Source organism: Collinsella acetigenes (assembly GCF_012844445.1).
In the GTDB taxonomy this organism is placed as follows: Bacteria; Actinomycetota; Coriobacteriia; order Coriobacteriales; family Coriobacteriaceae; genus Collinsella; species Collinsella acetigenes.
Map to the genome: position 1 here is coordinate 1 of NZ_JABBCP010000001.1, position 57,671 is coordinate 57,671.

Here is a 57,671-nt window from a genome sequence, read left to right on the forward strand (position 1 = left end):
TATGGTATCCATCTGGCCGTTCCTTTCTCTAGGACCGTAAGTTGTGGTGACCCACGATTCTAGGGAACGGCCGGGCCTCCCGGCGCGTCGCCGGGAGGCCTTTTACACCAAAATTAGTGACGCGACCACCTAGAGACAAAATGCGGCCCCGTTTCGCGCGAATTGCCGCCACTCATTTCAAAATGAACGATTTGCCGCCACTCATCGCCCGTTGAACAGACGGCATCGGGCGCACATCGTCCATTGAATAAACGGTATCGAGCACGCATCGCTAACTCAGAAGAGAAATGGTAAAAAATTCCTCGCCGCAAGCACGCGAATTCACCGCCGTCGCCCTTATTGGCCGCTCAGCAAAGCCATCCCTATAGACGGCTATAGACAAAAAAGGCGGCCACCGACATCACGTCGATGACCGCCCCTCAATCAGGCGAACTATACGCGAGCAATCCTACTTGCTCATATTGGCAGCGCGAACGGCGGCCTTCTTACGATCGATCGCATTGAGCAGGCGCTTGCGCAGGCGAATGTGCTTGGGCGTGACCTCGACCAGCTCGTCGTCGACGATATACTCCAGCGCCTCCTCGAGCGTGAAGGTGCGGGGCGGAACCAGCTGGACAGAAATATCGGACGTGGAAGAACGCTGGTTACCCAGATTCTTGGTACGCGCAATGTTGACCACCATGTCACCCGGCTTGGAGCGCTCGCCCACGAGCATACCCTCATAGCACTCGGTGCCTGGCTCCACAAACAGCTGACCGCGCTCCTGAAGCGTTCCGAGAGCATAGGCAACTGCCTTCTCGGTGGTCATCGAAATCATGGCACCGTTGTTGCGGCCGCCGATATCGCCAGCGAACGGACCATACTCAAGGAAGGTGTGATAGAACACGCCCTCACCGTGCGTAACGTTCATGATGCGGTTCTTGAGGCCCATGATGCCACGGGTCGGAATCTTGAACTCAAGATGCGTAACCGTACCGCTGGCGTCCATGTTGGTCATGATGCCGCCGGCGTTACCAAAGACCTCGACGACTTTACCCGAATACTCGTCGGGGCACTCGACAACAGCCTGCTCCACCGGCTCCATCTTGTTGCCGTTGGAATCCTGCTTAAACAGCACGCGGGGACGACCAACCTGGAACTCAAAGCCCTCGCGACGCATAGTCTCCATCAGAACGGAGAGATGCAGGATGCCGCGGCCGGAAACCTCGACGCCGGTCTTATCGGGTAGTTCCTCGATCTTCATGGTCACGTTGTTCTCGCGCTCGTTAAACAAACGCTCCTTGAGTTGACGGCCACCGACGATGTCACCATCGCGACCAACAAGCGGAGAAGTCGAAGGCTCAAAAACAATGGAAAGAGTCGGGGGATCGATCTCGATAGGATCGAGTTCAACGGGATTCTCGGGGTCGGTGTAGACGTCGCCGATATCAGTGGAATCGATGCCCACGACAGCGGCGATGTCGCCCGCGCCAACTTCCTTGCACTCAGTGCGGCCCAGATAGTCGAAGGTGAACAGCTGCTTGACCTGAGCGGTCTTTCGCTCGCCGTCATTCTTGACCACAAGGATGTTGTCGCCGTCATGGATAGTGCCGGAGTACACGCGGCCGATGCCAATGCGCCCGACAAAGTTCGAGTGATCGATGGTCACGCACTGCATGGCAAGAGGGCCATCCACATCGACCTCGGGAGCGGGCATGTCGTCGACAATCATGTCGAGCAGCGGATACATGTCCATGTTGCCGTCGTTGGGGTCAAGACGGGCAAAGCCGTTCATAGCGCTCGCGTAGACCACGTGCTCCATGGCGAATTCGAGCTGCTCGTCGGTAGCGCCCAGGTCGGCCATGAGGTCGAGGCAGTCGTTATACGCCTTCTCGGGATCGGCGCCAGGACGGTCGATCTTATTGATGACGATCATGATAGAAAGGCCGGTGTCGATAGCATGACGCAGCACGAACCTGGTCTGGGGCATAGGACCCTCAAACGCATCGACCAGCAACAGGGCGCCATCGGCCATGCGCAGCACGCGCTCGACCTCGCCGCCAAAATCGGCATGGCCCGGGGTGTCAAGAACGTTAATCTTCACGCCCTTGTACTCGATGGAGATGTTCTTGGCCAAGATGGTGATGCCACGCTCGCGCTCCTGGTCGTTGGAGTCCAGCACGCGCTCCTGCACCTGCTGGTTGGCACGGAAGGCATCCGTTGCACGCAACAGTTTATCGACCAGCGTGGTCTTGCCGTGGTCAACGTGAGCGATGATCGCGATGTCCCTCAAGTGCTCTACACGCATACAGTTCCCCTTTGTCTACTATCGACATAACATGCAGCCAAAGCATAGGCGCTTCGACTGTGATTCGGCATAAAAAACTTCTCTATAGTAATAGAGTTTTATAGCAATGGAGGTTCTTCACCTGCGGGTTCAGGGTCGCTCCACATAAAGTTTTCGCCCTCGCCGGCATGTGAGAACAAAACATATGCCGAATAGGCGACGTCCATGCCGCATTCAAAGAAGCTCGCCATGATAGCATCCTCGTAACAGCCGTCGATATCGACGGCGCCCGTGTAGGCGATAGCATAGCGTTCGATGGGCCCCACGCCCTCTTCGCTGTAGCCCTGGGCATGACCCTGCACAAAAGCCTCCGCAGCATCCAGACATTGTTCTTCACCGTCATCGGTGAATGCCGCCTGGAAGCAGTTGCTCTGAGCGTCCTCTATAGCCAGGACAACACCGGGGTCCTCCCCTTCAGCAAGGGAATCAAGATAGGCCCCCAACAGGTTACACACCATGCCATCGAGGGCTTCGGATACCGATCCGGTATCGCTTGGATTCTGTGCCATCGAGCAAGTCCCTTCCTGTTTGTCTTAGAGCTCCTGTGCCTGCTGGGCAATCTCCCGTGCACGGTCGCGCGTGCGCAGCAGCTCGAGAGAGCGCTGCTTTAATACGCGGATCTGATTTCCGAACATCACCACATCAACCCCGCCCCATACGACAAGCATAGATGAAATGGAAAAGGCCAGCGCACCAACTGTACCACGAAGACGCGAGCTTACGAGCGCGACAACAAGGGAGATAACAAGCATAGTGATCCTGCCTTGACGCCGCTCTTTCATCGTGCGAAGGGAAGCAACCACCGCAAGACGTGCCGTCTCGGCAGCACGGGCGCGGATGGTCGCTTCGATATAGATATCTTGAGCCGTAGCGACGGCAGAAGTAGATGCCGGGCGTCTTGCCGCACGACCCCTCAAGAGCGTATAGCGTGCCTCGTTGATAACGCGCATTTGCTGCTCCGCGCGCTCGCGCAGGCGTTTGCTCGTGCCGTACTTATCGGGATGGAGCATTTGCGCAAGCTCGCGATAGGCTGCCGTGATTTCATCTTGAGTAGCATCACCATCGAGCCCCAGCGCCGTCAATGCCTCTTCCCGCGTCATAGCACCTCCCAAATGCAATGATGTATCGATAGCAATTGTCACATAACAACGGCACGGGCTTACGCGCGGCAGGTTTCTCCACTCAAAGGGTGGACAGACGGATGAGCTTTACGTCTCTGGAGAATGGCGCCCTCACGGGGTTCGATCCCGTATACGGGCAACAAAAAAGCCGCAACCTCTCGGCTGCGGCCTTAATTTCAAATGGTGGAGGTTAGGGGGATCGCGCGCGGCGGGCCGCGCGGTGCGCTGCGGCGCGTGCGCGCCTTGCGTGCTGCGCTGGCGAACGCTTTCGCGTTCACTCAGCTCCGCACCCTCACGGGGTTCGATCCCGTGCACGGGCAACAAAAAAGCCGCAACCTCTCGGCTGCGGCCTTAATTTCAAATGGTGGAGGTTAGGGGGATCGAACCCCTGACCTCAGGCTTGCAAAGCCCGCGCTCTCCCAGCTGAGCTAAACCCCCACATCAGTAATAAACACCCCAGCGGCGACTCGGCTCTCGCTGGGGTGTCTATTGCGAAAGAAAAGGTGGTGGACCTGACAAGATTCGAACTTGTGACCTCCCGGTTATCAGCCGGACGCTCTAACCAACTGAGCTACAGGTCCATCGCGCGGTGATTATATTAGCCCAGACCGTTTTTCTAAGTCAACGACTTTTTTAAAAAAATTTTTTTAGTTGGCTCATATATCGAAATCGCACGCGCTTTCCCCTTATTTTGGGTACTATTACTATCCGATTCAAGCAGGTGAAATATTCCTATCCCATCATCGTCTATAAGGAGGTGCCATAATGATTCGCGTTGATATCGAAACCATCGTTATGGCCGCCGGTCCACATCCGTCCCTCATCGTCCTACGCGAGCGCGAAACCTCAGAGTCAAACGAAGCCCCTCTTCGCGCCCTCTCCATCCAGACCGGGTCCTTCGAGGCCGCTGCGCTGAGCCAGGGAATTGACGGGAAGAACCCCGGACGACCTATCACACACGATTTCACCGTCAATGCCGTTAAAGAGCTTGGCGCTAAAATCGCTCGCGTTGAGATTTCCCACATGGAAACCCCGGTTTTCTTCGCCAACGTCATCATTCTCGATCAAAACGGCAAAGAGCACGCAGTCGATGCGCGCCCAAGCGATGCACTCGCTTTTGCCGTGCGCGTAAACGCCCCCATCTATGTTGAGGACGACATTATGAACCGCGCGGGCACCTTCTCATACCAGACCGACACGAACGATGAGGCGGAGCAGCAAAAATTCGACGAGTTCGTCCACACGCTCTCCCCCGACGACTTCTAGTCGACCCATCTTTCTTACAGCAACATAAACCCTCGCCTCAAACACGAAGGGCCCATCCAATGGATGGGCCCTTCTTTAGTCATCTTCCCTGTCGACGATAAACCGGCTATTCGTCAATCAAATCCCCGACAGGCTCTCCTGCCGCGCCGTCGTCGCCAGAAGCCTCCTCGGGCTTTTCCTCGGCTTCTCCGGAAACCTCAGCCTTCTCCGTAGCTCTCTCCATACGCGCAACGGCAGTCACGCGGTCGCCATCCGCCACAGTCATCATCTTGACGCCCTGTGTCGCGCGACCAGTCTGAGAAATCTCGTCGGTCTTCACGCGAATCACCGTGGCGCCCTCGGTGACAATAAACAGTTCATGCTGCGGCCCCACGGTCTTCATTGCCGCCAGCTGGCCCTTGCGGTCGGTCATCTGAATGGTGAAGACGCCCTGGCCGCCACGGTTTTGCTCGGGATAGTCGGCGACCGGAGTACGTTTGCCAAAGCCATGCTCGGTGATGACAAAGAGGTCGCCCGTACCGTTGGAAACCTCCATGCCCAGGACACTGGCGCCGTCTTTCATTGTGATGCCGCGCACACCGCTGGTATCGCGGCCTGTGGCGCGCACTTGATCCTCACCGAAAACGATAGCCTTGCCCGCGGTCGTCGCCATGATGATCTTGTCGCCCTCGCGCACGCGGCGAACGTTGAGCAACGCATCGCCATCTTTTAGGTTGATGGCGATAATGCCATCGCGACGGCTGCGGTCGTAAGCGCTCATAACCGTCTTCTTGATCATGCCGCTGCTGGTTGCAAACAGCAGATATTCATCCTCAGGGAACTCGCGGCAAGAAATCACACTGGCAATCTTCTCGCCCTCTTCGAACGGCAACAGGTTAACGATCGCCGTTCCGCGCGCCTGACGCGAACCTTCGGGAAGCTCGTGAACCTTAAGGCGATACACCTTGCCACGGTTGGAGAAAAAGAGCACGTACTCATGGGTACTGGCGATAAACATCTCTTCGATGACATCGTCCTCTTTCAAGCTCACGCCCGTAACGCCCTTGCCGCCGCGCTTCTGAGCGCGATAGGCAGCCACGGGAATACGCTTGACGTAACCGGTATGAGTGATGGTGACGACCATATCCTCGTCGGCAATGAGGTCCTCTACATCGAGGTTGCGCTCCGCCGCTGCAATCTTGGTGCGGCGCTTATCGCCAAACTTACGGGAGATCTCGCGCATCTCCTCTTTGATCACGCCAAGAATCTTCTCCTCATGGGCAAGAAGGTCCTCATAGTAGGCAATGGCGCGGCGCAGGCCATCCAGTTCCTCCTGGATCTTATCGCGCTCAAGACCGGTCAGGCGGCGCAGCTTCATCTCGAGAATAGCGGCGGTCTGTTCGGTCGTGAAGCCAAAGCGCTCGATCAAGCGAGCAGAAGCCTCGGAATCGGTGCGCGAAGAACGGATAATCGAGATGACCTCGTCGATATGGTCGAGAGCCATGAGATAGCCCTCGAGGATATGAGCGCGAGCTTGAGCCTTCTTAAGGTCAAAGCGCGTGCGGCGGGTAACGACGTCAACCTGATGGTCAATGTAGTACTGCAACATCTCGCGCAGGGAGAGACACTTGGGCACGCCGTTGACAAGCGCCAGGTTGTTGGCGCCAAACGTGGTCTGTAGCGAGGTGTACTTATAGAGGTTATTGAGAACAACCTGCGGGATAACATTCTTCTTGAGCTCGATGACAAGACGAATACCCTTCTGGTTCGACTCATCGCGCATATCGGAAATACCCTCAACGCGCTTCTCGTTCACCAGCTGAGCGATCTTTTCCTGCAGGGTGCCCTTGTTGACCATATAGGGGATCTCGGTGAACACCAGACGGTTGCGGCCCGTCTTGGTGGTCTCGACATGAGCCTTGGCGCGCACGGTGATGGAACCGCGACCGGTCTCATAACTTTGACGAATACCGTCGGAACCCATGATGATGGCGCCTGTCGGGAAATCGGGGCCCGGCATGATTTGCATGAGCTCGTCGACCGTCGCGTCTGGATTGTCGATGAGGTAGCAGGTTGCCTCAATTGCCTCGGTAAGGTTGTGCGGAGCGATATTCGTCGCCATGCCAACAGCAATACCCTGACTGCCGTTGACCAGCAAGTTGGGGAAACGCGCCGGCAGGGCAACAGGCTCTGCCAGGGATTCGTCGTAGTTGGGCTGCCAGTCGACGGTGTCCTTTTGCAAATCGCGCAGGAGCTCCATGGCGGGTTTCGCCAAACGACTCTCGGTGTAGCGCATGGCAGCCGCGGAGTCGCCATCGATGTTGCCAAAGTTGCCATGGCCGTCGATGAGCGGGGTGCGCATCGAGAACCACTGGGCAAGGCGGACCATCGTCTCGTAGACCGCCAAGTCACCGTGCGGGTGATACTTACCGATTACTTCACCGACGGTCCAGGCAGACTTCTTGTGCGGGCGGTTGGGATAGATGCCACTCTCGTTCATCGCGTATAGGATACGACGGTGAACCGGCTTCAAGCCGTCGCGAACATCCGGCAGGGCGCGGGCGGTGATAACCGACATCGAATACTCGATGAAGGACTGCTTCATTTCCTGACCGAACTCGGAAATCTGCAGCTGGCCACCGTTGATATCCTCGCCGGCATCGGTACCGCGGTCCACGGCGCCAAAGCTCTCCTCGAGCTCCGCGTCATCATCCTCTTCTTCGTCTTCGGCGTCAGGGTTATAGGAGTCGGGACCTCCATCCTCTCCCTGTTCTGCCCGGGCGAGCAAACGGCGCAGATCGTCGGGCATGCCCTCCGACTGCTCGTTGTCGTTATTGTTCATATCTTCTGCCACGTACTACCTCCTTGGTTGGTCGTGGTTACGTTCATTCATGCAGCTGCTCAATCAACCCGTCCCAGAACTTTCACCGAGAGAAAAACGCTATCCTCCCGACAACGAAGACGGGTTTTCCAGGTGCCCGAGATTGCCTTGAAAGAGGAGGGAAGCGTACTTAGATACGCGACCGGCGATTGAAGGGAGAGGTCGGGTACCTGGGAAAGCCGCGCAGGCTAGGCGTCCAAGAAGCGAGCGTCGTGAGCATGCTTCTCGATATACTCACGGCGATAGCTAACCTCAGAGCCCATGAGCTCTCGCACGGCGCGATCGGCAGTGATGGCATCCTCGATAGTCACGCGCTGCAGAATACGGGTCTTGGGGTCCATGGTGGTCGAGGCAAGCTGCTTGGGATCCATCTCTCCCAGACCCTTGTAGCGCTGAACGGTGTAGCCCTTGCGCTTCTTGGCGATCTTGCCGCCTTCGGCCTTGCCTTCTTCATCGCCATCGTCGGGGTTGAGGCCAAGACTGCGGATGGTGTCGGCCAAGATCTCGTCTTCGGGCTGCCTGCCATTGGGATAGACATAGTGAATCTTGTTGCGCACCTTGATGCCAAAGATCGGCGGGCACGCCACGTAGACATAGCCGGCGTCGATCAACGGACGCATGTACTTGTAAAAGAACGTAAGCAGCAGGATACGGATATGGGCACCGTCAACATCTGCATCGGTCATGATGATGATCTTGTGGTAACGGGCCTTGGTGATATCAAAATCTCCGCCATCGCCCGAACCCGTAGTCACGCCGCAGCCAATGGCCGTGATGAGCGACTGAATGGTGTCGGAAGAGAAAGCTCGGTGATCGCCCACGCGCTCGACGTTCAGGATTTTGCCGCGCAGGGGCAAGATGGCTTGGATGTCTCGGCGGCGGCCGTCCTTAGCGGAGCCACCTGCCGAGTCGCCCTCTACAATGAAGAGCTCGGTCATCTCGGCATCACGCACCGAGCAATCGGCAAGCTTTCCGGGGAGCGCCGCGGTCTCGAGCAAGCTCTTGCGGCGCGTCGCCTCGCGTGCCTTGCGCGCCGCGTTGCGAGCCTTGGATGCCTGCTGGGCCTTCTTGACGATTTCACGACCCTGCTTGGGGTGCTCTTCCAGGTAATCGGTCAGACCGTCGGTAACGATCTTGAGCACCAGCGTACGCATAAAAGAGCTGCCGAGCTTAGCCTTGGTCTGACCCTCGAACTGCGGATCGGCAAGCTTGACGGAGATGACGGCAGAAAGGCCCTCGCGCACGTCATCACCCGTGAGGTTGGATTCTTTCTCCTTAAGGATGCCCTGCTTGCGCGCATAGTCGTTGATCACGCGTGTAAGCGCGGTGCGGAATCCTTCGAGATGCATACCTCCCTCGGGGGTGTAGATATCGTTGGCAAAGCTCATGACCGTCTCGGAATACGACGTATTCCACTGCAGGGCAACCTCGACATCTCCCATCCTATCGGTAGGAACCCCTTCTTCGGACGTTCCCTCGATATAGATGGGGTCCTTTAGGGCCTCGGGGACATCCTTGCCCTCATTGAGGAATTTGACGAAGTCGATAATACCGCCGGCATAGCAAAATTCCTCGACGCGCGGCGTTCTCTCACGCTCATCGGTGAGGACGATCTCGAGATTCTTATTCAAAAACGCCGTTTCCTGCAGGCGATTGTGCAGGATGTCGAAATCATAAACGGTGGTCTCGAAGATCTCCCCGTCAGGCCAGAAGGTCACGGACGTACCCGTTTCCTGGGAAGTTCCAACTTCCTTCATCTTTTCCACGGTATTGCCGCGCGAGAACTGCATTTCGTAGATTTTGCCATCGCGCCTAACCTGCACGACCATCTTCTTTGACAAGGCGTTAACAACCGAAACGCCCACGCCGTGCAAGCCACCCGACACCTTATAGGCGGAGTTATCGAACTTGCCGCCGGCATGCAGGATGGTCATAACGACCTCGAGAGTCGGGATCTTCTTGACCGGGTGCTCATCCACAGGAATACCGCGGCCATTATCGACAACGGTGATGGAGTTGTCCGCATGCACCGTCACCAAAATCTTGGAGCAATACCCCGCCATGGCCTCGTCGACCGCGTTATCGACGATCTCCCATACCAGATGATGCAATCCGGAAGAGCTCGTCGAGCCGATATACATACCCGGACGCTTGCGAACGGCCTCAAGACCCTCAAGGATCTTAATTTCGTTGCCATCGTATGACTCTTCTTTAGCCACGCGCCAACTCCCCCTCTTTACGCAAATAGAGATAATCTTATATATTCTAGCCTACATTCAGGGTCCTACATAAGGTACAAATAGCGCTCTGGGGCCACCAGAGGCCGAATATGGCTATTTCGTTGATTTGCGGGTCTTGTCTAGCGAAAGCCCCGCGCCCATCGCGGATTTAAGCGCTCTTTGAAGACTTTCATCCTTGATATGGGAAACACGAGCATCGATTGCGGCAACATCGGCAGAGGAAAGCTCGGCTCGAGGCAGGCCTGCGCAAGGCGAGGACTTGACCTTGTTCGCAGCGGAAGATGCCGCGCGCGGAGCTTCATATCCCTTTCGGGACAGTTTGAACACCAGAGCCGAGACGCGCACCCCGCACGCCTCCATACGCGCACGGATAATCTCGCGCAAAACGGTGAGTTCGTTGACCCACGAGGAGCCGTCGACGTACACGACGAGCTCCCGCGTCTCGGGGACAAAGTGCAGGCCGCACACATGCTGACCCTCGCGCGTGCGGGCACAAACGGTATTCCAGGCACGGTAAACCTCCCGCGCCCGCTCTGCCTCTAAAAATGCTTCGCGCTTGGCAGGGGTTGCATCGTCGTAAATGCGGCGTTTCTCCTGCTCGAGGATGCTTCCGAGCCCCTGCGTGGCGCCAAAGCGATCACTTTTTCTCGCCATCGATATGCACCACCTTCGCGCGGTCTATAACATCGTTGGAAAAATAGCCCAGGTTCGTCGTGGTGATGATCGTCTGGATCTCGCCTTGCACAAACCCGGTTATCGCCTCGCGGCGGCGCGCATCGAGCTCGCTCATCACGTCGTCCAGGAGCAACATGGGATATCTGCCTAAAATATCGCTCGCCACCTCCGCCTCGGCGATTTTCCAAGCAAGCACAAGGCTTCTTTGCTGCCCTTGACTCGCAAAGTCGCGCGCCTCCCTCCCATCGATGGAAAAGGAAATCTCGTCACGATGCGGTCCCACCACCGTGATGCCGCGGCGGCGTTCATCCTCGGCAGCGCGGCTCAGGGCGCCACGGAAGAGCTCCTCTATCTCGGCACGCGAAGTCGATTTGTCAATTTCTCCCACCGTCGACTGATAGGAAAGGCCGAGCGCTTCGGTGGGCGCGATGGCACGGTAGGCGTCAACCATGCGCAAGCGAATGCGCTCGAGTAGCGACAGCCGATGGGAAAGCAGAGCGGCGCCCGTCTGTATCAACGCCTCATCCCATGCCACCAACAAGTCGGTGGGAACGGGATATTCTTTGAGCAGGCTGTTGCGCTGCTCGACGACGCGAGCATATGACGAAACCAGGTGGGCGTAGCGATCGTTGAGCTGAATGCCAAAATCGTCGAGCGCAGCCCTGCGGTGCGAAGCCGCGCGCTTGATCATATCGAGGTGGTCGGGGCAGAACAATATGCTTGGAACCAAGCCCCGCATCCCGGCGGCCGAGGTACGTTTGCCGTTTGAAAAGAAGCTCTTCTTTCCCTCGGAACAGACAAGCGCATGCTCGACCCGCCGTCCCTCGCCCGTAAACGAAAGATCGATACGACAAGTGCCCTCGCCGTTGCGCACCAGCTGAGATGACGTGGGACGGCGAAACGATTGTCCCGCTGTCAACAGCTGAACCGACTCTATGAGGTTGGTCTTCCCCACCGCATTGCGGCCAATGAGAATCGTGATATCGGGATCGAGCTCGACATCAAATTCCTTAAAGCTGCGGTAGTTATGCACCGAAAGAGTGCGTGCGAGCACATTCATTAGACACGAACGGGCATGACCAGATAGATGTAGTTAATCTTGTCGTAAGACTTAAAGACGCCCGGACGTCCCTCGGTGAGCTCAAGCGTGATCTCTTTCTCGTGGCCAAGCGCATTCAGGCAACCGAAGATGTAGCTGTAGTTGAATCCAACCATGCAATTGGTTCCCTCTACAGCGGTCTCGATCGTCTCGCTCGCCTGATCTTGATCGCTGGAGTACGCAGAAAGCGTGAGGGTGTTTGCGTCGGTGTCCACATCGAAGCGAACGGCGGAGTTCGAAGGCGCAACAACGGTCACGCGCTTGAGCACGGCATTAAAAGAGGAGACGTCGAGATTGACCGAAGTCGAACAGGTGTCAGGCAAAAGACCCTTGTAGTCCGGGAACGTGCCCTCGATGCGGCGTGCCACATATGTCGTGTTCTCAGCCATGAAAACAACCTGGTTGTCGGTGGCGCCCACAGTGATGGTGCCATGGGCGGGAGCGATGGACAGGGCATCATTGAAGGCGTCGGAAGGAACAATGAGCTCAAAACTTCCCTCGAGCGAGGAAGTCTCCACCTGCGTATCGCACACCGCAAGACGATATGCGTCGGTGGCCACCAGGCGCAGCATGTTATTTTCGACCGTCATCTGCACGCCGGTGAGAACCTGACGGTTCTTATCGGTAGAAGTGACGCGCCAAACACGCGATACCATTTCGGACAAAATGTCGGTAGGAAGTTCGACAGAACGCTCAAGAGCAAGTGTGGGGAACTCCGGGAAATCGACTGCATCGAGCGTGTTCAACCTAAAGGAGCTCTTGGCGCAGGTGATGGAAACCTGTCGATCTTCCACAACAAAGTTAACCGGTGCGTCGGGAAGCGTCTTTGTAATACTGGCGAGCATCTTGCAGGGAACAACCACGCGACCAGGCTCATCCACGCGTGCGGCAACACGATGACGAATAGAAATGGTGTAGTTGCTTGTTTGGAACTCAAGAACACCGTCTTCCGCTTTGATGAGAACGCCGGAGAGGATGGGGAGTGTAGATGCACTCGCAATGCCCTTTTGTACGATGGCGAGAGCATCTGCGAGAGAAGACTGACTGACGGTGAAGCGCATCTCTATTACCTTTCTTCTATATATAGATAAATCTAATAATAGTAATAAGACAGTGGAAGAAGTTGACTACTGGCATTTGCGCAGGTAAAAGGCTTTTTCTTTTCAGCTTTCCACCCGTTGACAACACCCGTTCTTTTCAACAGCCCGCACGCGCACGAAATCTTTCAACGCGTTCCCGGAAGTTGCCGACAAGTTTCCCTCTTCTTTCCCGTTACTTTTCAACAATGATTATGACTTAAGGATGATCTTGTTCTTGAGCTGTGCGAGCTCCTCGCCAAAATTAGCATCCTCCCGAAGTTTTCCTTCCACGACGCTGATACTGTGGACAATGGTGGCGTGGTCTCGTCCAAACACCGCTCCGAGGGCGGCCTGGGATTTCACGTCGCACATGTCATTTACCAGGTAGATAGCAACATGACGGGCAAACGCGATTGTTTTTTGCCTCTTTCTGCCAATCATGTCCTCATGGCTGATGTTGTAATAGCCTTCCACGACAGACTGTACGGTTTTGGGCGCAATAACCTTTCTCGCTGTATCGAAGTACTCGTTTGCCACCGCATCGATATCCTCTGCGGACAGCTCTTTTCCAGCCTGTTCTTTTTCATAAGAGAGGCTGGCACAGCGTTCGCAGAAGCTTTCGAGCTCGCGGATGTTGTTGCCTGATACCTCCGCCATATGCTTGAGATGATCTTCGGTGAGGTGCCCTTCGTGCATCTGCAGGTTAGAGAAAATCGATGGTGCACCGGCTGCAGGAAGTTCGTGCGTATTGGAAGCCATCCGCTTGCAATAGTTTTGCAAGATGAGGTACTTCATTTCGAATCCAGGCTCAGAGATAAGGCAGAGCATGCCGGAGCTAAAGCGGCTCGTGAGGCGCTCATCCATGCCAAGGTCTTTTGGCGCGCGGTCTGAGGCGATGACGATTTTCTTGTTTTCGCGAATGTATTCGTCCATCAAGCTGAAGAAGTAGTCGATGCTCGCCTGCTTACCGATGATGTTTTGAATATCGTCGATGATCAAGACGTTGGCCTCGTGATATTCGCGAAGGATGCTGTGCCCGTCGTTTTTTTGCTTGGCGACTTCGTTAATGAAGTCATCGATATAGGTCTGGCTATTGGCATATTTAACCGTGATCTCGGGTTTGTCGACTGCCAAGAAGTTTTTGATTGCAAACAAAAGATGCGTTTTGCCCAAGCCCGATTTTCCGTAGATGAAAAGTGATGTGCACTCGCCCGGCACCTCCACGCTTGCTGTGAAACGTAGAGCGGATTGATACGCATGCCTGTTTTCCACACCTGGGACGAAGGTGTCGAAGGTGAACTTCGAGTTAATGCCCGCGGCGGGCTCGATTGTCTTTGCCTGCTGAGGTTTTTCGACAGGTGTGGTTTCACGTGAAGCAACCGGTGCCGTCTCCTGCTGTTTCATACTGCTCATCATGCGCTGAAACATCTCGGGCGTCATCGTGTTGTTGACCTTGACGCTTGTGGGCTCCGCGTCTCGGTTGGTCCGATGCGGCATAGGTATATCGGAAAACGCGCTCGCTTGCGCTGTGAAGCTGCGGTTTTCAACTGATTTTGAAGATGCGTTCGCCTCTTGGGCAGCGTCCGCCGCCGCCGGCGAATATGCTGCTTGGGCAGATGCCTGGGGCACCGGCGGCTGTACTTGCGCCGGCGCTGGCATCGCGGGGACCTCGACCCTGAGCGCCATCGGCGCAAAGGTAATCTCTTCCAGATAGCGCTCTATCGTCTCCTGCTGCTTGAGTAGGTAGGTTGATGCGAACCTGCTTGGAACCTGCAGGGTGAGAGACTCGTCGTCCAACGACACGGGGATGGATTGACCGAGCATGTTGATGAGTCGCGTGTCGAGCCCATCGCGCTGGCAAAACGAGATAATGTCGTCGAGGAGAATCTGGGCCTCGTTATCCATTGTTCACATCCTCTCGTGGCATCTGTTCTTCTATCCATGCTCGGCCCGTGTCGGTGAGCATGTACTTTTGACCGTGCTTGTGGATAAAGCCCGATCTTTGAAGGTTGGAGAGCTCTCGTGACCATGTGGCCGGAGACGATCCAAATACGTGTCCTAGGTCGGTGGGTCCGCAGGTGGCGTTGGACATCAGGAAAGATAAGGCCTGCTGACCGCGGGAACTGACAAAAAGTGCATTCGCCTGCGCTGCCGGCCCGCCCATTGTGGGCATTCCCATTGGGGGCGTTGCCTGCTGGTATGCCTGTTGGGGAACCGCTGGGTACCCTTGCTGGGGAAATCCCGGCATCGTGTATCCCTGTTGGGGAAATCCCTGCTGAGGGTGGGCGGCGGGGATGTATGCGCCTTGCATTCCGTAGGGTTGTTGATACGGAGACTGCATGCCCTGCTGGCCATATTGCATCTGATATTGCCATGCTCCCGGCTGCTGCGGCATCATCTGCTGCCATTGCTGCGGCGTGCCCGCGGTGGGCATCCCCGGCGCCCCCATTGCCCCTGTCGCTCCTGCGCCCGTGGGCATATCCATGGGGTGAGGTACCGCGCCCCTGATTGCCCCCGATGTATGGGACATCGAGATCTCGTTTACACGAGCCGGGTCGAGCGTGACCGTCACCACGGTTCCGCCATTGAGGTTGTCCTCGATAGAAACGATTCCCCCTGCATTTTCAAGATATTGTTGAACCAGGGGGAAGCCCGCTCCCGTGCCGCGGATATAACGCTTTTGGTCGCTATCGGCAGACGTGATGCCAAACTCGAACGCCAGTTCTTTATCCTCGATTCCCGGTCCCTGATCTGCAAAACGAATCGTGTTTCCCCCATCGAGAATCGAGATAATCGGTTCCATGAAATGGGCGTGGATGAAGTTTTCCACGATTTCACGGATAACCATCACCGAGATGGAGCCGCCCTGCTCTTTCATATTTTTATACACTGTGTTGGTGATTTCTTCGAGGTAGGGGCGTGTTGCCTGTGGGGAGACGACAATGACGCGCGGTGTTGAGAACATGTCGTCATAGATAGCGATGCGCGTGGCGTAGCTCACGCTTGTGGTCTCCTCCTGCTCGGAGGTGTGGTGTTGTTGCGCTTCACCGGTGAGATGGGCGTTATCGGGTGCCGGATCTCCCGAGTCCACAAAGGGGTAGAAATCGTCTGACATCGTTTTCTTTCTCAACAGTTTTCTCGTGCCTTCAAGGATAGCAGCAACGTCCGTAAGGTTTTTTCACTTTTCAACAACTTTTCCCAAATGGATGAAAAGTGAAAAAACGCAATGAAAAGTTATCAACGCTTTCAACGTGACCTGTTGAAAACTTGAGAAAAGGGCATGAAAAAGTGTGAAAACAATTGTTGAGTGTTTTAAAAGGTTCGAAAAACGTGAAGAAACCTATGGTGACTTGGGTTCTTTTAGATTCTTTTGATTGACATTGGCGCATCATATTCCCTACAATTTCAAAGCTCAGGTGTCTAAATCGTGAACTCACGAAATGCAGCAGGAGGATTTTTACCATGAAGCGTACTTACCAACCTAACAAGCGCAAGCGTGCTAAGACTCACGGCTTCCGTGCTCGTATGGCTACCAAGGGCGGCCGCGCCGTGCTCGCTCGCCGTCGTGCCAAGGGCCGCAAGCGTCTGACCGTCAGCGATAAATAAGCGCATGCTTCTCGCATGAGGACATTGAAGTCTCGAAAAGATTTCGAGCATGTGTTCACGCAGGGGAAGCGGTATAACCATCCCCTGATAAGAATGGTTATATGTGGTTCAAGCAACGAAGGCGATCCAGGTCGGGTCGCCTTCGTTGCTGCCAAAAGGCTGGGTTGCGCCGTTGTGCGCAATCGCTCTAAGCGCGTTTTGAGAGAAGCCGCACGTACGTGTCGCCTACCGAGAGATGGGTACGAGATCATTCTATTTGCAACCCCCAAGACCCGCACATCCTCTCCTGCAGAGATGACGGCGGCTCTTGAGTCCTTATGTGTTCGGGCTGGTTTGGATGGATAGTGCGCGTCGGTCGCCTCTTCAGCGTGCGGCCATAGCGCTCATTCGGTGCTATCAGCGTTATATTTCACCCCTCCTACCCGATTCATGTATATACTTCCCCACATGTTCGCAATATGCTGTCGAAGCTGTGGGCAAGTATGGTGTTCTTAAAGGCTGCTGGCTTGGATTGCGCCGCATTCTTCGGTGTAATCCCTTGCATGACGGCGGCTATGATCCCGTGCCGTGAGGCATGATTCGTATCGGAGGATTATTACATGTGGGATTGGATCGTTAACGTCCTTTTTCAGATTCTTGCGTTGATTCAGCAGTTTGCTGTCGACTGGGGTCTGTCCATCATCATCTTGGTTGTCATCATTCGTTTGCTCTTGACGCCGCTGATGATCAAGTCGAGCAAGTCTACCGCTCGCATGCAGGTGCTTACTCCTAAGATTCAGGAGATTCAGGAGCGCTACGCCGACGACCCTCAGCGTCAGTCGCAGGAGATGCAGAAGTTTTACGCCGAGAATAAGTTCAGCCCCTTTGGCGGCTGCTTGCCCTTGCTGATTCAGATGCCCATCTTGTGCGCCCTGTTTACGCTTCTCCAGCATCTTGGTGATTACTTTGATGGAGAGACCTTCTCCTTCTATGGCATCCTTCCCAACCTTCAGACCTCTGTTGCCGCTACCTTGCCTCAGGGTTTTGGCGTTGCCGCGCCGTATGTTGTCGCGCTGCTGCTTTTTGCCGTTCTGACGCTTGTTCCGCAGCTCTATATGTCTCGCAACCAGACGGGCGCTCAGGCTCAGACCATGAAGACCACGGCCATCATCATGTCTTTCTTCATGCTCTTCATTGGCTGGAGCCTTCCTGCCGGTGTTCTTCTGTACTACGATGTATCCTCCGCTTGGCAGGTTGTTCAGCAGATCTTCGTTACCCAGAAGGTTATCGATAAGGCAAAGGCCGAGGAAGAGGAGCGTATGGCCAATGCTCCCATCGAGGTCAACGTTGTTCGCCGTGAGCACAAGCAGCGCCCGCACAAGAAGAAGTAATTATTAGGTACCTAATAATTGGAGTGTTTCATGTCTGATATCAACGAGGAAACGTCTACTGAGTATTCAGGTGACTATCCGGAAATCGCCGCAGCATATAAAGCAGGCGAAGAGCTCACTGATGAGCAGCTCGACACCATCGCTGATGTTGCTATCTCTATTCTTCGTTCTATCCTTGGCTATTTTGACGCTTCCGATTCCCCCATCGATGAGTATGAGGGTGATGAAGGAGAGCTCATTCTCGATGTGACCGCCCCCGATCTTGCGGTTCTTATCGGTCGTCATGGTCGTACCCTTGAGTCCCTTCAGACCATGTTCTCGCTTCTGGTGAGTCGTCGTCTTGGGTTCCGTTATCCGGTTTCTGTTGACGTCGAAGGATATAAGAGCCGTCGTCATGACAAGGTTATTTCCATGGCTCACTCCGCTGCCGCACGCGCGGTGCGTCAGCATTCCACTGTTAGCCTTCCGCCTATGAGTGCTTATGAGCGTCGTCTTGTTCATATCGCTCTTCGTGAGAACAAGAAGGTCGATACTCATTCCGAAGGTTCGGACCCCGAGCGTCGTGTTGTTATTACCGTGGTATAAGTATTTATTCATATGCTTGAAAGAGGGTCAGTAATGACCCTCTTTTTTTGACTGAAATTCTTGTTACACTGATTTCAGTCAAAATTGATTAAGGAGTAGCTATGTCTGGTCGCCCTATCGTTCTGCAAAAGCTTGAGTATACGGACCAGGAGATCAAGGTTCTGACGGAAAAGCTCCTTGATGTCTGTTCGAGCTTTAATATCACTCTTACTTCTCGACAAGCTCAAGATTGCCTTATGCATCTTCTCTATGTTGAGCAGGTCAATTCCTACATTAATCTGACGCGTATTACCGATCTTGATGAAGCGATTATTCTTCATCTTCTTGATTCTCTTGTCCTTGCTCGATATTTTGATTCCTCCGATCTTAGCTATCTTGATATGGGCACTGGCGCTGGTTTCCCGGGTATTCCATTGGCTATTGCTACCGGGGCCACGGGGACGCTTATTGACTCTGTTGGAAAGAAAGTAAACGCTGTTAACGCTATTATCCAGAAGCTTCAACTTGATCGTGCAACTGCTGTTCACACTCGCATCGAGGAATATGCGATTCAAAATAAAGTATGCTTTGATATCGTTGTTGCAAGAGCTCTTGCAAGCATGCCGATCCTCATTGAATATGCAACCCCATTTCTACGTAAACGGGGACGTCTCATTATTTCAAAAGGCAATCCAGAAGCTAATGAGTTGGTTTCTGCTCAGCAGGCTGCTTCCATCTGTGGTCTTACATTAGTTCGAACCGATACATTTGACCTTCCATTTGATTTAGGTCATCGAGAAATATTCTTGTTTGAACGTGTTTCCAAACCCTCCATTTCCTTACCTCGTCAAAATGGAATGGCTCGCAAGAATCCTCTTGCATAATGTTTCACGTGAAACAATCAAACGAGATTGTATTTCATTAGTTGATTTAGTTTAAGTTTGCTAAATCTTGTAAAGCGCTTGGATCTATATCCGAGCGCTTATTTTTATACAGATAAAAGGATTAGTCGATCAATTCAGTGATAGAGCCCGAACGTAAGCACTTTGTATAAAATTGAAATGCCTTTTGTATTCTCGACTTGAGAATAGTACTGCCATAGTTCTGTGCTTGTGGTTTAGGTAGTGCGGCTTGTGGATATCCTCTTGCATGTTTGTTTCACGTGAAACATAATGGGCTATAGAAATTGAATTGTTTCACGTGAAACAATACGATCACTCAAAATGAAGTTCAATTAAACAAGGAGGGTGACGTGGGCTTTAGAGACGTAAAACGGTCTAAAAGCGCAAAAGACACGCGTGTAATTGCGATCATCAATCAAAAGGGCGGCGTAGGTAAATCCACTACGGCAGTAAATCTGGCGGCAGCGCTCGGTGAGCAAAATAAAAAGGTGCTCATTGTGGATTTTGATCCGCAGGGAAATACAACAAGTGGTTTTGGAATCGATAAAGAGCAGCTTGAGGCGTGTGTTTACGATTCACTTCTTCATGATGTTCCCGCAGAGGAGATTATTCAGTCCACCGAATGTAAGCGAGTGTTTGTAATTCCTGCAACTATCCAGCTTGCAGGTGCAGAAATTGAACTCGTTTCTGCAATGGCGCGAGAAACACGCCTTAAGGATCTTCTAGAACCGATTGTTGATGAGTTTGATTTCATCTTTATCGATTGCCCTCCGTCACTTGGACTTCTAACGATTAATGCATTGACAGCGGCTGACAGCGTGTTAATTCCAATTCAGTGTGAGTACTACGCGCTCGAGGGAGTTACAAAGCTTCTGGAGTCGATGCGCATGGTTAAAACGCGTATCAATAAAGAGCTTGAAACCTACGGCGTTCTTTTGACGATGTACGATTCTCGTACTTCGCTTTCAAATCAGGTTGTTGATGAAGTTAAGGGATTCTTTGGCGATAAGGCGTTTAAAACCTGCATTCCGCGATCTGTAAAAGTATCCGAGGCTCCCTCTTTTGGAATGCCTGTGATTACTTACGCACCAAACAATAAGGGTTCCAAAGCATACATGGATCTTGCCAAAGAGGTGATTCGTCGTGCCTAGTCCTAAGAAGAAGCAGGCGCTTGGTCGTGGTTTGAATGCTTTGATGAGTGAAGCTCAAACTGAAACTGGGAATGTAACTTCTGATACGCTTGTAGATATCACTAAGATTCAACCCAACCCCAATCAGCCTCGCACGCATTTTAATGAGACTCTTTTGCAGGAACTCAGCGAGTCGATTCGTGAGAATGGTGTATTGCAGCCGTTGCTGGTTCGCAAAAAAGGACAGAAATACGAAATCATTGCCGGAGAACGTAGGTACCAAGCATCGAAGTTGGCCGGAATCGAAAAACTACCTGTGATTATCAAAGACGTTGATGATCAAAAGATGCTCGAGCTTGCTTTGATTGAAAATCTGCAGCGTTCCGATTTGAATCCCATCGAAGAGGCTAAGGGGTATAAGCAGCTTCTAAAGGAAAGCGGAATGACTCAAGAAGCTCTTTCTAAAGCAGTTTCGAAGTCTCGTTCTGCAATCACCAATTCGCTTCGCCTTCTCGACCTTCCTGATGAAGTACAGCAATTTCTCTTTGATGGAAAGATGACAGCTGGTCATGCGCGAGCAATCCTTGCAGTTCCCTTTGAGGATGCTAGGATTCGTCTTGCTCAGAAGGTTGTAAATGAGGGATTGTCTGTTCGTGCGACTGAAAACCTTGCACCGTTGTTTTCTGTCGGAGAAGAGCCAAAGAAGTCTAAGGCTGTGACACCGCAGTCGTACAAGAAGGCAGCACGCGCTTTGCGTCAAGTTTTTAATACGAACGTTAAAGTGAAGTCGTCGCGTGGAAAGAACAAGATTGAAATTGAGTTTAAAGACGAGGAGGAACTCTCGCAGATTCTGTCCGTTGTTATGAATAGTGCGGAGGAATAATGAAAAAGTTAATTGGATATCTTGGCCTTGGTGCAATTGTTGTTGCTGGATCGCTCTTTGGCTATAAGATTGCGACTGATAGCGAGTTTCGCGGACGATTGACGCGCGGAGCGCAAGATATGTATAAGGAATCAAAAAGGAAGGTTGATAGTGTTACGGAAGATGTAGCATTAAAGACGGCGCAAATGACCAAAAATCCAAAGGTAAATCAGGATTGGGTTTCTAACCAATGGGATATGATTGGTTATTAAGGTACCTTACTATATACAAACTCGTTTATTAAGTTGAGTGAATAAAAAAGGATGGGGCATCAGCTCCATCCTTTTTTGCAATCAATCCCGTATAGATGGCAGATTGCGCAAAGAAAAATGCCGCCGCTCAATCGTGAGCGGCGGCATTACATGTTTCATGTGAAACGATGTTTAAGATTCGTTGCTTTTGAAGCGACGCTGCTTAAGCTGACCACACGCGGCATCGATGTCTCCCCCACGTGAATTGCGAATCGTGGTTTCAACACCGTGCTTGGATAGACGACGTTGGAGCTCTTCGACCTTTGAGATGGGAGAAGGCTTGAGCGGGCTGTTCTCGACGTTGTTAAGTTGGATAAGGTTGACGTGACACAGTGTCCCCTCGCAGAACTCAACAAGAGCATTCATCTCAGGATTGTTGTCATTGATACCGTCAATCATGGCGTATTCATACGTGGGCCTACGGCCAGTCTTTTCGACATAGAGCTGGATTGCCTCGTGAAGACGCGGCAGAGTGAACTTTTTAACACCGGGCATCAACTGGTTGCGCGTAGATTGAATGGCAGAGTGCAGGGAAATGGCGAGGGTGAATTGCTCGGGAAGGTCTGCAAAGCGACGGATTCCAGGAATAATACCGCTGGTAGAAACGGTAAGATGGCGCGCCCCGATAGCGAAACCCTCGGGGTCGTTAAGGGTGCGAAGCGCTTCGAGAACGTTATCAAAATTATTGAAGGGTTCTCCCTGCCCCATAAAGACGACGCTGGTCACGCGCTCGCCAAAGTCCTGAGAAACGTGAAGAACCTGGTCGATAATCTCGCGGGCTGTAAGGGAGCGAGTGAGGCCTGAGAGTCCAGTTGCGCAAAAGGCGCAACCCATTCCGCATCCAGCTTGGGTTGAGACACAGACCGAGAGTTTATTACGCGTTGGCATACCGACAGTCTCAACAGAGACACCGTCGGAGAATTTAAGAAGATACTTACGCGATCCGTCACGGGAAACCTGCTTAACGATTTCCTTGGGAGTGTTGAAGCAATACTCTTCCTCGAGCGCAGCACGGAGGGTTTTGGGAAGATTCGTCATTTCTTCAAACGAACATACGTTCTTAACAGAAATCCACTCATGCAGCTGCTTAGTGCGAAATGCGGGCTGACCGCATGACGAGACAACCTCGGCGAGTTCGGCATAGGTAAGATCACGAATATCCCGTTTACGGACAATCTGCTCCATGATGCCCCTTTCAATACGCTACAAAACAAAGTTATCTCTACAATAAAGTATCTCTGCGAAATAAAAGGAGCAGGGAGGCGCGAGATACGTAAAAGTACATCGTGTATGAGGTCTTTTTTGCTGTTGAGTGGGGGAACGATGCAAACCCAGGCTATCGATAAGAATCTTCGCATTGCAGTTCTTGCGGGGGGAAGCTCATCGGAGCGAGAGGTTTCGCTCAAATCGGGTGAAAATGCAAGAGATGCCCTGCGGGCAGCTGGGTTTAAAAAGGTTGATCTGCTCGATCCGGCAGACAAAATGTTTATAGACAGCATTCGCACCTACGACCTGGCGTTTCTTGCCATGCATGGAGCTGGTGGCGAAGATGGGGAGATCCAGCACGTTCTTGACTATCTGGGTATCCCCTACACGGCGTCAGATGCGTTTTCGAGCGCATGCGGCGCGGACAAGGACGTCTCAAAACTCATCTATGCCAATGCGGGCATTCCTATCGCAAAGGGCGTTACCTTGAAGAAAGATGATCCTATAACCGTTGAGGATATCGTTGCGGTTGTGGGGGAAGAGAGTTTTGTGAAGCCGGCGGTAAATGGATCGAGCTACGGCATCTCTCTTGTTAAAAATCCTTCGGAACTTCCTTGTGCCATTGAGAAGGCGTTTAAATACAGCGACAAAGTCCTTATCGAACAGCGCCTCGTGGGCACCGAGATTACCGTTGGAGTATTTGGGGACAGCGAGACGCTTAAGCCCCTTCCGGTTGTTGAGATTTGTTGCCCCGAGCAGAGTGATTTTTACGATTTGGCTGTGAAGTATGTCGACCCCACCGATATTCATCGCATTCCTGCCAGGATTAGCAAAGAAGATTACGAACAGGCGCAAGATCTAGCCTGTCGCGCCCATGAGGCTTTGGGTTGTTTTGGCATTTCGCGCAGTGACTTTATCGTGACGTCTTCAGGACCTGTTATTCTCGAAACCAATACTATTCCCGGCATGACCGATGCCTCGTTGTTCCCAGACGAGCTGCGTCATGCTAACATCGAGTTTTCCGATGCTTGTGCGAGCTTGGTTGAGATGGCTCTTGCGCGAGTGGGAAGGCGATAAGGAGAAATACAGCCCTTATGCTCATGAAAGACGCGGTTTTACCTGGTACTCCCGATTATGTGATCGAAGCATACGAGACGCTCGCCGATCGCGCGAAAACGCGTTCTTTTGGACTAATAGAAGATGATGTGATTGTTCTCGATACCGAGACGACCGGACTTTCGCTGCAGGACAATAAGCTGATTGAGATATCTGCAGCCCGCATGCACGGTCGCGAGGTGGTAGAGAGATTCGATACTTTTGTTCATCCGGGCTGCCCCATACCGGCGGAAATCACGCGATTGACGAGCATCACCGATGCCGATGTTGCCATCGCGCCGAGTGCCGAAGAGGCAGTAGCGGCGCTGGAAGAGTTTGTTGGGGGATGCCCTGTCATCGCTCATAACGCGACATTCGATAGGTCCTTTATCGAATCGGTAAAGGGTGGAGTGCGCGTAAGTGATATCTGGATTGACTCTCTCGCGCTTTCTCGTATCGCATTGCCGCGCCTTGCTTCCCACAAGTTATCGTTTATGGCCGATCTGTTTGGTTGCGATGCGGTATCTCATCGTGCGGATGCGGATGTCGAGGCGCTGTGCGGTGTCTGGCGCATTCTTCTTACGGCGTTGGCCGACTTGCCTGCGGGTCTTTTATCTCATCTCGCCGACATGCATCCAGATGTCAGCTGGTCGTATCGTCCGATTTTTTCCTATCTCGCGGCGGAAAATCCGGGTGCCGCTTTCTCCTTGGTGGCGGAGAGACAGCGTGTTGTTCATGCCGACCTCTCTCCCGAATGCGTCGATGCTGATGATGTGCCAAACATCGAGATGCCCTCGCGTGAAGAGATTGAGGCGGAGTTTCTTCCCGGCGGTAAAGTCGCATCGATGTACGAGGGGTTTGAAGCTCGCGCCGAGCAAGTTGAGATGGCGCAGGAGGTGCGCGATGCCTTTGCATTGCGCGGACATCGCGTTATTGAGGCCGGAACAGGCGTCGGCAAATCGATTGCATACCTTTTGCCTGCGGCGGAGGCGGCAAAACGCAACCACATTACCGTTGGCATCGCCACAAAATCGAACAATCTAGCCGATCAGCTCATGTTCCACGAGCTTCCCAGGCTAGCCGCTCAATATAATGGCGACCTTTCCTTTACCGCGCTCAAGGGTTACGACCACTACCCCTGTTTACGCAAGCTTGAACGTCTGAGTCGCTCATCGAGCGAAATCAAAACGGATAAAGATCCGGCGGATACCCTCACGGCAATTGCGGTTATTTATGCCTTTGCTTGTCAATCTCCCGATGGGGACCTTGATGGATTGGGCATACGCTGGCGCAGTGTGAACCGCGCCGACCTCACAACTGCATCGCGTGAGTGTGCACGACGCCTCTGTCCGTTCTTTCCAGACGGTTGTTTGGTTCATGGTGCGCGCCGCCGTGCGGCCCGTGCCGATATCGTGGTCACAAACCATTCTCTTCTTTTTAGAAATGTCGCGGCGGACGGAAAGATTTTGCCTCCCATTCGTCACTGGATTGTTGACGAGGCCCATTCGGTGGAGCGTGAAGCGCGTAGGCAGTGGGCTCAGACCGTTTCTGCAGATGAATCCCGCACAGTCTTTGAGCATTTGGGTGGCGAGCGCATGGGCGCCCTTGGGCAGCTGACGCATCAGCTTGCCGGGTCGGATGCGGCGACGCTCTATATGGGTCTTACGGCAAAAGCGGTGATGAGCACGCGCCGCGCTTCGCTTGCCATGGTTAATTTATTTGATGCCGTCCGTGACCTTTCGCGTACTCAGCGCGGGGGTTCCTACGATATGGTCAACCTTTGGATCGGTCCCGATTTAAGGGAAAGCGCGGGCTGGGACGAATTCCTCGCCCCGGCAAATACGGCGCTTTCTGCTCTCGATGAGGCAGCAAAGAATTTAGCCTCACTGGTGGAGGCCGTGGCTGCAGATAAGCCAGACCTTGTTGTTGAGGCTGCCGACGGCGCACGCCGTCTTAAAGAGATGAAGGAAACCCTTGCCCTTATCGTTGAGGGTACCGACGAGCGCTATGTGTTCTCGCTGCGGGTGAATCGTCGCCTCAAGGCGGGTGGAGAGGCACTTTCTGCCGAACTCCTTGACATCGGGGAAGCGCTGGCAGAGCGTTGGCTTCCGGAGATGCAGTCGGTTGTGTTTACTTCTGCAACTATTTCGATTGCGGGCAATTTTTCTCACTTTACAAAGTCTGTTGGCCTCAATCGTCTTCCCTCGGGGCTAACCAAGACCGTGCATTTGGATTCAAGCTATAACTTTGATGAGAACATGACGGTTGTGGTGGCGGGTGATGTTCCCGACCCGCGAAGCCGCGATGCGTATCTTGATACCATGGAAAAGTTGCTCGTTGATGTGCATCTTGCCATGGGCGGATCGGCACTGACGCTATTTACCAATAGGCGAGACATGGAAGACCTCTATGCTCGCGTGGAACCCAAGCTCGCGGCAGAAGGCCTGGAGCTCGTGTGCCAACAGCGCAATTCTTCGCCGCGCTATCTTCGCGACCATTTTATTGCAGAGAAATCGTCGTCCCTTTTTGCCTTAAAAGCATTTTGGGAGGGTTTCGATGCCTCGGGCGATACGTTGCGTTGTGTGGTGATTCCCAAGCTCCCCTTTGCGAGCCCTACCGATCCGTTGGCTCAAGAGCGAGATCTTCGCGAAGAGCGGGCCTGGGCGCAGTATGCATTGCCCGATGCGGTGCTTGAGGTCAAGCAGGCGGCGGGTCGTCTTATCCGTACATCTTCGGACGTGGGAGTCCTCGTGCTTGCTGATTCTCGTCTGGTGACAAAGGGATACGGAAAGAAGTTTTTGCAATCGCTTCCAACTTCTGGATATCAAAAAATCGAGTCCAATCAGGTTGGACGCTATCTTGAGTTGTGGCGGCGCGCGAGGTCGAAGTAATCTTACGATTCGGGGAGGACCAAGCGCTCTGCATAGGATATGAATTCCGCGCGCAGCTCTTGGGGCTCCAAAATCAAAAGGTTGCCCGCTGCAGCAAGAACCTGGTCAAACAACCAAGATTTAGAGGACAGACATATTTCGAGTACGACCGTCTCGTCACCTTGGTCCTCGGTGCGTATGATGCCGGACCAGGTAATGAGGGGCAGGTAGGACTTGTTGCATCGCACCAGCGCTCGGACACCTGATTTTTCGAGACTTTCCTGTATATCGGTCCGATCAAACGGGTGGTGTATCGCCGATTCCTCCGTCACCTCGAGAGAGGAGATGCGGTCCAGGCGGTACTTACGCTGTGCGTCCTGTTCGACATCCCAAGCATCGAGGTAGGTTGCCGATTCCTCGCTCACCAGACGGTAGGGATCGATGGTGCGAACGCGTGGTTCCTTTTCATCGATAGAGCGATACCCCATAAGGAGTCGCACACCATCCTCGATCGCCTCGAGTAGTTTTTGATAGAACGAACCGTAGCGCGCTGGTTCTGCTAGGGAAATCATCTGGGTTTGGAGTTGCGACGGGTCATCGAGTGCCGCCTGGATGCGAAGACGGGTGCTTTGATCGATATTCAGCGAGGCAAGAACATATCTCAATACGGCGGCGTCATTAATGGAGAGCCTCAGCGGCACGAGGCGAGCGGCATCTCCGCCGAGGGATATCGTTTTTTCGTCCATATCGATAATGGCCCTCACGCCGGTTGAGCGGTCCGAGAGACTCGAGACGATTTCGACGATTCGATCGAGGTCGGAGGCTTGGACCCCTAGTGCAGAACAGGCACGGGCGATGGATACCGATTGGTTTGGCGCAGCGGTGAGCAGTTGAAGGAGTCTGATGCCGCCGGCGACGATTTGATCGGCTTTAAGTTTAGATTCGGCCATGGGCCTCCACCGCCTTGTTGATTGCTGAGTTCCAAAGGGAAACGAGGGACGCCGGGGAACAGGGACGCATGCCAAGGGAGGCGTGTTGGAGGGCCATGGCTACGGCGGCGTCTGGGTTTTTCACTGCGATGTTCCAGTGCAAGGATTCATCCGGCTGTATTTCAAGCGTTCCCCTTCCATGTGTGAGCACCTCGATTTCTCCAGCTACGGAGTGTGCGGGAAAAGCGAAGGTCGCTTGAATTTCCTCCTCATCGCCTAAATCGAAGGGGAGGAACTGAAAAGCGCCAAGAGAGAAGTCGTGGGGGATGATATAGGATCCACGGGGCTTGTTCATGCGTGTGACGCGGTCGGTGCGAAAGGTTCGAACCTTGCCGGAAAGGTTGTCGAGACCGACGAAATAGCACTGATTTGCCTGGTTAACAATGCCGTAGATCGATACCGTTCTCTTGGATTCTTTCCCCTTTGCATCTCGATAGCAGAAGGGAAGGGACTTTCGTGAACAATAGGCTGCCCACACGGTATCGAGCACATTTTGAATCTGCTCGGTTACCTGCTCGACATCATCGACGCTCTCGATCTGCTCGGCATCGGTATCGATTGCCGCCGCGACTGCTCGGATGCGCAGCAATGCGGAGCGGAAGGATATCTTTGTGCGCGCCAGATACTCATCGACGGCATGTACGAGCATATCGGCGTCGTCTTGTGTGACGACGGCTGTGTCTATATGAGTGCGTTCGCGGTCGATCGCCCAGCGGCTCTCTTCGGTTTCGCTGGCTCCACTCTCTTTAACTTCGCGGATGTGGACACCGTACTCTTCGAGTTTTTTGCGATCGCGTTGGAATTTTTTCTTTTCGCTCTCGATGCCCGCCATTCCATACCCAAGATCGCTATCGGTGATGATCTCAGTGGTTGTGAGGGGTCTCGAGGTGCAATTTAGGATAAAGAGTAGGTTGAGAATGCGCCGAGCGGATTCATTGCGCTCATTAAATCCATCCATCGAGTGAATTATTGTTTCAGCCATAAGATGCGCAACCCCTTCTGCAGCGGACCATCTCGTCGCAACGGCACCATTTTAATCGATATGGAGTCTCGCGGGGAAAATGTGCCAAGGGGGCTGGCATCCGGGCTCGGCGCTGCAGCTAGAGATAAGTAAGGGTATACTTTCGCCTATACAGGCTTACCGTGGGAGCGGTATGCCTGCATGCATTAAGCAACCGCGATATGGAGCCCTACATGGCTAACAGTAAAAAATATTTGAATCATCTTCTGCAGCGCACGGAGATTACCCCTGCCTGCAGTGAGGAAGAACGCGCCGCTGCAGATGTCATCGCACGTATTTTCACCGACCACGGTTTTAATCCCGAGATACAGGAATTTACCGCTTCTTCGTCTCGAAAAAACGTTTCTGCCATTGCGGGAATCGTACTGTTTGTTGCCACGATTTTCATGGGAATCGGCGGAGCATTGGGCATTTTTGGCTTCCTGCTTGTTCTTGCGGTGGGCGTTCTGTATGTGCTTATTCGTTTGGATAAGATCTCCGTCCCCGCGATAGGAGCCAACGGTCTTTCTCAAAACGTTATCGCCTATCATCAGGCATCTGGCCCTCTTGCTTCCCCTCGCAATCGTCCGGTTGTCGTGGTTGCGCATTATGATTCTTCTCGTGCCGATCTTTTGAGCCGCGAACCGTTTGCAAACTATCGCGCGCTTATCAACAAGCTCTTCCCGGTTGCTATGGTGCTTCCTGCAGCCGTTGCCATCCTTCGCCTGCTTCCTCTTCCGGCTGCACTCAAAGCCGTGCTTTGGGTTATCGCCATCCTGTTCTCCTTGATTCCCCTCCTGCGTTCTGTTGCATTTCTTTTTGATCGTTTTGCCATGCCCTACACCACGGGTGCAATCTGTAACAAATCCTCCGTGGCTGCCATGCTGGGCGTTATGGACACGGTTGCGCCGTCGTCTCGTGCCGATGAGTTCCCTGAGGATGTTCCATTTGAGGAGTATTTGGATTCGCTGAACGGTGCGTATCAAAGTTCCTATACGGCAAAAGTCGAGGACGAGCCTTTTTATCAGGAAGAATCCGAGCAGGCAGAGCTAGGTGATGCCGAGGCGAGCACTGCAGATGAGATGCCCATTTCGCAACCGCAGTTGCCTGCTCAGGAGGAACCGGTTGTTGCTTTTGAACAGCCGGAGCAGGATTTCTCGGAGGCTGCTGAGGAGACTCAGGCTGACGATGGGACGGTCGACGATACATCTGTCAATGATGATCTCTTGCCGGTGGATGTTGCTTCCGTCGCGACCGATGCTGTTGTAGATACTGTTGCAGATGCTGCTCGGGAGCAGGCGCCGGTCTTGCCTCTTAACGCTGCTGGCAATTTGCGATTTGGCAAGGACACCATTCGTGCTCTGGGCATGATTCCTGCCGAGTGCGACCTGGAGTACGATGAGGGTCAGTTCCCTGTGAATGAGCCCGCCGCCGCTTCGGTGGATAATCCCGTTGTCGCTTCCGTGGATAATCCCGTTGCCGTTCCTGTCGAAACGCAGGGTGAGGAAGCAGTCGAGGAGGCTCCCGCCGCGGTTTCCGACGAACATACCGATGCCGTTGCTGTGCCTGTCCCCGCTCCCGCGGTCGTCCCTATTGCTCCTTCGCTGTTTGACGAAGAGGTGACCGAAGAGGAGGAGGCTCTCGCGATTCCCGCCGTTGTGGCAGAGCTTGTTGATGGCGAGAATGCAGAGACTGATGAAGCCGCAGACGAGCCGGCTGTCTTTGGTGAGCAATGTGAGGAACAGGCTGATGAAGAGTCCTTCGACGCCTCACAGACGTCGATTGTTCCGCCCATTCCAAACGAGCTTGTTGAAGATCAGCCCGTCGATGCTTCTCAGACTTCTATTGTGGCTCCCATTCCGGATGAGCTTGTTGAGGAGACTCCCCTGCCTGCTGTTGCCGAAGAACAGCCGCTTGTGCTTACGGGCGAAGAGGATTTTGAAGAGATCATCCCCACTGATGATATGGAGATTGTCGAGGCTGATTTTGAGCTGATCGAGGACGAACCTCTCCCGCTCGATGAGGTCGATCAGCCTGCGGAGGAGTCTGAGGACGGTATCGCTGCTGAGGATATTGCCCAACCTGAGGCGGATGAGATCGAAGAGGATCAGGTGCTGCCCGCGCCCGATGAGACGGTTTCCGTTGATATGGCTCAGGTAATGGATGAGCAGGAAGATAACGTTGAGCAAGGGAACAACAACGTGCCTTTGACTGATGGCTCCGAAGGGGCCACTGTCGAGTCTACGCAGGTCTTTGTTCCTGCAGAGGAGATTTCGGCTGGGGGCACACAGGCCATCCCTGCGCAGCCTCAGGGGACCCAGGCCATACCTGTACAGCATCAAGGAACCCAGGCTATGCCTGCACAGGTCGAGACTGTCGATTCTTTGATGGCGCAGATTACTCCTGCACCGGCTCCGGCGCCGCGTCCCCAGCGACAGCTCAATATTCCGTCGCTTGATTCGATCCCTGCATCTCCCGCTGTGCCGTCAACTCAAATTCCGCCGGTAACTCCGACGGTTCGTGCGAACCCCATGGCAAATCGGTCTTCGCTTTTTGACCTGCCCGATCCTTCTGCCAAGCCGGTGGATCCCTTCTCCTCCATTCCGGCTCCAGTTGACATGGACCAGCCTGTCGCAACAAAGCCGACGTTTACCGTTATTGATTCGACTGATGTGGTGTCGCCTGTCCCGCAGCAGCAATTCGAGACCATCCATGCAGCGACTCCCGCGCCCGCCACTCCTGCCAAGAAGCGTCGTGGCTTGTTTGGCCGCAAAAAGAAGGAAGAGACCAGCATGAGCGATTGGCTCGGCGTGGATGAGGACTTCGATGCGAAGCGTTCTGGCCGCGATATCGGTTCGTGGGATAACTTCGAAGGCGACGATGGCTGGAAGGGCGGTGCCGCTGGCGAGGGAAGTGAGGATGAGCTTCGCCAGGCAGTGACGTCTTTGGGAGACGACGAGCTTTTGGGTCACGACATCTGGTTTGTTGCAACCGGTGCTGCCGAGAACGACAATGCCGGCATGAAGGCGTTTCTCGATGAGCATCGCGACAAGCTTCGCGGTGTCTTTATCATCAACCTCAAGTGCGTGGGTGCCGGCCAGCTCTCCATGATTACGACTGAGGGTGAACATCGTACTTTGAAGGCCGACAGGCGCATCACGGGCCTCTTCTCGCGCGTGGCGTCCGATTTCCATCGTCCGCTCGCTTCGGTCGAGATGCCCTATGTCGACACCGATGCGCACGCCGCAATGGAGAGGAGCCTGCGCGCAATGACGCTTGCCGGCGTTGAGGGATCGAGTTTTGCTTGCGCTTACACCGAGCAAGATCATCCTATCAATCTTAATGCCGACAACGTTAACTATGCAGCCGATTTGGTTACCGAGGTTATTCGTAGATCGTAGACTGTTGTCAAGCAAAGATTGCTCGCCCGCTTCCTTATGGAAGCGGGCTTCTTTTTGAATCGATATCGCATATGCTGCATGTGCCTTTAGAAAAGCTGTTACGATAGCCGTATCCAAGTCTCAGGAGGAACCGTGCTTTCTTTTATTCGTCGCCATTGGGTTGCCTATGCCGTAGGGGCCGCACTTGCTCTTTTGCTCGGTTTTGGTGCTGCTTGGTTTGTTGGCGTTAAATGTTCGACTCCTGAAGACGTCCGTGCCGAACGCATCAAGGCAGAGCAAGCCGCAACTCAAGCCGACAAGCAGCTTGAGAAGGATACGGCTGGCTCAAACGAGGCATCGGATATGGGCTCGGCGCTCTAAACGTATCAGCGTGAAAAAACGATAAGTGTTCGCTCGTTTTGCCCTGCTACTGCATTCGAGCAGGTGGCGAGCGTTAAGACTTGCCGTGCTTTATGGGCGTCTTCCTGTGCGGTTTGGGCTTTTGTATCTGCCTGGTCAAGAATTTGGGAGAGCCAGTTGCGCATTTCGGCGGCGCCCGGCCATTCAAATCGCTGAACGAGTTCGCAGTTTTTCTCGACACGCAGCGCACAGAGCGGCTTAAAGCGAAAAACAAGGTTATCGACGGTTTCGATGTTCGCCGACCCGAGTGTCTGAAACACGTTGCCCTTCCAGGCTGATGCGAGACTGCTAAACATCAAGTTGGTCGATCCAAGATGATGGCCAAAGACCAAGACATGCTGGGAAGAGACTGTGCACCTGTCGTCAATGAAAGGGCACCCTGCTACGTCTTTTTGATTCCAAAAATTATGATGGAGATACCAATCTTTGTTTTTAGGTGATGCCTGAACAAGGGGATAGGATACCGCAGTGTTCTCAACGACGAGCCAGCCTGCGGCGTCTTTGTTTTGATCAAGCAGGCTAGCTACCCCTTTGCTCGAGGCCGAGGTTGTGGTCGAGGTGGAGCGAGGCGTTGCGATTGCCGCCGCGGGCGTCTTGCTCTGCAGCTGCCTGTAAGCGAGCTGAGATGCAAGACGCTGCGCGGATTCTATCCCAGCGGAGCCGATCCAAAGGAGCGATGCGACGCCGCAGGATGCCAGAAACGCTCTTCGGGTTGTGCGTATCATCGCTTAGTCCTGCTCGATTTGCGCACGATGCTGGGAAAGAGGATGACTGCTATAAAGGCGAAGCTGCAAAGGATACTTGCAAGCAGGGGAATTAAGTCGGAGTCGACACCGGTTTGTGCAAGAGGCCGCCCGATGATCTGTTTAACCTTATCTTCATCGTGATCCTCAAGGTTGGGGCCTCCGCCGTTTCGGTAGAGGTCGATAACCGCACTGTTGAGAAGAGAGCTTCCACCTCCCCATCGCTTTGTTGTCGAGAGCTGGATGATCGCGGGCGCAAGGTCGCCTTCTCCTGTCTTATTGGGGGCTTTATCGTAGGAGTCGTTTTCGCTCTTTAGATCGGAGCGTGTCCATCCGTCCTGTTGCGTGGTAAACGAATCCGCAACGCTGCCGAATTCAAAGCGAATTGCGCAGATGTGCTGGCTCTCCTTAAGATCAAGATCGCGAACGTCGAGAATCCTTGCTTGTGTAGCATCGATATCTTGCTCCCAAAGATGCCAATGTGAATAGTCGAGCTTGCGACCTTCGCCTTCGAGCCAAGGATTATCGTGACCGTCTTCGAGGGTTGCGTTGACGTTTGATTCGTTGAAGTAATCATCGTCGTTGGAAAGTTGATACCAAACGTTGAGTTTGCCGTCGTAATCCCCTTGAGCGACGGGCGTTATCACGGCGGTTACTTTTGCCATTCCTTGAGCTACGCAATCGAGCGGATCGGTAACCGTGCACTCGTCGACCCAGGTGTTGCTCGTGTTTCGCATATCAAGCGAATACGTATATACGCGGCCCTCGCCTGCTTCCGTGAGGCGTTGTTGGCGCTTGTCAATTTCTCCAGTGATTTGAATGGGTTGGTCATACATGGCAATAGCTTGGATTTCGCCGCTTTCCTCAACGGTAAACGTGATGCTTTTTGCTACATCGTGTCCTTGGGGTGACTGCGTCTCGGTGAGTGTGTAAGATCCAGGCGCAAGTGCTTCAATTCGATGGGGCTCAGTGGTCGAAGTCCATTCGTCGACGATAGTTCCGTCGGAATCGGTGACGGTAAGGTGCGCGCCGGCCAGCTCGCTTTCGTTGGTGATATCTCGTTTTGAGACATCGATTTTAGTGAAATCGTTTTCGATAACAACCTTATGGGATGTCTCGCCATCGATACGTCCGTATTCGTCAACGGTGAATTCGCGAATAAGGGGATCGAGAAGAAAGCCGTTGGCCGTGTTTGTTTCCTTGATGCGCCAAATGCCAGGCTGCAGGTGAATTGCGCGGCAGATGCCGTTTTGATCGGTCGTGATCGTAAGCGGCAAGCAGCCTTCTTTGAGTTGGGGGATATCGTGGGAGTCGTTATGGTCTTTGGCGATGTCTTTGCTTCCGGCGGGTTTGGCAGACTCGGGTGTCTGTTCGTCTTCCAGCCGCCAGAGGGTGAACTGCACGCCGGGGACAGGCGTATCGGTCCCTGCTTTTATCTTTTTGATTTCAACCGTTGTCGGTATGTTCGATATCGAACAGCTTGTACTGACAAGCGGGGTGTCTTGGTTCTCGTAGGTAAGTGTGAAAACAATCGGGTTGCTTGCGAGCACATGGCCGGGTGCAGGTTTTGTTTCAACAAACTCATAGGTTGCCTTACCGTTGCCAAGCGGGAGTTTTGTTGTCGTCGCACGTCCTTCTTCGTTGGTTTTTACATGGTCAACAACAGTCCCCGCGCTCAAGAGGACCGATCCGTCCGGGGCGACAATATCCTCATGAACGCGCACATCAAACTCGGCTTCACCAAGAGCCGCACCGTCTTCGGAGCAGGTTTTGACAAGCTGGGCGATCCCTGTGGCGGGGGAGTTGGCAACAGTGGCTATGCAAAGCGGCTCGTCACCGCTAATTTCGATCTGTACGTCTTCTCCGGCAAGGACATAGGGCTGCGCCGCTGCGATTTCTCGGATGTAATACGTTCCCGTTGCTAGTTGCTCGGGCAGTGTGACGCTTCCGTCGTCGCCTGTGGTAAAGGTGTCGATGCTTGATTGGGCTGGATACCAGACGCTTTGAGAAATAAGGTTCTTGTTGTTGTCGAGAAGCTGGAAAGAAAAACCGGCAAGAGGAATGCGTTCCCCCGATTTTGCATCGATCTTAACGATCTGCAACCGGCTCATCTTTCGATGGTTGTTGATGATGTACTTCAATGTGCAATTGTCGATTATTTGGTCAGCAGCGATCGTCCAATCTTCAATTGCTGCAAAGCCGTCGGGGATGGTCTGCTCATCCTCGTGAATGGTATAGCCCGCGGGGTCGTAGGGAATCGCCCCATGAGCGACATGAGAGTTCGAACCGTTCCCAAACCATGCGCCCTTACTTGTGGCATATCCGTCTTTATCGGTTGTGATCGATCCGATTGCTTTGCCTGTGGTATTGGAGATGATCTGGAAGCATACGCCCTCGGCAGGAATCTCTTGTTTCGAGGAGCCCTCATCGCCCTCGTCCTTGAATTTCGCAATCTCGATATCAAATGCGACGGGTATCTCATCAAAATCGCTTTCGGGGGTGAGTCTTAGCGTGGCGTTTTCATCAAGATCGTCGGCCCCAACATGGTAGATATGGTCTTCTGAGTCTAGGAGATAACCTTGCGGAGCTTTAGTTTCCCGTACATGGATGGTACCGAGAGGGATGTTTTCAAACGAGGCGACACCTTCTTTGTTCGTGGTGGCTGTCTCATGAAACCCTGGCGCGCTATCCGAGGTTAGCTCATACTCCGCCCCTTCGAACGAGCATCCTGCCTGTGCCGCACCTGCGCTTATGGCGTCATGTTTGCAAACAACAAGGGTGAACGTACCAGGTTTGTCGGTGGTCGAAACAAAGCTGTTGAGCCCTGCGGTTGTAAACTCGATTCGTTCTTCGTTTATGGCAAAACCCTTTGGGGCTTTTGTTTCTTGGGCATAGTAGGCAGTATTGGGCTTGAGGGCAAGTTCGGCGTGTCCATTTGCATCGGTGACAACGGTGCCTGCTAGTGAGGAATCTGATGCGTGATGAATCGTGTACTCTGCCCCTTCGAGTGCGTACTCTCCGTTATTTGCACTGATGCTTGCGTCTGCAGAGGTTTTCGAAAAAATCACGCGGGTCTTTTTCTCGCTGGTGACGAGACTTTGATATCCAAACGTTTTATTCTCGCCTTTTGGTGTGCGATTGATCCATAGGATAGCGCAGCCCTCTTCGATACCTCCTCCGCCAGCTTGAGCATAGGCGACTGCCTGCTGGTAGAGGTTCCAAGAGGCTTCTTTGATTTGAGGGTCTTTGATGGCTTCCCATCGTTCCTTATAGGCTTTGTTTCCATGCCAGGGAGGGTCGTATTTGGGAACAAAATTGAGAAGGTCAGGCCGTTTGTCGCCAATGGCAAGCCAGATTGCTGCCATGGTGGTAGATTCAGACTTGCCTTTATCGAGTCCCGCAACCGAAGTGACGACTTTTCCATCGTATCCATGATAGGCAACGTAGTCGAGCTCGGGGATTTTTGGCGAACCGTATCGGGTGAGTTTTTGGCCCACTTCGGGATAGGAAAGAAATCCCTGTGCGCAATAGGCGACGTTTTGTCCTTCGACACGAATGAGCTTGCCGTGCCCGTCGGAAGAGTTGGGGTTGTGAATAAGGTTGCTCACGGTAATGGAATCGCTGCTTGCGTGCGCGCCGATGAGCGCGCTGCCAACAGCACATGTCGCTCCGAGAAGGGCGATAGCGAGAACAACGAAAAGTGGCACCGGTCTGCGGCGTCTCATGGAGCGGTTGTCGTTCGTGTTGCGCCAGGGGAATCGGCGTGCCTTGCTGTGATTCACAATCGTCCTCCCTCGAATCGATGGGAGTCGAGCGTAAAAGGACATATTCCCCGTTAGTTCCATCTATGCTTACAAAAGAGAACGCGTCGATTCCCTTTATTCTTGCCAGTTTCTAACAAGGCAGGTGAAACGGGGTAAAAATCAGTGGTGTTAAGCCCCCTAGCTTTGATTGGGACGACTGTCATCACAAAAAGAGATGCGCATCTCCATGATCTTCGATGGGCTTTCGGTCTTCTCGCGCAGTTTTATCGTGGACTGGTACGTTTCTTGCTCCATAAGAACAATGCAGGTTATACTAACTACCGCGCATTCACTGCGTCGTATATGCGGGCATCGCCAAGTGGTAAGGCATCAGCTTCCCAAGCTGACACTCGCGGGTTCGAGTCCCGTTGCCCGCTCCATTCGAATTTCAGGCACGGTAACGTTTCGTTACCGTGCCTTTTTTCGATAAAGTTCCGAGACTCGAACCCGACAGGTTGCGAGCGTTAAGCAAACGCGAAGCGTTTGTAACGAGCAGGCGAAGGCGCCGATAGGCGTCTGAAGCCGGTGCGTATTTGCGAAGCAAATACGCGGACGCCCCGTTGCCCGCTCCACACAAAACAGCAGGTCAAGAACTTAGAGTGCTTGGCCTGTTTCTCTTTTCCGGCTCCGTAGACCACAGAAGTAGACCAAATGTAGACCAAGTTCGCCGCAAAGCGTTTACCTCAAAAAGTTCGCGCTGTTACGCGTGGGGCCGGGGCGCAGTCTTGCTGCACCCCGGCCCCATCGCTGTAGGAAACCTACGATGGCTGTTTCGTTGCGTTCTAGTCAAACAAGCTCGGCATGTCGTTTTCCTTCATGAGGGCGCCGGCGGACGGCAACGTCTGTGCGGTGAATCGCTCCGTCCAGGCTTCGCTTCCCAGGAAGTCTTCTGCCGCGCCCACAGCAGTGACGATACGATTCTTCTTGGCCGTAAATGCCTGGACGCCCTGGGTGCTGGTGGTTGTTTTGGTCTTGAGTAGCGACGTATTGAAGTTCATTAGGCGGCCGTCGTTTGAGACGAGCGCCAGGTCGCGGTCCTCCTTGAGCACCTGGGCAAACAACAGCTTGCTGCCGCCGTAGATGGCATTCTTGAGGCGCTTGCGGTTGGTTTTGGTCACATAACCGGCAAGCGCGATGCGCACGACGCGACCATTCTCGAAGACAAACAGCACGTCTGCCTTGTAATCCTCGGGGTCGATCACCCAGATCACAGACTCGTCGGGGTCCATCTCAAGATCGGTGGGCAGATAGGAGCCAAGCTGTGCCGACTTGGTGTCCTCGAACGACGCAACCTTGCACTTGTACACCTGGCTCTTATCGGTGAATACCAGCAGCTCATGCGTATTGGAGGAAGGGAACTCGATAAAGGGTCTGTCCCCGTCTTTGTACTTGAGGGCGGCGCCCGTCTTAAGCACGCGATCCGTTAGTTTCTTGAGGTAGCCTTCGTGCGAGAGCATGATCGTAACCGGATATTCCTCGACCTCCGGCTCCAAACTCACCTCGATGACGTCCGCAGGATCGATCCTGCCCGTACGGCGCGGCATCACGTACTTCTTATTAACCGTGGCGAGCTCGTCGCTGATGACCTGCTTGATTTTATCTTCGCTCGACAAGATATCCTCTAGCTCGGCAATCTCGCCTTCGAGCTTCTCGATGTCCTTGGTGCGGTTGAGGATGTACTCCTCGTTGATGTTGCGGAGTTTGATTTCGGCAACAAACTCCGCCTGGGTCTCGTCGATATCAAAGCCGCGCATCAAGTTGGGCACGACCTCGGCCTCGAGCTTGGTTCCGCGGATGATGGCGATGGCCTTGTCGATATCGAGCAAGATCGCCTCGAGGCCGTGCAAAAGGTGTAGGCGCTCGGACTTCTTGCCCAAGTCAAAGCTCACGCGGCGCCGTGTCGACTCCACGCGCCAGGCAACCCACTCGTGTAGGATTTGACGCACGCCCATGACGCGCGGGTAACCGTCGACCAGCACGTTGAAGTTGCACGAGAACGAGTCCTGCAGCGTGGTCGAGCGGTAGAGTTTGGCCATGAGCTTGTCCGGGTCGACGCCGCGTTTGAGGTCGATGGCGATGCGCAGGCCCGAAAGGTCGGTCTCGTCGCGGATGTCGGCGATCTCTTTGACCTTGCCCTCTTTGGAGAGCTTGATGATGCGCTCGATGATGACGTCGGTTTTAGTGGTGTAGGGGATCTCGTAGACCTCGATGATGCGTTCTTCGGGGATCCAGCGCCAGCGCGAGCGAATCTGGAAGCTGCCAAGTCCCGTCTCGATGATGCGCTCCATCTCCTCACGGCGATAGATGATCTCGCCGCCCGTCGAAAAATCGGGCATGGGCATGTACTCGAGCAGGTCGCAATCAGGATTTTCGAGATAGTGCATGGTGGCGCAGCAGACCTCGTTGAGGTTAAAACCGCAAATGTCGGATGCCATGGCGACGCCGATGCCCTTGTTGGCCGAGACCAGGATGTTGGGGAACGTCGTGGGCAGCAGGCGTGGCTCTTTCATGGCGCCGTCGTAGCTGTCAACAAAATCCACCGGGTCCTTGTCGATATCCTTAAAGATTTCGGCGCAGATGGGGGAGAGCTTGGCCTCGGTGTAACGCGAGGCGGCGTAGCTCAGGTCACCCGAATAATATTTGCCAAAGTTGCCCTTCGACTCGACGAAGGGGGCGAGCAACGCTTCGTTGCCCGTGGCCAAGCGCACCATCGTTTCGTAGATGGCGGCATCGCCGTGCGGGTTGAGCTTCATGGTCTGACCCACGATGTTGGCGCTCTTTTGGCGGTCGCCCTTGAGCAATCCCATCTTGTACATGGTGTAGAGCAGCTTGCGGTGCGAAGGTTTAAAGCCATCGATTTCGGGGAACGCACGCGAGACGTTGGTGCTCATGGCATAGGGCATGTAGTTAGTCTCGAGCGTCTCGGTAATGGGCTGCGCTGTGACCTCAGAATGCAAGCCGATGACGTTGGCGTCGTTGACCTGCTTCTTTTTAGGCTGGGTTTTAGTTTTCTTCTTTGCCACGATTTCCTCTTGTTGCTCTTCTTGGGCCGTTTTGTTGCGCGCTGCGCCTTATTGCAGGTCCAGCTGGTCTAGATACTCTTTGCCGTGCTGTGCGATATGGCGCTTGCGCCCTTCGTCGTCGTTGCCCAGCAGCAGGTTGAACATGGTTTCCATCTTCGTGACGTCTTCGGGCTCCACCTTGATCAGGCGGCGCGTCTCGGGGTTCATGGTAGTGAGCCACATCATGTCCGGATCGTTCTCACCAAGACCTTTTGATCGATTGATGGAGCACTTCTGGTCGCCGATTTCTTTTAAGATGCCGTTCTTTTCGAGCTCGGTGTAGGCAAAGTAGGTCTTTTCCTTGCAGTTGATCTCATAGAGCGGCGACTCGGCGATATAAACGTAGCCCTCGTCGATGATCGTGGGTACCAGGCGATAGAGCATCGTTAAGATGAGCGTTCGAATATGGTAGCCATCGACGTCGGCATCGGTACAGATGATGACCTTGCTCCAGTTGAGATTGTCCAGGTCAAAGGAGCCGAGGTTCTTGATGCGCTTGTCTTTGATCTCGACGCCGCAGCCCAGCACGCGCATGAGGTCCATGATGATCTCGGACTTGAAGATGCGCGGATAATCCTCTTTAAGGCAGTTGAGGATCTTGCCGCGTACCGGCATGACACCCTGGAACTCGGCATCGCGCGAGGTGCGAATGGCGCCTGCTGCCGAGTCGCCCTCTACGATGTAGACCTCGCGGCGGGTTTTGTCTTTCGAACGGCAATCGATGAACTTCTGCACGCGGTTCGCCATGTCGGTCTTCTGCTGCAGATTGGTCTTGATGCTCTGGCGGGTCCTCTCGGCATTCTCACGGGAGCGCTTGTTGATGAGTACCTGCTCCATGATCTTGTTGGCGGCATCTTTGTTCTCGATCAGATAGGTCGAGAGTCGCTCTTTGAAAAATGTCGTCATGGCCTGCTGGATAAAGCGGTTGTTGATGGCCTTCTTGGTCTGGTTCTCATAAGACGTCTGGGTGGAGAAACAGTTGGTCACGAGCACCAGGCAGTCCTGGACGTCTTGCCACTTAATGCTGCTCTCGTTTTTGTTGTACTTGCCCTGTTGCTTAATATAGGCGTCGATTGCGCTGGTCAGGGCACTGCGGGCCGCCTTCTCGGGCGAACCGCCGTTTTCGAGCCATGATGAGTTGTGGTAGTACTCCTGCATCTGGAAGGTGCGGGAGAAGCACAGGCATGCCGTGATCTTAACGTTGTAGTCGGGCAGGTCCTCACGGTCGCGGCCGCGGCGATCTGCCTCGATAAAGAAGGGCTCGGTGAGATAGTTGGCGCCGACCTTCTCGAGCACGTAGTCCTCGATGCCGCGCGGGTAGCAGAAATCTTCCTCGGTAAACTCGCCGTCGTCGCCCTCGATGCGCAGGCGGAAGGTCACGTTGGCGTTGACCACGGCCTGGCGGCGCATGGTCTCACGGTACCACTCGTGGGGGATGTCGATCGAGGTAAAGACCTCGAGGTCCGGACGCCATTTGATGGTGGTGCCGGTGCGCTCTTCGTCGGTGGGTTCGACCTCAAGCGCCTTCTTCTTGGTTCCTACAACCTTGCCCTTCTTGAAGTGCAAGGAGTACTTGTTGCCGTCGCGCCAGACCGTGACGTCCATGTATTCGGAGGCATATTGGGTTGCGCATGAGCCCAAGCCGTTGGTACCGAGCGAGAAATCGTAGTCGCCGCCCTCGTTGTTGTTGTACTTGCCGCCAGCATAGAGCTCGCAGAAGACGAGTTCCCAGTTAAAGCGCTTCTCGGAAGGGTTCCAGTCAAGCGGGCAGCCACGGCCGTTGTCTTCTACCTGGATCGATCCATCACGAAAGGCGGTAAGGGTGATGAGCTTGCCAAAGCCCTGGCGGGCTTCGTCGACCGCGTTGGACAAAATCTCGAAGGCAGCGTGCGCACAGCCGTCGAGGCCGTCCGATCCAAAGATGACAGCGGGGCGCAGGCGTACGCGCTCCTCATCTTTGAGCTGGCGGATGCTGTCGTTGCCATAGTTTGCGGTGTTTTTTGTCATACTCGCTCTTTCGGTGTCCCTTAACCGGCTTTTGACCTCGGTATCATGCAAGGCATGTTTTCTATTACGTTATCGCATGCGGGGAACGGGGCTTGAATTCTCAGAGAAAGTGCAACACTGCGGGACGGCGAATCCCATGTTGCACCCTGAATTCGAGGCGCTTGCTCGGCATGCGGATGTTGGTATCGTACACTCTCCGACGCTTTCGGGCCAAAGCGCCATATCTGTGCTCGTATTGCTCTTCGGGCGTTTTTATAGAGCGCGTCAGCCTTTCTACGTCTGCGTCGTACAATATGTGCGTTACGTGCCAATAACCAAAAAGGAGCCGCAATGATCGACCGCTATACCCGTCCCGAGATGGGCCATATCTTCTCGCTGGAGAATAAATACGCCGTCTGGCAGGAGATCGAGGTTCTGGCCTGCGAGGCTCAGGCAGAGCTCGGCAAGATCGGCATCACCAAAGACGAGGCCAAGTGGATTCGCGATCACGCCAACTTCGAGAAGGCCAAGGTCGACGAGATCGAAGAGGTCACCCGTCACGACGTCATCGCCTTCCTTACCAACATGAAGGAGTACATCGACGCCGATGTCCCGGCCGATGCTCCTAAGCCCAGTCGTTGGGTCCATTACGGCATGACCAGTTCCGATCTGGGTGATACGGCGCTTTGCTATCAGCTCACCCAGGCCTGCGACCTCATTATTGAGGATGTGCAGAAGCTCGGAGAGATCTGCAAGCGCCGTGCCTTTGAGGAGCGCGACACCCTCTGCGCCGGCCGCACTCACGGCATCCATGCCGAGCCCATGACCTTTGGTATGAAGTTTGGCTCTTGGGCATGGGAGCTCAAGCGCGATCTTGACCGCCTAAAGGATGCTCGTAAGAACGTGGCTTTTGGCGCTATTTCCGGCGCGGTGGGAACCTACAGCTCCATTGACCCGTTTGTCGAGGAGTACGTCTGCAAGAACCTGGGTCTGCTTCACGATCCGCTGTCCACGCAGGTTATCTCCCGCGACCATCATGCGTATCTCGCCGGCGTTCTTGCTACCACTGCAGCCACGTGCGAGCGTATCGCCACCGAGGTCCGCAACCTGCAAAAGACCGATACCCTTGAGGCCGAAGAGCCGTTCCGCAAGGGCCAAAAGGGCAGCTCCGCTATGCCCCATAAGCGCAACCCCATCACCATGGAGAAGGTCTGCGGCCTTTCGCGCGTGGTGAAGGCAAACGCACAGGTTGCCTTTGACAACGTCGCCCTTTGGCACGAGCGCGATATCTCGCACTCCTCCGCCGAGCGCGTGGCCCAGGCCGATTCCTTCATCGCCCTTGACCATATGTTCCAGTGCCTCATTCGCGTGATTGACGGCCTGCAGCTCTATCCCAACCGCATGATGGCCAACCTCAACAAGACGCGCGGCCTTATCTTCTCTTCGAAGGTCCTGCTTGCCTTGGTCGATACGGGCATTACGCGCGAGGACGCGTATGCCATCGTGCAGGAGAACGCCATGGCTACGTGGCACGAGGTGCAGGACTGCGTGAGCGGCCCCACCTTCAAGGAGCGCCTCGAGGCCGATCCGCGTTGTACGGTCAGCCAGGAGACCCTCGATGAGATCTTTGATCCTTGGGATTTCCTCACGCGTATCGGCGTGGTGTTCGATCGCCTGCAGGAACTTGATTTCGCCTAAAGCCTTCTCAAGACAACGATAAAGCCGCCGCGTACGGGGCCTTACCGGGGCCTGTGCGCAGCGGCTTTTGTGTCGAACCCTTCAAGGCTGTCGCATTCGCGTGCGCGCCTTTACAATGGGGTACAACCAACGAACACGTAGATATGGATAAAGCAAAACGAGGGGAAACACATCATGATCGAGTTCGACTTCGCGCCGCACGGCGTTTGCTCGCGCAACATTCACGTTGCCGTTTCCGACGACGCTCAGACCGTCGAGCACATCGAGTTCACGGGTGGCTGCAACGGCAACCTCAAGGCAATCTCAAAGCTCGTTGAGGGCCAGCCGGTTCAGCAGATCGTCGATCTTCTTGCTGGCAACACCTGCGGTCCGCGCCCAACATCTTGTGCCGACCAAATGACCTTGGCGCTTAAAGAGGCAGTTGCCAAGGCAAACGCATGAGCTTAATTAGTAAATCGGGCATAAGCCGAAGAGGGTTTCTTGGCGGCGGCATGGCTGCGGCCGCCGCGACCCTGCTTTCTGCCTGCAGCGGAAAAAAAGATAAGGGCGCCGAGTCGAAGGGCACCACGGGTGAGCCTCAGGTGCTCACCGATGATTCCAAGATCATCGACGCGTTGGATGAGTACGAGAGCGTGGACACAACCCTTACCGCTGCGTACACCTGGAACCTCCCCGTGGGAACCGTTCCCTTTTACAGCCAGGGCTCCTGGTCTGCCGCCATGTTTGCGCCCGAGTCTGCTGCCACGCCCAATTCGATTGGAGTGTTCTCGCTTTCGTCTGGATCTCCTGTCACACTTCGGTCCAAGCCGGTTTTGGGCGCGGGCTACGAGTTTTACGACGTGCGCGTGGGCACGGGGGTGTTCTGCTGGGTAGAGCTCAACTACTCTTCGTTTGCCTGGTCTTTGTATGCTCAGGCTTTTGCCGATGGCCAGGTCTCTGGCGATCCGCAAAAGATCGATCACGGCAATGGCGATTGGGAACCTCCGATGTTTTCGCCGTATGGCGCGTGCGTAATCTGGCAAAAGATGCCCAATTCCTCTGGATCAAAGAGCGCGTCTTCCAGTAAGTGCTATCAGTGGAATCTGATCGATGGCAGCAAGACCACGCTCTACACCTCGCCTGGCCGCTTTGCCACCCATCCGCGGGTGTCGAACGACATCCTTACCATTTCGCCACGCGTGCATGAGGATGAGGGAACCTATTACGGTATGACGGCGCTGAATCTTGCCGATTCCCCCCATGGACAAATCGACCAGCTCGTGCTGCCGGCGGGGGTTCGTCCTTTCGAGGCCGCTTATCTGAACGACGTGTTTGCCTTCGCTATCGAAGCGAGCTATGACGGCGCCGGTAGGCTTGGCAACATGGGAACGTTTATCGGACGCGAGGGAGGTCCCTTCGTTTACATTTCACGCGAGCCCGCGGCGGGTGTGTGCGGCAAGGGCACGCGTTTTTGTCTGAAGACGCGCTCCTCGACATGCGTTGTCGATACCGACGCTCAGAAGTACTCGGTGGTGGCGTGCCCCGATCGTTCTCTCGATTACGGCGACTACCCCGCAAGTGAGGGCGCCACGGACAATTTGGTTACCTTCGCCACCATTAAGGATGCCCAAGGTATTCCCGAGAGCGTGTGCGTGCGCGTGTTTTCGTTATAGCTAGCGTTTGTTTAGGCGTTCGTTTGCCAAATCGACGATTCGCATGAGTTCAAGGTTATCAAGGGGCTGTATGGGCTGAGGATTCTCGCCATGCGGCCCTATGTATTTTTCCATCCACACCACGTCTAGCCATCGGTCAAACTTGTTGGCGCATTTGATGAAACGCGCCCGTTCCTCGTATCCGTGCCTGCGATGGAATTCGACCGAAGAATCGTTTTCGCCGGTTATGCATGCTTCGCTGTTGGTAATGCCTTGAGCTGCCATGCAGGATTCCAGGGCGCTGAGTAAAATGGAGCCGGCTCCATGCCCGCGCTCTTTCTCGGCAAGGTAGATGGAAGTCTCGGCTGCCCACTGGTATGCGGGACGACTTTTGAACGCGCCATAGTAGGCATATCCAACGGCACAGCGTTCTGACTCATCTTCGTCCGTTTTCTCAAGAACTAGGTAAGCGTAGCGTTTTTGTGCCTGCTCGATGCGGGCTGCGAATTCTTTGACACTGGGGACGTCAAACTCGAATGTCACCGTGGTCTCGCGAACATATGGAGCATAGATTGCTAGCAAATCGGCAGCGTCAGAGGCCTGTGCCGGACGAATGTGAAGAGCCATGACATCTCCTGGAAGAAATTTGAGAATCTGGGAACAATGTACTCCAGATGCTACCGTTGCCCCAACAACGGACGGCGTTGACACATGAGCGAAACGCAAATGCGTTTTGTGCGTTAAAATAACGTAGTTTACGGACTTTGAGACAAGGAGGCCTGATATGGCTTCAGATGCAAGGAAGATCCTTCTGGTCGAGGACGAGAAGGCCATCCGCGATGCTGTCGCTGCATACCTCGAGCGCGAGGGCTATTGGGTCGTCGGCGTCGGTGACGGTCAGTCCGCTGTTGAGGAGTTTGAGAAGCACCAGTTTGACCTGATCGTGCTGGACCTCATGCTTCCCAAGCTTTCGGGCGAGCGCGTGTGTCGTGCCATTCGCGACACCTCCGATGTGCCTATCATCATGCTAACCGCGAAGGGCGAGGTTGAGGATCGTATCATCGGCCTCGAGCTTGGTGCAGACGACTATTTGATTAAACCGTTCTCGCCTCGCGAGCTTGTCGCTCGCGTGCGTGCCCTCTTCCGTCGTACGCACATCGCCGATGAGCCGCAGGTTGAGGTTCTCGATTTTGGCGATCTGGTCATCGATATTTCCGGTCATAAGATTTTGGTCGAGAACAAAGAAGTCGACCTCACTGCTTCTGAGTTCAAGCTGCTCACCACCCTGGCTCGTCATCCCGGTCGCGTGTATAACCGCATGGAGCTTGTCGAGAAGGTTTTGGGCTACGACTTCGAGGGCTATGAGCGCACGATCGACAGTCATGTCAAGAACCTGCGCGCCAAGCTGGGCGATGATCCCAAGAAGCCCAAGTGGCTCTACACCGTGCATGGTGTGGGCTATCGCTTTGAGGCTCCGCAGGCTAAGGCGGACGAGGGCGCTCAGAAGTAATGCTTCCCGCTCATATCGTCACCGGACAAAAACATAAGTCAGATAACGAGGCGAATTCCCGCGCAAGCTGGAATACGCCTCGTTCCGATTCGCGCTCGGGCCTGAGCTACGGCTCTCGCATGGCGCTTTCCTTTGCCCTCACATCGCTGATGACGGTGCTCATACTGGTATGCGTCATCATGGTGGTGTGGGGCAGCGCTTTTTCTGAGTATACGCGCGCCAACGTGGTCGACCTCGCCAAGCTGACGAGCGAGAAGCTCGCCGACAGCTATGAGCAAGATGGCGAGTGGACCGTCGACACGCTGTATGCCATTGCGCAATCGAGTTCGATATCCGACGACATCGGCCTGCAGGTCCTCGATGCCGAGGGGACCATTCTTTACGACGATACGTGGCCGGTTGCATCGGTTGCCGCCGATGTGAAGAAATCCGAGGCCGAACCCGTACCGGATACGGGGTCCGCGGAAGAGGGCTCTGTTGTCGCTACCGATCAAGGGTCTGCCGGGCAGGAGGCCGCAACGTCGGCGGAGGGCTCCGCCACCGCTGCGGAAAAGGACGAACCAAAGATCAAGTTCGACCGCCATGGCCTGATCTCCACCGCTCCTACCGATGAGGAGGGGGCTATCACCGAACCCATTACCACTTCTGATGGCAAGGTGGTGGGTAAGGTTCGCCTGTGGGTCCTGGGCAGCGATGTGTTGCTCACCAAGACCGATACTGCCTTTAGAGAGAAGACGATCGACGCCATGTTCTTGGCCGCGGCGATCGCTGTTGCCATTTCTGTCATGATCGGCCTATTTGTATCCCGTATGCTCACGAACCCCATTCGTCGCATCACCGGAACGGCGAAACAGATTCGAGATGGCGATCTGTCCGCGCGTACTAATATGCGTGGCGACGACGAGATCGATCAGCTGGGTGAGACGTTTGACGAGATGGCCACCTCGCTTGAGAAGGACCTCAAGCATGAGCGCCGTCTGACCTCCGACGTTGCCCATGAGCTTCGTACACCGCTGATGGCAATGCTTGCTACCGTCGAGGCTATGCAAGATGGCGTGTATCCTACGGATAACGAGCATCTCGAGACGGTTGCATCCGAGACGCGCCGTCTGGCGCGCCTTGTGCAGCAGATGCTTGACCTTTCGCGCATGGAAAACCATACGGCGCCCATGAACATCGAGGCTGTCGATATGGTCGAGCTGGTGCGTGGGATCGTCAACGCACAAGAGCCCCTGTTCCACGAACGCGACCTTCGCTTGCGATTTGCGGACGAGACGCAGGGCAAGATGCCCTTTATCAAGGTTGATCCCGATATGATCACGCAGTGCGTGATTAACCTCATGAGTAATGCCATGCGCTACACGCCCGAAGGTGGCTGGGTGATTGTGACCGTGGGCCTCGATCGAAAGCATCTGACGATCTCGGTGTCGGATACCGGTATTGGCATTGCCAAAGAGGATCTGTCTCGTATCTTTGGTCGTTTTTGGCGCGCCGATGCTAGCCGTGCCCGTGAAGCGGGCGGCTTGGGCGTGGGTCTTGCCGTGACCAAGCAGATTGTCGAGCGTCACCATGGATTCATTTCGGTGGAGTCGGAACTTGAAAAGGGTACGACTTTTACGATTCATTTGCCGCGTGAGCAACAGCAGCAGCCCTCTTCTACTACAATAGAGCGTTAGCTGCGGCTCAAGGCTTAGTCCGCTGCCGCCGTATTCCAATAAAGCCTACTTGAGGAGTTGATTTTCGTGAGCACGATGGATCTTCGTCCCGATTCCCGCGGCAAGGTTCGCGATATCTATGATGCCGGTGACAACCTGTTGATGGTTGCTACCGACCGTATCTCCGCTTTCGATTTCATCCTGCCCGATGAGATTCCCTTTAAGGGCGAGGTTCTGAACCGTATTTCCAAATTCTGGTTCGACAAGTTTTCCGATATCCTGCCCAACCACATGGTGAGCATCGACCCGGCAGATTTCCCCGAGGAGTTCGCTCAATATCGTGATTATCTGTGCGGTCGCGCCATGCTGGTGCGCAAGGCCGAGCCGATTCTTGTTGAGTGCATCGTGCGCGGCTATCTGACCGGCTCTGGTAAAAAGACCTACGATCAGGACGGCACTGTATGCGGCATCAAGCTGCCCGCCGGCCTTACCGAGGCCTCCAAGCTTCCCGAGCCTTTGTTCACGCCCTCTACCAAGGCTGCTATTGGCGACCATGACGAGAACATCTCCTACGAGCAGTGCGTTGACCTGGTGGGCTCCGATATCGCCTCTCAGCTGCGCGACTACTCTTTGAAGATCTACACCGCTGCTGCCGAGTACGCGGCGACTCGCGGCGTGATTATTGCCGACACCAAGTTCGAGTTTGGCATCATCGATGGCAAGGTCACCCTCATCGATGAGTGCATGACTCCCGACTCCAGCCGCTTCTGGCCCGCCGACTCCTATGAGGAGGGCAAGGTTCAGTCGAGCTTTGACAAGCAGTATCTGCGCAATTGGCTCCGTGCCAATTGGGATATGACCGGTGAGCCCCCGCACCTTCCCGAAGAGGTGCTTGAAGGAACGACCCAGCGCTACCGTGAGGCTTTCCAGGCTATCACGGGTGAAGAATTTAAGCCCATGAAGGAGAACGCGTAAGTGAGCACCCGTAGTCCCCAGAACGAACGTAACACCAATCCGGATGCCAAGCCCGGCTATATGCGCAAATCTGCCGCTTCGGCAAAGCCCGCTCGCTCTGCTGCGAGCTCGGTGCGTGTCGTGCCCGCTAGCTCGAAGGAGAAGCGTAAGCAGGCCGAGCGTGGCGAGAGCCTTGCCGGCTTGAGCAAAGAAGAGAAGCGCGCCCGCAAGCAGGCCGAGCGTCTGCAGGAGGACCGTCTTTATGCGGCTTCCAATGCGTTGATGCGCAAGGATGAGGATTATTCTCGCCGCCGTAAGTTCTTCTGGGTACTGCTCGCAGCCGGTCTCATTGCTATCGTCATCGTGTGGCTCATGATCGGCACCACGAGGGGCCAGGAGATGCAGACGACCCAGATCATCGGTATCGTTATCGCGTATGCGTGCATCCTTGGTGCGTTTATCTACGACTTGGTACGCATCCGTCCTATTCGCAACGCATGTCGCAGCAAGGCCGAGGGTCTTAGCGAGAAGCGTTTGAATAATTTGATCGAGAAGGACGCGGCTGAGCGTGACGCCAAGAAGGCAAAGCGCGAGAGCAAGAAGAAATAGCCGATCCTGATATAAGGTTGGTATCATATGGGCGCGTCGTACAGCAGTGCGGCGTGCCCTTGCTTTGAGAATCCGAGGAGTGGATATGAAATCATACGGGTTGACGGCGGCCGATGCGCGCGCGGGAATGATAGCGCTGCGTCCGACCATCGAGCGTTATGCACGATTGATCGTGCGCAAGGGCGTGAATGTTCGCGCGGGGCAGGAGGTTGTTGTCAATGCTCCGGTAGAGTGCGCGGAATTCGCGCGTCTTTTGGTAGCACAGGCCTATGCAGCCGGCGCCTGCCATGTAACCATGCTTTGGCATGACGATGCCGTGCAGCGTCTGACGTACGAGAACGTTGACGCGGCGTATTTTGAGCAGGTGCCGCAGTGGCAACGCGAGCAGTTGGATTCTCTCGCACACGACGGTGCATGCTTCATTTTTGTTGAGGGTACCGACCCCGAGGCTTTGCGTGGGATCGATCCCGCGAAGCCTGCGGCTGCCGCTCGCGCACGCAACACGCAGTGCCGCGAGTATCGTCGCGGTCTGGACTTCAACATCAACCCTTGGTGTATCGCAGGTGCTCCCGTTGTTGCCTGGGCACAGCATGTCTTCCCCGGCGTTGACGATGAAGTGGCGGTCTACCTTCTGTGGAAAGCGATTCTTTCCACCGCCCGCGCCGATGGCGCCGATCCCGAGAGCGACTGGGAGCTTCATGACGCAACGTTCGATAAAAACCTGCGCTTTCTCAACGAGCATCACTTTGACGCGCTGCACTATACGGCCGAAAACGGCACCGACTTGGTTATTGGAATGACCGATCGTCACCTGTGGGCCGGCGGTCGCGGTGAGACCCCGCAGGGCCACCCGTTCTTCCCGAATATGCCCACCGAGGAGGTCTTCACCTCTCCGGACTGCGAGCGCGTGGATGGCGTGGTGTATTCTGCTATGCCGCTCGTTCGCCATGGCAATAAGATCGAAAACTTCTGGATGCGTTTTGAGGGCGGCCGCGTGGTCGATTTCGACGCTGCGGTAGGTCGCGATACGCTTGCGAGCATCATTGAGACCGATGAGGGCGCTCATCGCCTGGGAGAAGTTGCCTTGATCTCAAAGAATACGCCCATTCGTCAGAGCAACACGCTGTTTTACGACACACTGTACGACGAGAACGCCAGCTGCCATCTTGCTTTGGGAATTGGTTTCCCGGAGTGCTACGAGGGTGGCTACGAGATGGATCAAGACGAGCTGCGCCGTCGCGGTGTCAATACATCTGCTACACACGTCGATTTCATGATTGGTACCGATGATCTGGACATTATGGGAATCTGCGCCGATGGCACAGAGGTTCCGGTATTCGTGAACGGCCAATGGAGCTGGGAATAACGCAATCATAGCGCCCAAGCGTGGTACAATGCCAAACGCGGACCGTTAGCTCAGCTGGCAGAGCAGGGGACTTTTAATCCCAAGGCCCAGGGTTCGAACCCCTGACGGTCCACCCTTTACAAGAAAAAGCCCGGAGCACGCGCCCCGGGCTTTTTTGTTACACGCCCATGGGTTCGAACCCTGTCGCCATATCCATATCCCAAATGAAGCAGAAAATCCCATTTAAAGTGGTTTGCAGGCAATCTAAATGGGATTTTCTGCTTCGTTTGGAATGGAGAGAGGTGCTCCGGCGGCCGTGCCGGCATCGTCGGACCGTTATCCTGTCATTCCGCTGTCGCGTCTATCGCGCCCTTGGCGCCCACGCGACGGGTCCAATAAAACTCAGCTGACAGCCAAATGGGACGCGCATAGAGAATAGAGCTCATGAGGATAGGGTATCTGCCGTATCATTAACAAGATGCCCTATAGGCTCAATTAACGGAAAGGTAGCGACTGATGGCTGATGTTTACGCTTTGCTCGACACATGGATCGAGCATGTGAAGGATCCAGAGCTGCTCGCTGAGCTCACCAAACTAAAAGAAGACGGTGATGCCGGAGCTATCACCGATGCGTTTTTCCAAGACCTCGAGTTTGGAACCGCTGGTCTTCGTGGAACCATTGGCGCGGGCACCAATCGTATGAATATCTACACGGTTGGCCGTGCCACGCAGGGCTTTGCCGATTACCTCAACCAGACGTTCGATAATCCTACCGTTGCCATTGCCCGTGACAGCCGCAACAAGGGCGAGCTTTTCGTTAAGACAACGGCGTCTATTCTGGCTGCTAACGGCGTGACGTCCTACATCTACCCCAAGATTTCGCCTGTGCCCACCCTTTCGTGGGCTACGCGCTACCTCAATTGTTCGGGCGGCATCTGCATGACGGCAAGCCATAACCCGGCGCCGTATAACGGCTACAAGGCATATGGTCCGGATGGTTGCCAGATTACCTCCGAGGCCGCGGCGGCTATTTCTGCGGCGATGCAGGCTACCGACCCCTTTGCCGACGTCAAGACTATGGATTTTGACGAGGCGGTGGAGCAGGGTCTTGTCAGGTGGATTGACGATTCTTGCCTCGATGCGTACTACGATGCCGTGGTCGCTAAGTCCGTCAATAACCTGACCGACGAACAGGTTGCCCAGGCTCCCCTCAAACTTGTCTATACGCCGCTTAACGGCACCGGTTTGATCCCGGTCACCGAGGTCCTTAAGCGCGTTGGTGTGACCGACATCACCATCGTTCCCGAGCAGCGCGACCCTGACGGCAACTTCCCCACCTGTCCGTATCCCAATCCGGAGATCCGCGAGGCGATGCAGAAGGGCATCGAGCTGTGCCAGGAAGTCAAGCCCGATCTTTTGCTTGCAACCGATCCGGATGCCGACCGCGTGGGCGTGGCATGCGCCGACAGCGATGACTACACGCTCATCACCGGCAACGAAATGGGTGTCTTGCTGCTTGATTACATCTGCAAGATGCGTCTTGAGCGCGGTGAGGATCTTTCCCATAAAGTGGCGGTCACCACAATCGTATCTTCTGCCATGGTTGATGCCCTTGCCCAGGAATACGGCTTTGAAATGCGCCGCTGCCTCACCGGCTTCAAGTACATTGGCGACATCATTACGGGTCTTTCTGACGCAGGTGAAGTCGACCGCTTTATCTTTGGTTTTGAGGAGAGCTACGGTTATCTCTCGGGCGACCACGTGCGCGACAAGGACGCTGTCAACGCGTCGATGCTCATCTGCCAGATGGCTCAGTACTACAAGCTTCAGGGTTTGAATCTGGTTCAGGCCATGCAGGAGCTCTATAAGAAGTACGGTTACTATCACAACCGCACGGTTGCTATTGCCTATCCGGGTGCCGAGGGCGCCGACAAGATGGCCTCCATCATGGTTAACCTGCGCAACGAGGTTCCTGCCTGCATTGCAGGTATGAAGGTCGAGTCCGTTGTCGATTACAAGGACGGCGTGAATGGCCTGCCGAAGGCCAACGTGTTCGAGTACGACCTTGAGGGTGGCAACAAGGCGATCGTTCGCCCGAGCGGCACCGAGCCCAAGATCAAGCTGTATATCTTTGCTACCGGCAAGGATGCAGCGGAGGCCGATTCGCTGCTTGATGCTATCGAGAAGGGCGGCCGCGAGCTGCTTTCGTAGCCAAGGCGGCAAAGAACAAAAGAACAGGGGCGGAAACGGTTTTGTGCCGTTTCCGCCCCTGTTGTATCGACAGCATATGCTCTCGGCTGCTTCCTTAATGGAAAACGAAGACCTTGAGAAGAATCGCCACCACGACAACGATGATTGCGGCCAGAAGAAGGCGTCGATTGCGTTTGCGAGCGCGCTCTTGGCGGGAAATAAAAATCGATTTACCTGGCTTTGGCGTCTGCAGATAACGCTCGTAATGCACCGCGGCGCGTCCACCGTCGCGTTCCCTGCTCACATTTGGAGAAAGGTGTCCGCTTTTCTCATATCCCGTGGGAGAAAGATATTGAGGATCGCTTGTTGCTGTGCCCATATGCTTGCGACCTCCACGTGCCTGTTCGAGTGTTACATAGCGCTCGCGCGTGACGTAGCTGGGCTCAACATCGTCGATGGGGGATTGGGTGATATGCGGCGTTTGACGGCGATAGGGCGCTTTTGCGGCAGGCAGGTTCGGCAACGGCTGCTCGTCGGGAGCCAGCGTATCGTCGCTTTGAGGGTAGCTATTCAGTCCGTCGTCAATGTCGCCCATATCACACCTTAGTGAAGCCCGTATCTGCGTACATTCTAGGATTTTTGAAAGCGCTTTCGATATGGGGCATAGATCAAAAAACCGAATTTAACGAATTTCACAACAAGGCGGTAGGGCGACGTAAATCTAAGTCTACGTAACTTAGATTTGATGATAGTGTGACGCTTAAAAAATCTGAAATAGGCTGTTTAGAACAGAATTGTCAGGGCATAACAGAAGTGTTCCAAGAAGCCGCGAGTCATATGAATGGCACGTGGCAATCACAAAAGGAGTGATTCATTATGGCAAGCATGGTTCCTTATCGTTCGGTTTTTGGTATTCGTCCGACCGTTCCGGCTTCGCTGTTTGATGCTTTCGACGACATGATGGATTTGACTACTCCGCTGTCCTCCAAGGCGTTCCCCATCGATGTCGAGGACAAGGGCGACGGCTACGAGGTCAAGGCCTACTTCACCGGCGTTTCGAAGGACGATATCGACGTCGAGCTTAACGAGGGTCGTCTTTCCATCTCCGTGAACGTCGAGGACAAGGAGGAGGACAAGGACAAGAACTTCTTGCAGAAGGAGTTTGTCTCTTACAGCGCGACGCGTGGTGTCTATCTGAAGGACGCTTCGAGCGAGGGCCTTTCTGCAAAGTATGCTGACGGCATTTTGACCGTCGCGGTGCCCAAGATTGTCGAGAAGAAGAACGTCACGAAGATTTCCATCGACTAGCTAACTACAGCAAAAGACATGCGCCTGCCTGGCGTGTTTGGGGTCCGGCTTTTAGGGTCGGACCCTTTTCGTTAGCACATGGCGTGCTACCAAATGCTGATGGGGCGGTTTTGACCCGCTGCGCGAATGTGAATTGGCTCCCCTGCTGTGCGGGTGAGCGTTGCAGAAGATCCAAGCTCGTTATCGAGGGTTGCCCCGAGCGATTCTGCAAATGCCCGCACGGCGAGACTGGGACGATTGTTTTCCTGCGAGATATGCATGGCGATGACATACTGCGTGTGGGAACCAACCAGGGCGGGAAGGGCATCGGCAGCCTGTTGGTTGGAAAGGTGCCCTGTTGACGAGATGATGCGGTCTTGCAAAAACCGGGGATAGGAACCGCAGCGAAGCATGGGAACGTCATGGTTGCTTTCGATCGCCAGGATGCGAGCGTCGGGTAGCGTGGCCTTGGCGCCCTCGGTGATGATTCCCGTATCGGTGATGTATCCGATGGAATCATCCTGGTAGGAAAACCTAAATCCCATAGGACCTGCGACGTCGTGCGAGGTGGAAAAGGTATCGATACGCATTCCGGCTACGTTGACGGCACAGCCGGGTTCGACGGGGGTGAAGGGAAGCTCTTCGAGCGCGGGCTTTGCACAACGCGTTTGCGGGCTGCAGAACATGGAGCCCGACCAGTTTTTGCACCAGACGGTGAGCCCCTTGATATGGTCGGAATGTTCATGGGTGAGTACCAGGGCTTTAATGTCTTCAACACGAAGCTTGAGCTCGTCCATGCGCTTGAGCACCTCGCGCCTCGAAAGACCGTCGTCGATCATGACGAGTCCTTGCGGTCCCTCTACAAACGCGCAGTTGCCCTTTGACCCCGAGGCGAGGATATGGAGGTGGAGAGGGTGATGCTTACCAAGTGAGTTCAAGATGCCTCGAGGCCTTCCAAAAGATACAATGTGTGCGGTTCCAAGGAGGTTTTTGATGCCAACGGTGTCTCAGCACTATAACCTGACGACGGGCGATGTCTCCGCTTTAGCATCGGATGATTCCATGCGTGCCGCGGCGCCCGTGGTGCTCATGGTATCAGGTGGCGCGGACTCTACGGCGCTTCTTTTGATGGCGTGCTCGTCGCGGCTCGATATCGCAGACGGTCGGGGCTGCGCCCCCATCGCGCGGGAGAGGCTGCACGTGCTGCACGTTAACCATCACTTGCGCGGAGAGGCTTCTGACGGCGACGAGATGTTCGTTCGCGATTTGTGCGAGCGTTTTGGCCTGCCTCTGTGTGTGGAGCACGCTTCCTTCGAATGCCTTGAGGGACAAAATCTCGAGGCAGCAGCGCGAGAGGTCCGCTACGCGGCGGCTAAGCGCTACGTGCGTGAGCTTTGCCGAGAGGTTGGCGTCCCCCGTTCTGCCGCACGTATTCTTACGGCGCATACGGCGAGCGATCGTGCCGAGACCTTTTTCATGAACGCCATCAAGGGATCGGGGCCGGCCGGACTATCGAGCATTCCGCGCCGCCGCAATATCGTGGTGAGGCCCTTGATTGACAAAACCCATGATGAACTTTGCGATTACCTGCGGTGCGCCAACCAGCCTTGGCGTGAGGACGAAAGCAATAACGATACATCGTACCTGCGTAACTTCGTGCGCCATAACGTGATGCCGCTTGCGCTTGAGCGCAACGGAAACATTGCATCTACCATTGGCTCGACCTGTGACATCTTGGGCGATGAGGATGCCTTCCTATCCCAACTTGCCTCGACGGCGCTTCGCTCTTGCATTCGTCGCCAGCAGGAGGGGCTTGTGGTCCTTGATGGCGATCGTCTTGCCGCGGCGGAGGTAGCGATCGCGCGCCGCATGATTCGCCTTGCAATTCGTATGATCGATTCCGAGGCGCGCCTTGAGATGCGTCATGTCGAGGCGGTCCTTTCCTGTGTTGCCGCTCGCTCGGGGTCGCGCACGCTGCCGGGAGGCATCGACGCGCGCATGGAGTTTGGCACCTTGGCCATGCGCACGGCTGCTGCGCGCGAGGCTGCTCCCGTGGGGTGGCTGAGTGTTCCGGGAACCATGGCGTGCGGCAATGGATGCGTGCTCGAAGCGTCGATTGTCGAGTTGCCCGCGGTGATTGATTTTGATGCTGCGATTCGCGCCGCCGCCCATGATCTCAATGGTTTTCCGGTTCTTCTTGCCGATGCCGAGGCGCTTGGGTATGGTCCTGCCGATACAGCATCGCTTGCAGAAAAACGCGGGGCGGTTTCTTCGACCCGCGTAAAAGTATGGGTAGATTCTGCCGTCGCGGGCGATGTGATGTGCCCGCTGGGCATGCACGGACGCTCAAAGAAGGTTTCGGATATTCTCAACGAGGCAAAAATACCCGTCTCCGAGCGAGCTGCCGTGCCCGTTGTTCGTACCGGTCCCGCCTGCTCGATCGTTTGGGTTGCCGGAGTGCGTGCCGACGACCGCTTTAAGTGCACCGCTGCCACCCGCTATGCCGTGAAAATCGTGCTCAAACGAATGGAGTAACATGGGTGGCGGCACATCAATATGTGTCTTACGCGTGACTGTGCGTCACAGGGCAACTCCCTCTGGTATGCCTGCGTAAACTGCGCGTAAAATGGACGTTCATCGTTCGCATGCGAATAAACGTGCGTTTTGATGAATATTTTCAGGGATTCACGAGCCAGAAAGGACCGTCATGGAAGCCATGCATCCCGATGTCGACCACATTCTCTTTACCGAGGAAGAAATCACCGCAATGGTAAAGCGCGTCGGTGCGCAGATCAGCGAGGACTACAAGGATAAAGACCTTGTGCTC

General features: G+C 54.6%; 46 protein-coding genes and 4 tRNA genes (1 of these 50 running past the window's edge). 28 read left to right on the forward strand and 22 right to left on the reverse strand.

Annotated features, from left to right (window positions below):
* Positions 1–448: 448 nt before the first annotated feature.
* The 5 genes from typA to HF320_RS00025 form a co-directional block, all read right to left on the reverse strand.
* Positions 449–2,287, reverse strand: coding sequence for a translational GTPase TypA (gene typA / locus HF320_RS00005; RefSeq protein WP_022386549.1), 1,839 nt, complete (start codon positions 2,285–2,287; stop codon positions 449–451).
* A 98-nt stretch (positions 2,288–2,385) separates the two neighbouring features.
* Positions 2,386–2,835: a hypothetical protein gene (locus HF320_RS00010; protein WP_169276539.1), complete on the reverse strand. Its 450-nt coding sequence runs from the start codon at positions 2,833–2,835 to the stop codon at positions 2,386–2,388.
* Between the two features lie 24 nt (positions 2,836–2,859).
* Positions 2,860–3,426 carry a J domain-containing protein gene (locus tag HF320_RS00015; protein ID WP_169276540.1) on the reverse strand — a complete coding sequence of 189 codons (567 nt, stop codon included), beginning with the start codon at positions 3,424–3,426 and terminating at the stop codon, positions 2,860–2,862.
* A gap of 383 nt (positions 3,427–3,809) precedes the next feature.
* Positions 3,810–3,885, reverse strand: a tRNA-Ala gene (locus tag HF320_RS00020).
* Positions 3,886–3,951: 66 nt separating this feature from the next.
* Positions 3,952–4,028, reverse strand: a tRNA-Ile gene (locus HF320_RS00025).
* 184 nt (positions 4,029–4,212) lie between these two features.
* Between HF320_RS00025 and HF320_RS00030 the strand changes: the two genes are divergently transcribed.
* Entirely contained in the window at positions 4,213–4,713 is a 501-nt protein-coding gene (locus HF320_RS00030; protein WP_022387163.1) for a bifunctional nuclease family protein, read from the forward strand.
* A gap of 106 nt (positions 4,714–4,819) precedes the next feature.
* Here HF320_RS00030 and gyrA read toward each other — a convergent pair whose 3' ends face one another.
* The 7 genes from gyrA to HF320_RS00065 form a co-directional block, all read right to left on the reverse strand.
* Entirely contained in the window at positions 4,820–7,534 is a 2,715-nt protein-coding gene (gene gyrA / locus HF320_RS00035) for a DNA gyrase subunit A (RefSeq protein WP_169276969.1), read from the reverse strand.
* Between the two features lie 227 nt (positions 7,535–7,761).
* Positions 7,762–9,792, reverse strand: coding sequence for a DNA topoisomerase (ATP-hydrolyzing) subunit B (gene gyrB, locus HF320_RS00040; RefSeq protein ID WP_169276541.1), 2,031 nt, complete (start codon positions 9,790–9,792; stop codon positions 7,762–7,764).
* A gap of 114 nt (positions 9,793–9,906) precedes the next feature.
* Positions 9,907–10,467: a DUF721 domain-containing protein gene (locus tag HF320_RS00045; protein ID WP_169276542.1), complete on the reverse strand. Its 561-nt coding sequence runs from the start codon at positions 10,465–10,467 to the stop codon at positions 9,907–9,909.
* Positions 10,451–11,548, reverse strand: a complete 1,098-nt coding sequence (gene recF, locus HF320_RS00050) for a DNA replication/repair protein RecF (RefSeq protein ID WP_169276543.1) — start codon at positions 11,546–11,548, stop codon at positions 10,451–10,453. Before recF ends, HF320_RS00045 begins: the two co-directional genes overlap by 17 nt.
* Positions 11,548–12,648, reverse strand: a complete 1,101-nt coding sequence (gene dnaN, locus HF320_RS00055) for a DNA polymerase III subunit beta (RefSeq protein WP_169276544.1) — start codon at positions 12,646–12,648, stop codon at positions 11,548–11,550. The genes recF and dnaN overlap by 1 nt, the downstream gene beginning before the upstream one ends.
* Positions 12,649–12,876: 228 nt before the next feature.
* Positions 12,877–14,571, reverse strand: coding sequence for a DnaA ATPase domain-containing protein (locus HF320_RS00060; RefSeq protein ID WP_169276545.1), 1,695 nt, complete (start codon positions 14,569–14,571; stop codon positions 12,877–12,879).
* On the reverse strand, positions 14,564–15,781 hold the full coding sequence (locus HF320_RS00065) for an ATP-binding protein (protein WP_169276546.1): 1,218 nt from the start codon (positions 15,779–15,781) through the stop codon (positions 14,564–14,566). Before HF320_RS00065 ends, HF320_RS00060 begins: the two co-directional genes overlap by 8 nt.
* Positions 15,782–16,128: 347 nt before the next feature.
* On the opposite strand from HF320_RS00065, the gene rpmH reads away from it, so the two are divergent.
* The 9 genes from rpmH (at position 16,129) to HF320_RS00110 (ending at position 21,372) form a co-directional block, all read left to right on the forward strand.
* A complete protein-coding gene (gene rpmH, locus HF320_RS00070; RefSeq protein WP_022387171.1) occupies positions 16,129–16,272 on the forward strand; it encodes a 50S ribosomal protein L34 in 144 nt (47 codons plus the stop codon).
* 15 nt (positions 16,273–16,287) lie between these two features.
* Complete coding sequence (rnpA, locus tag HF320_RS00075) at positions 16,288–16,617, forward strand: ribonuclease P protein component (RefSeq protein ID WP_075844205.1); 330 nt, start codon at positions 16,288–16,290, stop codon at positions 16,615–16,617.
* Positions 16,610–16,843 carry a membrane protein insertion efficiency factor YidD gene (gene yidD / locus HF320_RS00080; RefSeq protein ID WP_075844206.1) on the forward strand — a complete coding sequence of 78 codons (234 nt, stop codon included), beginning with the start codon at positions 16,610–16,612 and terminating at the stop codon, positions 16,841–16,843. The genes rnpA and yidD overlap by 8 nt, the downstream gene beginning before the upstream one ends.
* 28 nt (positions 16,844–16,871) lie before the next feature.
* On the forward strand, positions 16,872–17,642 hold the full coding sequence (locus HF320_RS00085; protein WP_169276547.1) for a YidC/Oxa1 family membrane protein insertase: 771 nt from the start codon (positions 16,872–16,874) through the stop codon (positions 17,640–17,642).
* Positions 17,643–17,672: 30 nt separating this feature from the next.
* On the forward strand, positions 17,673–18,227 hold the full coding sequence (locus HF320_RS00090; RefSeq protein WP_169276548.1) for a Jag family protein: 555 nt from the start codon (positions 17,673–17,675) through the stop codon (positions 18,225–18,227).
* A gap of 101 nt (positions 18,228–18,328) precedes the next feature.
* Positions 18,329–19,090: a 16S rRNA (guanine(527)-N(7))-methyltransferase RsmG gene (rsmG, locus tag HF320_RS00095; protein ID WP_169276549.1), complete on the forward strand. Its 762-nt coding sequence runs from the start codon at positions 18,329–18,331 to the stop codon at positions 19,088–19,090.
* Between the two features lie 368 nt (positions 19,091–19,458).
* Positions 19,459–20,259 (forward strand): ParA family protein, encoded by an 801-nt coding sequence (locus HF320_RS00100; protein WP_022387175.1) that lies wholly within the window; start codon positions 19,459–19,461, stop codon positions 20,257–20,259.
* Positions 20,260–20,302: 43 nt separating this feature from the next.
* Positions 20,303–21,121 (forward strand): ParB/RepB/Spo0J family partition protein, encoded by an 819-nt coding sequence (locus HF320_RS00105; protein ID WP_169276970.1) that lies wholly within the window; start codon positions 20,303–20,305, stop codon positions 21,119–21,121.
* Complete coding sequence (locus tag HF320_RS00110; RefSeq protein WP_169276550.1) at positions 21,121–21,372, forward strand: hypothetical protein; 252 nt, start codon at positions 21,121–21,123, stop codon at positions 21,370–21,372. The genes HF320_RS00105 and HF320_RS00110 overlap by 1 nt, the downstream gene beginning before the upstream one ends.
* Before the next feature lie 171 nt (positions 21,373–21,543).
* On the opposite strand, the gene rlmN is transcribed toward HF320_RS00110, so the two are convergent.
* Positions 21,544–22,596, reverse strand: coding sequence for a dual-specificity RNA methyltransferase RlmN (gene rlmN, locus HF320_RS00115; RefSeq protein WP_169276551.1), 1,053 nt, complete (start codon positions 22,594–22,596; stop codon positions 21,544–21,546).
* A 138-nt stretch (positions 22,597–22,734) separates the two neighbouring features.
* Here rlmN and HF320_RS00120 point away from each other — a divergent pair, with 138 nt between their 5' ends.
* Together HF320_RS00120 and HF320_RS00125 are read left to right on the forward strand one after the other, a co-directional pair.
* The gene (locus tag HF320_RS00120; protein ID WP_169276552.1) at positions 22,735–23,694 is read left to right on the forward strand and encodes a D-alanine--D-alanine ligase family protein; all 960 of its coding nucleotides are present in this window, start codon (positions 22,735–22,737) and stop codon (positions 23,692–23,694) included.
* Positions 23,695–23,711: 17 nt separating this feature from the next.
* Positions 23,712–26,603: a helicase C-terminal domain-containing protein gene (locus HF320_RS00125; protein ID WP_169276553.1), complete on the forward strand. Its 2,892-nt coding sequence runs from the start codon at positions 23,712–23,714 to the stop codon at positions 26,601–26,603.
* Between the two features lie 2 nt (positions 26,604–26,605).
* Here HF320_RS00125 and HF320_RS00130 read toward each other — a convergent pair whose 3' ends face one another.
* Positions 26,606–27,532, reverse strand: a complete 927-nt coding sequence (locus HF320_RS00130) for a WYL domain-containing protein (RefSeq protein ID WP_169276554.1) — start codon at positions 27,530–27,532, stop codon at positions 26,606–26,608.
* Positions 27,519–28,553 carry a helix-turn-helix transcriptional regulator gene (locus HF320_RS00135; protein WP_169276555.1) on the reverse strand — a complete coding sequence of 345 codons (1,035 nt, stop codon included), beginning with the start codon at positions 28,551–28,553 and terminating at the stop codon, positions 27,519–27,521. The genes HF320_RS00130 and HF320_RS00135 overlap by 14 nt, the downstream gene beginning before the upstream one ends.
* A gap of 212 nt (positions 28,554–28,765) precedes the next feature.
* Here HF320_RS00135 and HF320_RS00140 point away from each other — a divergent pair, with 212 nt between their 5' ends.
* Positions 28,766–31,972: a hypothetical protein gene (locus HF320_RS00140; RefSeq protein ID WP_169276556.1), complete on the forward strand. Its 3,207-nt coding sequence runs from the start codon at positions 28,766–28,768 to the stop codon at positions 31,970–31,972.
* A 132-nt stretch (positions 31,973–32,104) separates the two neighbouring features.
* Positions 32,105–32,332: a hypothetical protein gene (locus HF320_RS00145; protein ID WP_169276537.1), complete on the forward strand. Its 228-nt coding sequence runs from the start codon at positions 32,105–32,107 to the stop codon at positions 32,330–32,332.
* A 5-nt stretch (positions 32,333–32,337) separates the two neighbouring features.
* Here the strand turns inward: HF320_RS00145 and HF320_RS00150 are convergent, their stop codons facing one another.
* Both HF320_RS00150 and HF320_RS00155 read right to left on the reverse strand, forming a co-directional pair.
* Positions 32,338–33,096, reverse strand: a complete 759-nt coding sequence (locus HF320_RS00150) for a class B sortase (RefSeq protein WP_169276557.1) — start codon at positions 33,094–33,096, stop codon at positions 32,338–32,340.
* Positions 33,093–36,896 (reverse strand): SpaA isopeptide-forming pilin-related protein, encoded by a 3,804-nt coding sequence (locus HF320_RS00155; RefSeq protein ID WP_169276558.1) that lies wholly within the window; start codon positions 36,894–36,896, stop codon positions 33,093–33,095. The genes HF320_RS00150 and HF320_RS00155 overlap by 4 nt, the downstream gene beginning before the upstream one ends.
* A gap of 326 nt (positions 36,897–37,222) precedes the next feature.
* On the opposite strand from HF320_RS00155, the gene HF320_RS00160 reads away from it, so the two are divergent.
* Positions 37,223–37,297 (forward strand) — tRNA-Gly (locus tag HF320_RS00160).
* Between the two features lie 402 nt (positions 37,298–37,699).
* Here HF320_RS00160 and HF320_RS00165 read toward each other — a convergent pair.
* Both HF320_RS00165 and HF320_RS00170 read right to left on the reverse strand, forming a co-directional pair.
* The gene (locus tag HF320_RS00165) at positions 37,700–39,940 is read right to left on the reverse strand and encodes a DNA gyrase subunit A (RefSeq protein WP_169276559.1); all 2,241 of its coding nucleotides are present in this window, start codon (positions 39,938–39,940) and stop codon (positions 37,700–37,702) included.
* A 48-nt stretch (positions 39,941–39,988) separates the two neighbouring features.
* Positions 39,989–41,986 carry a DNA gyrase/topoisomerase IV subunit B gene (locus HF320_RS00170; RefSeq protein ID WP_169276560.1) on the reverse strand — a complete coding sequence of 666 codons (1,998 nt, stop codon included), beginning with the start codon at positions 41,984–41,986 and terminating at the stop codon, positions 39,989–39,991.
* Between the two features lie 330 nt (positions 41,987–42,316).
* On the opposite strand from HF320_RS00170, the gene purB reads away from it, so the two are divergent.
* From purB to HF320_RS00185, 3 genes are all read left to right on the forward strand, one after another.
* Entirely contained in the window at positions 42,317–43,663 is a 1,347-nt protein-coding gene (purB, locus tag HF320_RS00175) for an adenylosuccinate lyase (RefSeq protein WP_169276561.1), read from the forward strand.
* Positions 43,664–43,837: 174 nt separating this feature from the next.
* Entirely contained in the window at positions 43,838–44,104 is a 267-nt protein-coding gene (locus HF320_RS00180; RefSeq protein ID WP_169276562.1) for a TIGR03905 family TSCPD domain-containing protein, read from the forward strand.
* Positions 44,101–45,315, forward strand: coding sequence for a hypothetical protein (locus HF320_RS00185; protein WP_169276563.1), 1,215 nt, complete (start codon positions 44,101–44,103; stop codon positions 45,313–45,315). Before HF320_RS00180 ends, HF320_RS00185 begins: the two co-directional genes overlap by 4 nt.
* On the opposite strand, the gene HF320_RS00190 is transcribed toward HF320_RS00185, so the two are convergent.
* Positions 45,316–45,921: a GNAT family N-acetyltransferase gene (locus HF320_RS00190; protein ID WP_169276564.1), complete on the reverse strand. Its 606-nt coding sequence runs from the start codon at positions 45,919–45,921 to the stop codon at positions 45,316–45,318.
* A gap of 157 nt (positions 45,922–46,078) precedes the next feature.
* Here HF320_RS00190 and HF320_RS00195 point away from each other — a divergent pair, with 157 nt between their 5' ends.
* From HF320_RS00195 to HF320_RS00225, 7 genes are all read left to right on the forward strand, one after another.
* A complete protein-coding gene (locus HF320_RS00195; protein ID WP_022387193.1) occupies positions 46,079–46,804 on the forward strand; it encodes a response regulator transcription factor in 726 nt (241 codons plus the stop codon).
* The gene (locus tag HF320_RS00200; RefSeq protein ID WP_169276565.1) at positions 46,804–48,480 is read left to right on the forward strand and encodes a sensor histidine kinase; all 1,677 of its coding nucleotides are present in this window, start codon (positions 46,804–46,806) and stop codon (positions 48,478–48,480) included. The genes HF320_RS00195 and HF320_RS00200 overlap by 1 nt, the downstream gene beginning before the upstream one ends.
* A gap of 75 nt (positions 48,481–48,555) precedes the next feature.
* Positions 48,556–49,434 (forward strand): phosphoribosylaminoimidazolesuccinocarboxamide synthase, encoded by an 879-nt coding sequence (locus HF320_RS00205; RefSeq protein WP_040219577.1) that lies wholly within the window; start codon positions 48,556–48,558, stop codon positions 49,432–49,434.
* On the forward strand, positions 49,435–50,022 hold the full coding sequence (locus HF320_RS00210) for a hypothetical protein (RefSeq protein WP_169276566.1): 588 nt from the start codon (positions 49,435–49,437) through the stop codon (positions 50,020–50,022).
* An 85-nt stretch (positions 50,023–50,107) separates the two neighbouring features.
* Positions 50,108–51,388, forward strand: coding sequence for an aminopeptidase (locus HF320_RS00215; RefSeq protein ID WP_169276567.1), 1,281 nt, complete (start codon positions 50,108–50,110; stop codon positions 51,386–51,388).
* Positions 51,389–51,427: 39 nt separating this feature from the next.
* Positions 51,428–51,500, forward strand: a tRNA-Lys gene (locus HF320_RS00220).
* A gap of 383 nt (positions 51,501–51,883) precedes the next feature.
* A complete protein-coding gene (locus tag HF320_RS00225) occupies positions 51,884–53,578 on the forward strand; it encodes a phospho-sugar mutase (RefSeq protein WP_169276568.1) in 1,695 nt (564 codons plus the stop codon).
* A 94-nt stretch (positions 53,579–53,672) separates the two neighbouring features.
* On the opposite strand, the gene HF320_RS00230 is transcribed toward HF320_RS00225, so the two are convergent.
* Positions 53,673–54,152, reverse strand: a complete 480-nt coding sequence (locus HF320_RS00230; RefSeq protein ID WP_169276569.1) for a hypothetical protein — start codon at positions 54,150–54,152, stop codon at positions 53,673–53,675.
* A gap of 281 nt (positions 54,153–54,433) precedes the next feature.
* On the opposite strand from HF320_RS00230, the gene HF320_RS00235 reads away from it, so the two are divergent.
* A complete protein-coding gene (locus tag HF320_RS00235; protein ID WP_040219581.1) occupies positions 54,434–54,865 on the forward strand; it encodes an Hsp20 family protein in 432 nt (143 codons plus the stop codon).
* A gap of 86 nt (positions 54,866–54,951) precedes the next feature.
* On the opposite strand, the gene HF320_RS00240 is transcribed toward HF320_RS00235, so the two are convergent.
* The gene (locus tag HF320_RS00240) at positions 54,952–55,782 is read right to left on the reverse strand and encodes an MBL fold metallo-hydrolase (protein ID WP_256376342.1); all 831 of its coding nucleotides are present in this window, start codon (positions 55,780–55,782) and stop codon (positions 54,952–54,954) included.
* A gap of 55 nt (positions 55,783–55,837) precedes the next feature.
* On the opposite strand from HF320_RS00240, the gene tilS reads away from it, so the two are divergent.
* Both tilS and hpt read left to right on the forward strand, forming a co-directional pair.
* Positions 55,838–57,379 carry a tRNA lysidine(34) synthetase TilS gene (tilS, locus tag HF320_RS00245; protein ID WP_211158893.1) on the forward strand — a complete coding sequence of 514 codons (1,542 nt, stop codon included), beginning with the start codon at positions 55,838–55,840 and terminating at the stop codon, positions 57,377–57,379.
* 172 nt (positions 57,380–57,551) lie between these two features.
* Positions 57,552–57,671, forward strand: the beginning of a protein-coding gene (hpt, locus tag HF320_RS00250) for a hypoxanthine phosphoribosyltransferase (protein WP_022387203.1). The gene runs 429 nt beyond the window's last position; only the first 120 of its 549 coding nucleotides appear in the window; the start codon lies at positions 57,552–57,554; the stop codon falls past the right edge of the window.

Bases quoted from the DNA above. Each gene is read 5' to 3' on its own strand.
- typA (WP_022386549.1), bottom strand. From the start codon at position 2,287: ATGCGTGTAGAGCACTTGAGGGACATCGCGATCATCGCTCACGTTGAC.
- HF320_RS00010 (WP_169276539.1), bottom strand. From the start codon at position 2,835: ATGGCACAGAATCCAAGCGATACCGGATCGGTATCCGAAGCCCTCGAT.
- HF320_RS00015 (WP_169276540.1), bottom strand. From the start codon at position 3,426: ATGACGCGGGAAGAGGCATTGACGGCGCTGGGGCTCGATGGTGATGCT.
- HF320_RS00030 (WP_022387163.1), top strand. From the start codon at position 4,213: ATGATTCGCGTTGATATCGAAACCATCGTTATGGCCGCCGGTCCACAT.
- gyrA (WP_169276969.1), bottom strand. From the start codon at position 7,534: ATGAACAATAACGACAACGAGCAGTCGGAGGGCATGCCCGACGATCTG.
- HF320_RS00045 (WP_169276542.1), bottom strand. From the start codon at position 10,467: ATGGCGAGAAAAAGTGATCGCTTTGGCGCCACGCAGGGGCTCGGAAGC.
- recF (WP_169276543.1), bottom strand. From the start codon at position 11,548: ATGAATGTGCTCGCACGCACTCTTTCGGTGCATAACTACCGCAGCTTT.
- dnaN (WP_169276544.1), bottom strand. From the start codon at position 12,648: ATGCGCTTCACCGTCAGTCAGTCTTCTCTCGCAGATGCTCTCGCCATC.
- HF320_RS00060 (WP_169276545.1), bottom strand. From the start codon at position 14,571: ATGGATAACGAGGCCCAGATTCTCCTCGACGACATTATCTCGTTTTGC.
- HF320_RS00065 (WP_169276546.1), bottom strand. From the start codon at position 15,781: ATGTCAGACGATTTCTACCCCTTTGTGGACTCGGGAGATCCGGCACCC.
- rpmH (WP_022387171.1), top strand. From the start codon at position 16,129: ATGAAGCGTACTTACCAACCTAACAAGCGCAAGCGTGCTAAGACTCAC.
- rnpA (WP_075844205.1), top strand. From the start codon at position 16,288: ATGAGGACATTGAAGTCTCGAAAAGATTTCGAGCATGTGTTCACGCAG.
- yidD (WP_075844206.1), top strand. From the start codon at position 16,610: ATGGATAGTGCGCGTCGGTCGCCTCTTCAGCGTGCGGCCATAGCGCTC.
- HF320_RS00085 (WP_169276547.1), top strand. From the start codon at position 16,872: ATGTGGGATTGGATCGTTAACGTCCTTTTTCAGATTCTTGCGTTGATT.
- HF320_RS00090 (WP_169276548.1), top strand. From the start codon at position 17,673: ATGTCTGATATCAACGAGGAAACGTCTACTGAGTATTCAGGTGACTAT.
- rsmG (WP_169276549.1), top strand. From the start codon at position 18,329: ATGTCTGGTCGCCCTATCGTTCTGCAAAAGCTTGAGTATACGGACCAG.
- HF320_RS00105 (WP_169276970.1), top strand. From the start codon at position 20,303: ATGAGTGAAGCTCAAACTGAAACTGGGAATGTAACTTCTGATACGCTT.
- HF320_RS00110 (WP_169276550.1), top strand. From the start codon at position 21,121: ATGAAAAAGTTAATTGGATATCTTGGCCTTGGTGCAATTGTTGTTGCT.
- rlmN (WP_169276551.1), bottom strand. From the start codon at position 22,596: ATGGAGCAGATTGTCCGTAAACGGGATATTCGTGATCTTACCTATGCC.
- HF320_RS00120 (WP_169276552.1), top strand. From the start codon at position 22,735: ATGCAAACCCAGGCTATCGATAAGAATCTTCGCATTGCAGTTCTTGCG.
- HF320_RS00125 (WP_169276553.1), top strand. From the start codon at position 23,712: ATGCTCATGAAAGACGCGGTTTTACCTGGTACTCCCGATTATGTGATC.
- HF320_RS00130 (WP_169276554.1), bottom strand. From the start codon at position 27,532: ATGGCCGAATCTAAACTTAAAGCCGATCAAATCGTCGCCGGCGGCATC.
- HF320_RS00135 (WP_169276555.1), bottom strand. From the start codon at position 28,553: ATGGCTGAAACAATAATTCACTCGATGGATGGATTTAATGAGCGCAAT.
- HF320_RS00140 (WP_169276556.1), top strand. From the start codon at position 28,766: ATGGCTAACAGTAAAAAATATTTGAATCATCTTCTGCAGCGCACGGAG.
- HF320_RS00150 (WP_169276557.1), bottom strand. From the start codon at position 33,096: ATGATACGCACAACCCGAAGAGCGTTTCTGGCATCCTGCGGCGTCGCA.
- HF320_RS00170 (WP_169276560.1), bottom strand. From the start codon at position 41,986: ATGACAAAAAACACCGCAAACTATGGCAACGACAGCATCCGCCAGCTC.
- purB (WP_169276561.1), top strand. From the start codon at position 42,317: ATGATCGACCGCTATACCCGTCCCGAGATGGGCCATATCTTCTCGCTG.
- HF320_RS00180 (WP_169276562.1), top strand. From the start codon at position 43,838: ATGATCGAGTTCGACTTCGCGCCGCACGGCGTTTGCTCGCGCAACATT.
- HF320_RS00185 (WP_169276563.1), top strand. From the start codon at position 44,101: ATGAGCTTAATTAGTAAATCGGGCATAAGCCGAAGAGGGTTTCTTGGC.
- HF320_RS00190 (WP_169276564.1), bottom strand. From the start codon at position 45,921: ATGGCTCTTCACATTCGTCCGGCACAGGCCTCTGACGCTGCCGATTTG.
- HF320_RS00195 (WP_022387193.1), top strand. From the start codon at position 46,079: ATGGCTTCAGATGCAAGGAAGATCCTTCTGGTCGAGGACGAGAAGGCC.
- HF320_RS00200 (WP_169276565.1), top strand. From the start codon at position 46,804: ATGCTTCCCGCTCATATCGTCACCGGACAAAAACATAAGTCAGATAAC.
- HF320_RS00205 (WP_040219577.1), top strand. From the start codon at position 48,556: ATGGATCTTCGTCCCGATTCCCGCGGCAAGGTTCGCGATATCTATGAT.
- HF320_RS00215 (WP_169276567.1), top strand. From the start codon at position 50,108: ATGAAATCATACGGGTTGACGGCGGCCGATGCGCGCGCGGGAATGATA.
- HF320_RS00225 (WP_169276568.1), top strand. From the start codon at position 51,884: ATGGCTGATGTTTACGCTTTGCTCGACACATGGATCGAGCATGTGAAG.
- HF320_RS00230 (WP_169276569.1), bottom strand. From the start codon at position 54,152: ATGGGCGACATTGACGACGGACTGAATAGCTACCCTCAAAGCGACGAT.
- HF320_RS00235 (WP_040219581.1), top strand. From the start codon at position 54,434: ATGGCAAGCATGGTTCCTTATCGTTCGGTTTTTGGTATTCGTCCGACC.
- tilS (WP_211158893.1), top strand. From the start codon at position 55,838: ATGCCAACGGTGTCTCAGCACTATAACCTGACGACGGGCGATGTCTCC.